This window comes from Bifidobacterium sp. B4079 (assembly GCF_026537385.1).
Lineage (GTDB): Bacteria > Actinomycetota > Actinomycetes > Actinomycetales > Bifidobacteriaceae > Bombiscardovia > Bombiscardovia asteroides_I.
This window is the reverse complement of sequence record NZ_JAFNMH010000001.1, coordinates 288358-346028: the sequence shown is the minus strand read 5'-3', so window position 1 is coordinate 346028 and position 57671 is coordinate 288358. Positions and strand designations below refer to the sequence as shown.

Here is a 57671-nt window from a genome sequence, read left to right as displayed (position 1 = left end):
TCGGTCAGGTCCTCGGCCATCTTCTTGGTCAGCGTGGTCACCAGGACCCGCTCGTGACGGGCCACTCGGGCCTTGATCTCGTCCAGGAGGTCGTCCACCTGGCCCTTGACAGGCCTCACCTCCACCTCGGGATCCAGCAGACCGGTGGGCCGGATGACCTGCTCCACCACCCCGTCGGACAGACCCATCTCATAGTCGCCCGGCGTTGCCGACAAGTAGACGGTCTGGCCAACCTTGTCCAGAAACTCAGGCCACTTCAGCGGACGGTTGTCCATGGCCGAAGGCAGCCGGAAGCCATGCTCGACCAGGGTCCGCTTGCGGCTGGCATCCCCCTCGTACATGGCTCCGATCTGGGGAACGGTCACATGGGATTCGTCGATGACCAGCAGGAAGTCATCAGGGAAGAAGTCCAGCAGAGTGTGGGGCGGCGTCCCGGGTTCGCGCCCGTCGAAGTGGCGGGAGTAGTTCTCGACCCCGGAACAGGTGCCGATCTGGGTGAGCATCTCCAGGTCGTAGGTGGTGCGCATGGTCAACCTCTGGGCCTCCAGCTCCTTGCCCTGCTTGCGCAGCTGGCCCACACGCCAGTCCAGCTCCTCCTTGATGGTCTTCAAGGCGCGCTCCATCCGCTCGGGACCTGCCACATAGTGGGAGGCGGGGAAGATGTGCACGGAGGTCTCGTGGGCAATCTCGTCGCCGGTCAGCGGGTGCAGGGTGGAGATGCGGTCTATCTCGTCGCCGAAGAACTCGATGCGGACGGCCAGCTCCTCATAGACGGGGATGATCTCGACCGTGTCGCCGCGCACGCGGAAGGTGCCTCGGGTGAAGGCGATGTCGTTGCGCTTGTACTGCATGTCCACGAACTTGCGCAACAGGTCGTCCCGGTTGATCCTGTCCCCCTCGTGCAGGAAGAGCATGCGCCCGGCGTACTCCTCGGGCGTGCCCAAGCCGTAGATGCAGGAGACGGTGGCCACCACCACGCAGTCGCGCCTGGTCAGCAGGTTGGCCGTGGCGGCGTGCCGGAGCCGCTCCACGTCGTCGTTGATGTTGGAGTCCTTCTCGATATAGGTATCCGTCTGAGGGATGTAGGCCTCAGGCTGGTAGTAGTCGTAGTAGGAGACGAAGTAGGAGACCGCATTGTCGGGCATCAGCTCGCGGAACTCGGCGCAGAGCTGGGCGGCCAGAGTCTTGTTGGGTTCCAGAATCAGGGTAGGCCGCTGCAGACGCTCAATCAGCCAGGCCGTGGTTGCGGTCTTGCCGGTGCCGGTGGCGCCCATGAGCACCACGTCGTTCTCGCCGTTCTCGATCCGCGTGGCCAGTTCCTCGATGGCCTCTGGCTGGTCGCCGGAGGGCTTATATGGAGACTTGACCACGAAGGGCTTGTCGGTCCGCTCAATATTGAACCCCATGAAACTCCCTTCCAGGATGCGTCATCCGCCTAAGGCCCCTCAGTCGCTGTGCGAGGACTCCTGGGCCAAGACCTGTAGCTCTTTGTATATTCTATCAACAAACTCGAACATTTGTTCGATAGGCTGGGACCCGTCAACAAGCAGATCGGCCTGAGCGCGTCGCGAACTGCTGCTGCTCTGGGAACCGATGCGCTCAACAGCCTGGCTTGGCGTCATATGCCGCTGATTCACCATACGCGCAATCCTCACCTGGCTTGGAGCCTCCACCACCAAGACTCTGTCGAAATGAAAGGGAATGGCCGAGCCCACTTCTGTCAGCAGGGGCACCTCATGGACCACCACCTCGGAGCCGTCCAGCCAGGGCTGCTCGGCCTTGGCGGCCAAGTCATAGACCAGCGGATGGATGATGTCGTCCAAGTCCCGGCGATCCCGGTCGGCTGTCGGCCCGCCGAAGACCCGTGCCGCCAAAGCCGACCTGTCCACTCCACCATGGCCGTCCCCGCATCCTAAACCGAACCTCTCCAGCACCGGCCTTACGCCGGGTCCGCCCGGAGCGATGACCTCGTGGGAGAGCCGATCGTAATCGATGACCCTGGCCCCGTCCTGAGCCAGCCGAGCCGCCACTGTGCTCTTGCCGGCCGCAATCCCGCCAGTCAATCCTACACGTATCATCCCGACCTCCCGCTTATACCTTATGGCAGCACATACAAATGGAGGGGCCCGACCGAGGCCGGACCCCTCCATTTACCGCTTAACGCTCACTTCTTTTCCTTGAGCAGCTGCTCGCGCAGGGCGGCCAGCTGGTCGTCGGAGGCCAAAGTGCCCTCGGAGCTGGACTCCGAGCTGTAGTTGGTGGTCTCCTCGGAGTTCTGATGGCGGGAGCGGGAACCGGCGGCAGGCGTCTGGGAGGACCGGCTGTCCTCGGCAGCCGAAGCCTCGGCGTTCTCCAGCTCCTTGGCCACGAAGGCCTTGTGCTGCTCCCAGAGGTCGTGGGCGGCCGCATACTGGGACTCCCACTCCTCCCGCTGCTTCTCGTAGCCGGCGATCCACTCGTTGCTCTCGGGGTCGAAGCCCTCGGGGTACTTGTAGTTGCCGTCCTCGTCGTACTCGGCAGGCATGCCATAGATGGCCGGGTCGAAGTCCTCGGAGGTCGGGTCGACAGAGTCGTCGGCCTGCTTGAGGGACAGGGAGATGCGGCGGCGATCCAAGTCGACGTCGATGACCTTGACGAAGATCTCCTCGCCCTGCTTGACCACGGTCTCGGGGTTCTCCACGTGGCGGTTGGCCAGCTCGGAGATGTGGACCAGGCCCTCGATGCCGTCCTCGACGGAGACGAAGACACCGAACTGCACGATCTTGGTGACCTTGCCCTTGACGATCTGCCCGGGCACGTGGGTTCGTGCGAAGCGCTGCCAAGGATCTTCCTGGGTGGCCTTAAGGGACAGCGAGATGCGCTCGCGGTCCATATCGACATCCAGCACCTCGACGGTGACCTTGTCGCCCACCTTGACGACCTCGCTGGGGTGGTCGATGTGCTTCCAAGAGAGCTCGGAGACGTGGATCAGGCCGTCCACGCCGCCCAGGTCGACGAAGGCGCCGAAGTTGACGATGGAGCTGACCGTACCCTCGCGGATCTGGCCCTTCTTGAGCTGGGCCATGAAGGTCTCGCGCACCTCGGACTGAGTCTCCTCCAGGTACTGGCGGCGGGAGAGGACCACGTTGTTGCGGTTCTTGTCCAGCTCCAGGATCTTGGCCTTGATCTTCTGCCCGATGTAGGGGGACAGGTCGCGCACGCGGCGCATCTCGACCAGGGATGCGGGCAGGAAGCCACGCAGGCCGATGTCGACGATGAGCCCGCCCTTGACGGCCTCGATGACGGTGCCCTCAACGACGCCGTCAGCCTCCTTGATCTTCTCGATGTCGCCCCAGGCGCGCTCGTACTGGGCACGCTTCTTGGACAGGATCAGGCGGCCTTCCTTGTCCTCCTTGGTGACGACCAAAGCCTCGATGGTGTCACCGACCTGGACCACATCGTCGGGATCGACATCCTTCTTGATGGAAAGCTCGCGGGAGGGAATCACGCCCTCGGTCTTGTAGCCGATGTCCAGCAGAACCTCGTCATGGTCGATCTTAACGACCGTCCCCTCGACCAGATCCCCATCGTCGAAGTTCTTGATGGTGGAATCGACTGCCTTGATGAAGTCTTCCTCGGACCCGATGTCATTGACCGCGACCTGGGGGACTTCCTTCTTGTTCTCTGCCATTAATTAAATTGTTTCTTGTATAGTTGGTGGATATTTTTCCGTATTGAGTTATGTGTTCCCGCCGGCAGGCGCGAACATTTTCCATGATAGGAGACACCACGGTCATTGTCGCCGGGAGACCTCGGGCGTGTCGCAGGCAGGGATCCCGGCGGCCCGCTCAGCGGATTCGACCACATTGGCCAGAAGCATGGCCCGGGTCATGGGCCCCACCCCGCCGGGATTGGGCGTGTAGGCGGCTGCAGGCAGCCTGGCTGCCGGATCGATGTCGCCCCTGACCCGCCAGCGCCCCTCCTGCTGATCCCAGATCCGGGAGACGCCTACATCCACCAGGACGGCACCCTGGCGAACCTGGTCGGGGCCAACTAGCCCGGCTTGTCCTACGGCTGCGATGATCACGTCAGCCCTGCGCAAATGGGCGTCAATATCCCCGGTGCGGGTATGGCAGAGGGTCACGGTGGCATCAACCCCGCGGTTGGTCAGGAGCAGCCCGACGGTGCGGCCCACGGTCAATCCTCGGCCCAACACGCAGACCTCCTTGCCGGCCATGTCAATCCCGTAATGGTCCAGCAGATACAGGATCCCCCGCGGGGTGCAGGGCAGGGGGGTCCTCACCCGGCCGTCGGTATGCAGGACCAGCTGGCCCAAGTTGTATGGATGCATGCCGTCGGCGTCCTTGACTGGATCGATGCGATCGATGATTTCAGCGGGATCCACGCCCTTGGGCAGTGGCAGCTGGACGATGTAGCCGGTGCAGTCAGGATCCTGGTTGAGCTGATCCACCGCAGCAAGAATCCGCTCCTTGCCGGCCTCAGCGGGCAGATCAATCCTGATCGACCTGATGCCCACCTGATTGCAGTCCCGGTGCTTGCCCTCCACGTATTTAAGCGAGCCAGGGTCCTCCCCCACCAGGATGGTCCCCAGGCCGGGAGTGCGTCCCATGGCCGCCAACTTCGCCACGCGAGCGCGCAGGTCCTGCTTGAGTTCCGCAGCCGCCGCCTTTCCGTCCAGTTTCACTGCAGTCAAAACATCTCCATCATCCAAGCGGGCGCAAACCCTTGTCGAAATCGTATGAGCCAGCCTAGCGCAGATTCTTCCCCGACCGGAACCGCCGTCCAAGAGCCGGTTCGGAAAAACTCGACTACTGAAGTTGCGCGCTGTCCCCTCCCCAACGATAATGAGAATCATACTCAATAAGAGCAGAACCACTGACTGAAACCACTGCCGAGAGGGATGCCATGGATAAGGACAGGGATGGAACATCCACGCAGGCCTGCATCATCTTCGACCATGCTGCCATCCGGCGATCCGGACGGCTGATCTGGTCGGAGGGGACCTTCGCTATACCCTCGGGAACAGTGACCGCCATCGTGGGCACCAACGGCACCGGCAAGACCAGTATGATGCAGGCCGAGCTTGGTCTGCTCCCCTTGGATGCAGGCAGTCTGCAAGTCCTGGGGCAGACAGCCGGACAAGCCAACAACCGCATTGGCTACGTGCCTCAGAGCTACACCTCTGATATCGACTCCAACCTGACGGCCGAGCAGTCCGTCCTGCTGGGGCTGACCGGCACCCGCTTCGGCATTCACCCCGTTACCCGGCAGGACCGCGAGCGCGCCAGAAAGGCCATGCGCTTCGTCGGCGTGGAGGACCGGGCCCACCTGCGCCTGTCCCAGCTCTCCGGCGGCCTGCGCCAGCGGGTGGCCATCGCCCAGGCCCTGGTCTGCGATCCTGATCTGCTCATGCTGGACGAGCCCCTGGCCAATCTGGACCTGGCCGGGCAGCGCGCCACCGTCCACCTGCTGGCACAGCTCAACAGCCGTCTGGGCATGACCATCCAGGTGGTGGCCCATGACCTGAACATGCTGCTTCCTGTGCTGACCGGGGCGGTCTACCTGCTGGACGGGCACCCCCACTACGCCCGCATGGACGACGTACTGGACTCGGACCTGCTTACCCACCTCTACGGCACCAAGGTGGAGGTGGTCACCACTCCCCAGGGGGACATGTTCGTGGCCCCCGATATGGACGAGCCGATCGGACCCGTCCACAGTCGCTATCAACCCAGCCAGGTGGCCCGCCTGCACGGGGCGGACCGGGAAAGGACCTCATGACCACACCAGTCTTCGACCCCCATTGGATGGAGATCCTCGCCGCCCCCTTCATGCGCGACGCCATGGTGGCTGGCCTGTGCATCGCCGTAGCCGCCGGAGCCATGGGTTACTTCACCATCGCCAGACACTCCACCTTCGCCGCCCATGCCCTGGCCCACATCGGCCTGCCCGGCGCCACGGGGGCCGTCCTGCTGGGGCTGCCGGTCTCTGCCGGAATGGGCCTGTTCGCCCTGGGCGGGGCACTGGTCATCGGCGCCCTGGGCAAGCGGGCCTCCCAGCGGGAGATCGCCACGGGCACGGTTTTGGCCTTCGCCACCGGCCTAGGGCTCTTTTTCGCCAGGATGTCCAGCTCGGCCTCCCAGCAGATGCAGGCCATCCTCTTCGGATCCATCCTGACCATCACCCGAGGGCAGGTCGTCGGCTTCATAATCTTCGACGCAATCCTGCTGATCCTTCTGGCCCTGATCTACCGGCCCTTGCTTTTCAGCTCCCTGGATGAGCAGGTGGCCCAGGCCCGCGGCGTGCCCATCGGGCTGATGAACCTGACCTTCATGGCCATCATGGCCGGGGTCATCACCATCGCCGTACCTGCAGTGGGAACCCTGCTCATCTTCGCCCTGGTCGTCACCCCGGCGGCCACGGCCAACATTCTGGTAGCCTCTCCCCTGCGGGCCATGCTCCTGTCAGGATTGATCTGCCTGGCTTCCATCTGGGGAGGCCTGGTTATTTCGGCCATGGTGCCTGCTCCACCCAGCTTCATCATCGTGACCCTGTCCACCCTCTTCTGGGCTCTGGCCAAGGGATGGGCGGCCTTGCGCGCCTGATGCCGGTCAGTCCACCAGAGCGGTGGCCATGACGGCGATACCCTCGTCGTGACCGGTAAAGCCCATGCCATCAGTGGTGGTGGCGGTCAGCCGAACCGGAGCCCCGACAGCCTGACTCATGGCCTGCTGGGCCAGGCGACGACGGGAGGCAATTCTTGGGCGCTGGCCGACTATGACCAGGGAGGCGTTGAGCAGCCTGCGATCGTGTCCATGCAGGCAGCCCATGGTCTTCTCCAGCATGGCTGCCCCATGCATGCCCACACCAGGGGACTGCGATCCCAGGCCGAACAGGGTGCCGATGTCGCCCAGATCGGCGGCTGACAAGATGGCATCAATCAGGGCATGGGCGGCCGCATCGCCGTCAGAATCGCCCAGCAGGCCAGGGGTTCCGTCATTCCAGGACAGGCAGGCCAGCCAGAGGGGACGCCCGCCAGTCAGGTCGAAGCGGTGGGCATCAAAGCCCAGTCCAACGCTTGGATGGCCCATGACCGGATCCGGCCTCAGCGCTTGCCCTTGGTCTTGGTCTTGCCCTTGGTCTTGGCGGCCTCCTGAGCCACCCGTGCCAGGGTCTTGGAAGCCGGCTCCTTGGGGGACTTGGTATGGTGCTTGTCGTCGCCGGGCATGGGCTCCGCATAGCCCAGGTTGACATCCAGCAGACGCTGGGCCTCGTCCTCGCCCAGTTTCTCGGACAAGGCGATCTCGGAGGTCAGGATCTTCCGGGCCTTGATCAGCATCCGCTTCTCGCCCGCCGACAGCCCGTGCTCGTCCACGTCGCGCTGGGAGAGGTCGCGCACCACCTCGGCGATCTTGTTGACCTCGCCGGTGGCGATCTTCTCCACATTCAGCTTGTAGCGGCGGGACCAGTTCATCTCCTTCTCCTCGACCACCGGAGTGCGCAGGATCTCGAAGACCTTAGCCACCGCCTTGGCGTCGACGATGTCCCTGACGCCCACCTTGGCCGCGTTCTCGACGGGGACGTTGATGACCAGCCCGTCAGAGGAGAGCACGGACAGCTGCAGGTACTTGCGAGTGACGCCCTTGACAGTCCGTTCGGTGATGGCATCCACCCTGGCGGCCCCATGACGCGGATAGACGACCATGTCACCGACCTTGTAACCCATATATCCTCCAGAACGAGTCGATAAAATACCATATAATAATGTCATTGCGCATGGACTTGCCGACGGGGCTCAAATACGACGCGGTTCTCTGCGAGCACACTTCCCCTGGAGGCTCTGAAGACTATTCTGGAAGAAATGACGGTGGTGGAACGAATGCCGGCAAGGCTCCACCCCGCATGACGAGCATCGTTTTGCGGATCAGCGATCGAAAACAGAGGTAGGCATGATCAAAAACAAAAGCCGCTACACTACACCCAACACCATCCTGGTGGTTGAGGACGAACCCACCCTGGCCACCGCCATCGCCCAGCGCATCACCGCCGAAGGGTGGACGGCCCGGGTGGCCTCGGATGGCGCCAGCGCCGTGCAGGCCGCATCCCAGATCAAACCCGACCTGGTCATCATGGACATCATGTTGCCCGTCATGGACGGACTGGAGGCCACCAAGCGGATCGTGGCCGAGCGGCCGGTGCCGGTGCTGATTCTGACCGCCAGGGACGACGAGGCCGACAAGGTGACCGGTCTAGGCGCCGGGGCCGACGACTACATGACCAAGCCCTTCTCCATGCGCGAGCTGATCGCCCGTTGCAAGGCCCTTCTGCGTCGGGTGGAACGGGCCAAGGTCATCGCCAAGAACTCCGAGAACGAGAAGGTGCTGGACTTCGGATCCCTGGTCATCGACCCAGCCCAGCGCATCGTGACCCTGCGCGGAGAACAAATCCACCTGACCCCCACCGAATTCGACCTGCTGGCCACACTGGCCCGTCGGCCCAAGTCCGTGCTCACCCGCGAGAAGCTGCTGGAGGAGGTCTGGGACTGGGTGGATGCCTCGGGCACCAGAACGGTGGACTCCCACGTCAAGGCCCTGCGCCACAAACTGGGTTCGCAGATGATCCGCACCGTGCACGGTGTGGGCTACGCCTTCGAGCCGCCCGAGGATCAGGAACAGGGACAGCGGTAGCGGCCGCGGATGCACGCCATGAGCAAGGACGGCAGAAGCCGGCGCAAGGGGCCCAGTCTGAGTGCGCGGGTGGACCGCGAACGGCCCATCGGAACCTTCGCCTCACTGAAGGTGGAGCTGAGCGTCCTGATCATCATCTCCACAGCCATCGCCTTCGTCATGGCCTGGTTCCTGCTGAAGATGGGCTGGAGCGGCTGGATTGCCATGCCGCTGACCTTGGTTGTGGCCCTGGGGATCACCTACTTCTTCTCTCGGGGGCTCACCGCTCCCCTGCGGCAGATGCGGGATGCGGCCGAGGCCATGGCCGACGGGGACTATACGGTCCGGGTCCATGCCACGACGACCAGCCATGACGAGGTGGGGCTCCTGGCCCAGTCCTTCAACGAGATGGCCGAGGAGCTCCAGCATGCCGACCAGATGCGCCGGGACATGGTGGCCAATGTCAGCCACGAGCTGCGCACCCCCGTCTCGGCCCTGCAGGCCATGGTGGAAAACATGGCGGACGGGGTGACCGAGCCCACGCCAGCCAACCTGGAGGGGATACTGGAGCAGACCCACCGGCTGTCCGACCTGATCGCCTTCCTGCTGGACCTGTCGAGGATGGAGGCCGGGGCGGCCAGCCTGCAGATCGAGGACTTCGACTTCGGCGACTTCATCGACGAGACCCTCCAACCTCTGGCCGTAGCCGACGCCGGGCACGCCCACGACATCCAAGTTGATCTGGAGAAGGGCCTGAGAATGGAGGGCGACCAGGACCGGCTGCGCCAGCTCTTCACCAATGTCATCAGCAATGCCCTGAAGCACTCGGCCGATGGCACCACGGTGCTGATCCAGGCCCACGAGGACCGGCAGCAGGAGGCCATAGTCACCAATGTGGTCAACTTCGGCTCGCAGATACCCCCTGAGGCCCGCACCGACATCTTCCGGCGCTTCGTCAAGGGCAAGGCCGGGCCTGGCACGGAGTCTGGCGGCACCGGGCTGGGGCTGTCCATCGCCCGCTGGGCGGCCCAGCTGCATGGGGGTCAGGTGCAGGTGGTGGACGATCCGCGCGGGGCGGACTTCGAGATCACCCTGCCCAGATATCACCGCGACCCCGACGAGGACGAGGGGGCCGGGAACCGCTCCGGCGGGCCCGACGCGCCGCATTGACGAGGAGGCCCACCTCGGCTCATAATGAAATCGAACATTTGTTCGAATGCCATCGAGTTCGAGGTGTGCCATGGTCGCTACCATTCATGGGTCGCCAGATGCGGCCCCTGCTCCCCTGCGGGAGTGCCGGGTCGATGCCCTGAGCCTCTTCCGGGAACACCCCAGCCCTGTCCCCCAGGCCTTGGAGGCTGTCCACGCCGGCTTCCCCTCAGTAGCCCAGGACTACTTCAGCGGCGACTTCAGCTTCGACCAGAACGTCATCGTTCACCCCGACTCCACCTTCATCATCCATGTGGCCGGCGATTCCATGACCGGCGCCGGCATCTTCGATGGGGACCTGCTGGTGGTCGACCGGTCCCTGGAGCCGCGCGAGGGGGACATTGTCATCGCCATCCTGGACGACGAACTGCTGGTCAAGCGGCTGGCCAGGCGCAGGGGACGGACCATGCTGCGGGCCGAAAACCCCGCCTACCCCGACTTCATGCCCCAGGAGGGCGAGGAACTGGTCATCTGGGGGGTGGTCATTGGCAACTACCACTGGCAGCGGGTGGACACCAGAAGCGGGTCACGGAACGGCTCTCCCCTGCCTCAGGTCACCTATCCCGGACATACTCCGCGCGGACCCGGACGCACGGAAAGTCGAGACCGGAAGCCCGTCTATCCCTCCACGGGCTGGGGGTCGGCATGAGCGCACAGCGACCGGCCGATCCTGCACCCGGGACCGCTCTGACCAGTCAGGTGGTCCTGGCCGACGCCAACTCTTTCTTTGCCTCCTGCGAGGCCGTCTTCGACCCCTCCCTGGCTGACCGCCCTGTGGTCGTGCTGTCCAACAACGACGGCTGCGTGGTGGCCCGCAACCGCCCGGCCAAGGCCCTAGGCATCACCAACGGCACACCCTGGTTCACCATTCGTGAACGGGCCCTGCAGGACGGGGTGGTGGCCCGCAGCTCCAACTATGAGCTCTACGCCAGCCTCTCCAGGCGCATGATGGCCATCATGACCCATTTTCTGCCCAACCAGGAGGTCTACTCCATCGACGAATGCTTCATGGACAGCATCTGGAGTGACAAGCGCACCGTCGAAATCTGCCGGGAGCTGCGCGCCGCGGTCCTGCGGTCGACCGGCATTCCCGTCAGCGTGGGTGTGGCGCCCACCAAGACCTTGGCCAAGGTAGCCAACCACTGGGCCAAGGACCGTCCCTCGACTGAGGGAATCACCCTCTGGAGCCAGGTGGAGGCCCAGTATGGCGACCAGGCTCTGGCATCGGTGCCCGTCGACCAGGTCTGGGGGGTGGGCCGACGTCTGACCGGCAGGCTCATGGGCATGGGCATCACCACTGCCCTGGATCTGCGCGATGCCGATCCCTCGCTGATCCGTCACCGGTTCTCCGTCATGCTGCAGCGCACCGTGCTGGAATTGAGGGGACGGCCCTGCATCGAACCCGAGGCGAATGCCGCCAGGGGCGTGCGCACCGATCAGATTCTGTGCTCGCGCATGTTCTCCCACCCCGTCGAGGGCTACGCCACCCTGGCCCAGGCGTTGAGCATCTACGCCCAAAAGGCCTGCCGCCGTCTGCGTCGGCAGCACGGCCTGTGCGGCAGGGTGCGGGTCTTCTGCTCCACCAGCCCCTATGCGCCCCAGCAGTTCTGCGCAGCCAGCCGGACCGTCGTCCTGGAGGACCCCAGCGACGATCCCCTGGTCATCGCCGGCGCAGCCAGCCGGGCGCTCAAGGGCCGGGTGGATCCGCACGCCCGCTGGATCCGCGCCGGGGTAGTTCTGCTGGACCTGACCGATGCCGGCCACTTCCACACTCTGGAAGGCTTGGAAGCAGCCTGGGACACCCATGGTCTGGGGGATGTCCTGGAAGATGCCACCCGTCGTTTCGGCCCCTTCCGGGTAGGCATAGGCTACGGAGGCATCCGCGGCCAGGGCCGGGGCGACGAGGACACAGGGGCCGACTGGGCCATGAACCGGGGCATGCTCTCCCCTCGGTCCACCACCCGCTGGGACGAGATGGCCGTGGCCCAAGCCCGCTAGACATCCCCATGGCCTGGAGGGACGGCCGCCAGAGCCAAGGCAGCCAGGGGCAGAGCGCCTGCGGTCTCCAGGGCACGAGCGCACTGGCGGATTGTGGATCCCGTGGTGATGATGTCGTCCACCACCAGGACAGGATGACCGTCCAGCCGCGAGGGATCCGCAACCGCGATCCGGCCCGTCAGCCGACGTGAACGGCTCCGGCGGCCGCCCGCCTGGACAGACCTGGTTTTTACGGAGTTCATGATCAGCGCCGGTTCCACCCGGACGTCCATGCCCTGCCGCTGCAGGGCCTGGACCAGAGACAAAAGGATCGGCTGCAGATGAGCCCTCCCCCGTCTTCGCAAGGAGGCGGCCGAGGAGGGAGCGGAAACCACCAGGATCGCCTTCGCAGGCTTGGACCGAAGCAGAGGATCGATCAGCCTGGACAGGGCCGGAGCAAGATCGGCCAGAGCCTGGCCCAAGGGTCCATCCAAGGGTCGGTTGTCATGGTCCTTCCAGGCCAGAATGATCCGCCGTACGGGTCCACGATATGGAGCACAGGCTAGGGCCTGGCCTAGGGCATAGGCGGGCGCAGGCACCGACAGGGGTCGGAAGAGCAGGGATCTGCAAGTGGGACAGAGCAGGAGATCAGGGCGGTCACAGCCGGCGCAGGCTCGAGGAGCCAGCAGGCCCATGGCCGAGCCCGCCAAGGCCGAGGCCACAGCACAAACGGCCTGTCGGAGTCGGCCGGATGGCAATGAATGGTTGCGCATATCGTCTAGCCAACCCTCAGACATTGAGAATAGGCAAGCAGAAGAAAGCCATGTGCATGAACAGGCTATCTGTTCACAGAATCACTGTTCACAGACTCGTCTGCGGACAGGTTCAGCAGGTTCAAGCCAGGTCAGCCTCCAGAACCCGGATCAAGTCCAGGGCATCGGCAGGATTGTGCACACGCAGAGCCATGGCCCCGGCCAGAGCCGCCGGATAGTCGTTGCCGTCCGGATCCATCCGGTCACCCACGAAGGCGATCTGGCCGACATCCACGCCCAGTATCTTGGCCAGGGAGGTCATGGCATAGGCCTTGTCGATGCCCTTGGCTGAGATGTCCACGCTGGTAGAGCCGCCGGAGCGCACCTGCAGGTGGGGCAGGTCGGCGGCCACGGCCCGGGCCAGGGCATCCTTGCGGCTGTTGTCCGGATCCCAGGCCTCCTTGGCTGCCACGGGGGCCTGCTGACCCAGGGCCGAGAAGGTTATCTGACTGCCACGATCCTCGATGCGCGGCCCCCAGACCTGCTCCTCCCAGTCGCCCAGCTGCTTGGCCCTTCGCTCCAGACTGGCCCCGGCGGCCTGCCGGTCCTGGGCGCTCAGGTCGTGGGCGTAGATGCAATTCCAGCTTCCGTCCTGCCAGCGGTAGTAGCGGGTGCCGCTGGTGGGCATCAGATGCAGCTGGTCGAAACGGGTGTCGTCGGGCAGGGCATCCAGCACTTGGTCGCGAAACTGGCTGAACCGTCCGCCCGAGACGATAGCCACGGGCCGGAGCTGGGTCAGGGCGGCGAAATGGACGGCCATGGTCTGGTCCATGCGGGTCTTGGACGGCGCCAGGGTATTGTCCAGATCAAAGGCCAGCACCCGGGCCCGTGCGCAGATGGAACTTATGTCTTGGCTGCCCCACCAGGCCACGCTCACCGCACCGTCCTCCGCCATGATTGCTCCCATCCGCTTGTCGATCATCGCTCCATGCTACAAGACACCCTGAATCGAAACCGCCACCGAGTTGAGGGGCTATGGTGAGTGTCATGATCAACGATCAGCCGCCTTGGTCCCGCAGCGTCTATCGGGACAGTCATGGCCGGGGGACTCGTCGACCCACCTTCGGCACCCGTCTGCCCCGCTATCGCACCAGATGCGGTATCTTCGACGATCTGACCGCAGCCCAGATCCGGCGGCTGGGCGCCGGCTGGCCCCAGCTGGTCAAGCCTGTCCAATTCGCCGTCGAGGATGTGCCGCCCTCCGACCCCACCCCCTGGGAGGACAGGTCGGACCTGTTCTCACGCGGTTTCCCGGCGGGCCGCGGCATTCCCGCCAGGATCGTCCTGTACCGGATGCCCATCCAGAGCAAAACCCGAGACCGCACCGAGCTGGAACTGATCATCCGCGACGAGCTGGTCTTGCAGCTGGCTGACCTTTACGGGCGCGACCCCGAGGAGATCGACCCCATGTGGGGACGCTGAAGGCCTAATCTCAGGGCAGGGCAGTTGGGTCGGGGCCGGAACGGATCACGGTGGTGGTGGGCATGAGCCCGTCAGGAGCCATGACCGCCAGGCCGGCCAGACCAGCCTGGTTGACTGCGTCCACACTCAGGCGGGCGTTCCAGATCAGCCGGGATGAGCCATGCCCAGAGTCCTCGTTCATCCGCACAGCGGCCACCTGGTCGCCCAGATCATGGATTGAAAGCTCATTGGCCCGGCCCGCTTCTACAGTCAGCGAGCGCCCTCCCAATTTGTTGCCCTTCTCGTCGAATCCAACCAGTTCAGCCTTGATCGGATTCGCCGATGGGTTGACCAAGGTCAGCACGGCCTGGGCTGGCTGGGATATGGCCAGCGCCGAGGAGGCGGCAGCAGTCCCTGCAGGAATCAGAGCCAGATCCGACTGCGACTGGTCCTGACTGCCCTGGTCGGTCACCTGCAGGACCGCGCGAACAGGCCGGTCGGCATGCACCTGCAGAGCCAGCTTGCCATCGGGCACGCCACCCAGGTCCACCGCCGTGGCCTGAGAGCCCTGCAGATCCACCCGCCGCAGGGATTGCTGACCGCCTTCATCCACCCAGGACAGTTCCACCGCCGTGGCATGGGAACCTTGCAGCAGCAGGGTGGCCTGGTCTGCACCTCGCAGGCCGGGAATGACCAGATCACGGCCGGGAGCCGCCAGGGCAGTCACCTGATCCGAGCCGCGCGGATCGAGTCCAGACATGACATTGACGGAGACCGACATGGCCACCGGGGCCTGGGAGCTGCGGGCCCGGACATAGATGGCCTGCTGGCCAGGAGCCGCCGCAGACAGGTCATATGAAGCATGGCCGCCAGGTGCCACGGTAATGGTTTTTCCTGTTTCAAGTGACAGATGGCCCGAGGAGTGCGAACCCTGGACCTCAAGGCTGATTACCGTGGCCTTGGATGACGGGTTGTAGGCCACCAGCCGCTGGGTGATCCCTCTGCTGGTGGCGGGCAGCAGGAAGTCCGCATTCATGGCGGCCCGTGGGCAGGCCAGCGCCTGGATCCCCCGCAGATCGCCCTTGGTGGCCCAAGAGACCATGCCGACAGCAGCCCCCGTGCCCGGCTGGGACTTGAGCATCCGAGAGTCGAAAGCAGTAGCCGAAGCGCCAGGGTCTAGCGAGGCGGCCATGGCCTTCTGCCCGTCCAAGAGATCGGGATCAGTCACCATGGTGCGTTGCCCGCCCCCCATTGGAGTCAGGCTGGAACTACCGATGGACCCGAAAGCTGCAGCTGTGACACGGGAGCTCAGATCGCCCTCCGATGCCTTGAACTGGTCATCGCCTACCTTGTCCTCGTCCTCTACCGCCATGCGAGCCGGGCAGTAGGCCGCCACCTCCCGCTGGCTGACCCGGCTGGCCATGACTGTCGAGCCCCTGGCTCCATCGGCCAAGGAGGCCGGAAGCGTCCAGATCAACAGAGCGGCAATCAGGACCGCCACCGAGGGCGCCGTGACCAGAGCGGCCACCAGGGATCCTTTGCTTCGTGCACTCATAGTTGCTCCCTTCCGAAGCAGCTCGGACGCGGCAGAGCCACCAGGCAGTATCCCAGCAGGATCAAGCACAGGGCCCACAGCCAGACCCTCCTCCAGGTGCTGGCCTCTGCCCGACGGACCCCGGTCATATCAACGCCCGTGTCCTCGCCGGACTGTGAACTCAAACGGAAATAGGTTCCCTGGGCGTTGGCCACAACCTGCTGGGCGCCGTCACTGGCCGTGATGTTGGAAACCAGGTCATCGTTGGGCGTGGACCCCAAGCCCGCTGCCCCGGAACGGTCGACAGGCACATAGATCCCCCCGAAGCCCAGGTCGGTCACAGCGGCTACCGCCTTGGAGTCAGCATTGGCCATCAGAGCCGCCACCGAATGCGAGAGGACGTCCTCGCCGGTCATCTGCCCGCCGTCCACCCGCTGGGCACGCAGAGCAGGCGAGGCATCGATCAGCTCTCCGCGTGAGGTGTGCAGACCGCTGTAGGCCACGCGGCCATGGGAGGGCGAGGTCAGCACCAGCACCCGATGGGATGGATCCTTGTCCAGGTAGTCCACCGCCACAGCCGGAAGCTGCCGGCCGTCAGCGGACAGGGGCCCGCCGACAGGCGCCGCCAAACCGGCCACCGCCACGCCCGCAGTTACCAAGCCCAGGACCAGGCCCAGCAGGAGCCTCAAAACCCGTCCGCCATCATCGACCGAAACTGTTGATGTTGGGAAGGACTGCGCAGGAGGCAAGGGCGGGCGATCCGCATTGCCGTCAGAGGCCTGATCATGCCCAGGAGCCAGGGGCGAGAAAGGACGGACTGCCCTGCCAGCCAGAAGGCCCAGACAGGTCAGCAGCCCCATAAAGGCCATCATCATGCCAGGCAGGACCGAACCAGCCACTGGGCCGGTCTGGTCCAGACCAGTGCAAACCGCCTGCGAAACCAGCGCCAGAACCAGGCCCAGCAGGACCGTGATCCAAAGAATCCTGGCCGCCTTGAGCGCCCGAGGCACAACCAGGGCAATAAAAGCCAGTAGGGCCACCGTCAGCAAACAGCAGGCCAGCGCGGCCGGACGCCAGAGTTCAGGTCGCCACCTGATGGGCCATAGGGCTGAAACATCCAGGCCCAGCAGGCGGGTCAGCAGTTCCCCCAAGCTTCCGGTTCTGGGTCGGCCGGTCAGGTCAGCCGAAGGAATCATCAGGTCAGAGAACAACTGCCTCCAAAGCCCTTGACTGGCATGATGCAGGGAGTTGACCAAGGTGGGCGCCAGGGCCAGCACCGAAGGCAGGGGCATCAGCAGCAGCATGATCCGGTGGGAGGACACCAGGCAGATCGCCACAATGAAGAGCGGAATCATGGCCAGCATGAGCTGGGGTTCGGCTGCCAGGACCGGCAGGAAGCAGATGGAGGCCAGAGCCGCCTGCTGCACCGAGGCCTTGGGGCGCACGGGGGCCTCGGTCTGATACAGCCCCACAGCCTTGGAAACGAAGGCAAAGGCGGCAGGCATAAAGGCCATGACCGTCAGCATGGGCAGCTGCAGACCATCGACCATGCCCAGGGCGAATGCCAGGCAAGCCCAGAGCAGCCCCAGCAGGACGCGGATTGGATTGGATCTGGTGACCACGCCGGCCAGGGCCCAGAAGGACAGAGCGGCCAGTCCCGTCTCCGTCAAGAGCATAAGGGCCATGGCCTGAGCCATATGACCGCCGGTCAGCAGAGCGAAAGGCAGGAGGACCAGAAGGAAGGGGGCAGGAACTGCGGGCTGCCCCACACCCCCCGCCCAGGACCATGAGGTGGTGGCTGCCGCCAGCAGACTGGACCAGTCGGCTCCTGACGAAGGCAGAGAGGGCGCGTGGACGGCCCCTCCCGAAAAGATGGCACGACAGAGGGGCCAGTGGGTAGCCACCAGGGCCACCAAGACCGCTATGGTCATCCCTGAAGCCCAGGCTAGGCGACGTAGGAACTGCTTGCGCAGATGAGCCAATGCCAGATGGCTGAGCATGGGATGCTCCTGCTGGTCGTGGAAGGCCTGCCTGCGCTGCCGCCACTGCCGGATCTGCTGACCGTTGGCCTGAAGAACATCCAATCGACGGGGACTGCCATGGCAGGCGGAAGTCAGGCGGCGACGCATGGTCAGCAACGCTGCAGGACGGGCCAGGATCCGCCAGGGTGCGCACAGACGGCAGAGGGCCCTGTAGGGCCGCTTGCCGATAAGATCCAGGGCCATGAACCACAGTGCCGCCAGGATCCGCCAGAGCCAGACCAACAGCCACCAAGGCAGGGCAAAATCGGTCAGCAGGTAACGCTCCCGAGCCAGCATGGGGCCCATAGAAGCATCCAAGCGGTGGTCGGGCTGCACCGGCCGTCCACTCCTATCGCGCAATCCGCTCACCCGGGCGCTGGCATGGGCCATCCGAGCGCTGGGCACCACCACCACCCGTCCTCCTGACAGGCAGATGCGGCGGCAGAGATCGTCGGCTTGGCCGAAAGTGCCAGCCCAGGAGCCTGGTCCGCCCAGGTCCTTGATAGTCTGCATGGGCACCAGGACGCCGGCCAGGCTCACCGCAAAGACATCCTGGCGCGCGTCATACTGCTCCTGGTCGGGCTCACTGTCCACTACCAGGCTCACTGTTCGGTGATGGTAGGCATACCGACCCACGTCCCGCAGTCCCTCGCCCTGCCAGTCATACTGCTTGGCGCCCAGCAGGGAGGCAGTGGGATTGCTGTGCCAGGTGTCCACCAGCTTGTCCAGGCAATGATCATCCAGGGGACGGCAGTCGTCATGCAGAAGCCAAAGAGCGCGGATCCGACCAGGCAGACGGGCATAGCCAAGCGCCTTGTTCACGGCATCGCCGAATGAGGAGGCGCCTCGGGCGCGAACCACCTGCACCTCCACCCGCGCTGGCCCGTCCACCGGGAACTGCGCATAGAGAGGCTCCACAGTGGATCCCGAACAGTCCGCGATGATCAGAAGGCGTGGCAAGAGGCTCTGTCGCAAGAGGGCGCGCAGGGTGTCAGGCAAGTAGGTCAGGTCATGCTCGACAGTGATCACCGCCGCCACTGCATCCTCTACTTGAGGGCTGGCGGCGGACGAACATTCGTTCATGACTGCAGAGAGGACCTGCCGAACATCCTGGGCTTGAGGCGCGACGAAACTCATGCGTTCCAGTCTACGCAATCCAGGTCACCGGATGCCTCGCTCGGGCAACTGGGCGATTCAGGCCTGACGCTGCGCGCGCATCCTCTTCTTGTAGCGGCGGCGCTCCCGTTCGCTCATGCCGCCCCAGATGCCAAAGCGCTCGTCGTGCTCGACCGCCCAGTCCAGGCACTGCTTTCGGACGGTGCAGTCGGCGCAGACCCGTTTGGCCTCCTGGGTGGAGCCTCCCTTGCCCGGGAAGAATGCTTCCGGGTCGGTCTGTGCACAAAGCGCCTCGCTTCGCCAGGATGGTCCGATGTTGACCTCGAACCATTGCATCAACGGCGTCAGCCTGTTTTTAGTTGTACTGCTGTATCGAGTGTCTACAAAACCACTCATAGCGACCCCCCAGTCCCTAGTGTGTTTACACACTTTTATTACAGCTGCTGCTGGGGTCTTTTGTCAACCCCCAGATGACTGCAAGCGCAACTGAGCAACACTTTGAGGGATTTGTATCGCCCAAGAGGAGCTGCGGATGGGGGTCAGACTATACTGTGATTGGTTCAAGCACGCGTCACCGCCATCCTGGTTCTTTCCGCCGGAATGGCCCCTATAGCGACAGCCGATGAGGAAGGCATACCATTGACGTCCCCAACCAGAAAGATGGGTCTGCCCAACATCAAGGCGGGCAGGAACGGCAAGCCCCAGCACAGCGACGGGTTCCGCAGCAGCCACTCCCTGCGCACGGGCATCTGCCTGGCCCTCACCTTCGTTCTTTGCTTCCTGGCCTCGACGGTGGCAGCCTTCTGGACAGACATCAACGGGCACATGCACGTGCTCGAGCCCATCAACCTGACCCAAGCCCACAAGGCCCCGGAAGACATCTATAAGGGCAAAACCCTGAATGTCCTGGTGCTGGGCCAGGACACCCGTGACGGTAAGGGCAATTCGGACGTTGGCGGCAGCGGGGACGGCCTGGAGGAAAACCACCAGTCTGACACGGCCATGGTGGTCCAGATCGCCGCCGATCGCTCCTATGTGAACGTGGTCTCCATCCCCAGGGACTCCATCGTGAACGCCCCGGCCTGCGTCACCAGCAAAGGCGAAACCATCCCGGCCCGCCGCCAGGTCATGTTCAACTCCATCTTCGCTGAGGGCTACAACCAAGGCGGCGATGCGAATTCGGCCGCCAGCTGCACCCTGGCTGCGGTCCGCTCCTTGACCGGCCTGGACATCCAGCAGTTCGTGGTGGCCGACTTCAATGGATTCAAATCCATCATCGATGCCCTGGGCGGGGTCGACGTATGCATCCCCAAGGACACCAAGGACAGCTACACAGGCATTGACCTAAAGCGCGGTCTGCACCATCTGGACGGGACCCAGGCAACCGAGTACGCCCGCATGCGCCATGGCACCGGTGCCGACGGATCGGACATCATGCGCACCACCCGCCAGCAGTACCTGATCAAGAGCCTGGTCAACGAGGCCAAGACCGTCGATATTTATTCAGACCTGCCCAAGGCCTACCGTCTGGCCACCACTTCCATGTCAACCCTGCAGCTGAGCGAGGGTCTGGGCAGCTTCCAGACCCTGCTGGGCCTGGGTAATTCGCTCAAACACATAGACGCCACGCACATCTACGCTCGGACCATACCGGTCAAGGAATGGTCCCAGGACCGGTACCGTGTTGTATGGACCGAGCAGGCCGAAACCATTTGGCACCTGCTGCGCCAGGACAAGCCATTGACCCAGGCCAATGAAGAAGCCGAGGCGGCTTCCTTGTCGAGCGCCTCCTCGTCGGATACATCCTCGTCGGAAAATCAGATCCAAGGCATCCAAAGGGCGCAGGGCAAGGCTGAAACCCGGAGCAGGAGCTCTGAAACAGAGTCCTCCACCCAGACTCCCTCTGCATCTGCCAATACTCTGCCCGATCCGGATCCGCGTACGGGACTGATTACCATGCCCGATAAGACCCTGATTGATCCGAGCACAGGCGGGATCGTCGACCCGAATGACGGGACCATTAAGGACGCGAACACCGGACAGTACATCGGCATGGCTGACCGCTACCTGTTCGCCACAGTCTGTGCGGTTCCAGCACAGAGATAGCCGATTAACTCACGTGGGTCGTTCAGGCATGCTATTGCTTGCCTAGTCGGTCTAAATTATGGAGGTTGAAGGCATGCGGACTGGTTCAGGCCAAGGCGGACAAGAGCAGGAGCCACCAAGCTTCATGCCCTCCAGGCCTCGTCGTCTTGAAACTGCTCCTAGCGCTCCCGCCACCTCAGCCAGGCACAGCCGCAGACAGCAGGAACCTCCCAGCTTCTCGCCCTCCTCCTGGACCAACACGCCCCGAACAGTCAGACGCACCAGCGGCTCTTCACGAACCACGCCCAGGCCAGCGGCCCAGGCAGCTCCCAGCGGAAACAGCTGGGGCAACGGCGGCGGTCGAGGCAATCGGGGCATGCGGTCCAGCACTGCTCTGGCACATAAGCATCCAGTACGCAAGTTCGTAGGCACACTGCTCCTGGTCATCCTGCTGGCCCTGGTCCTACTGGCGGGCGGCGGATGGTTTTGGATCAATGCCAGGCTCAACCGCGAGCAAATGCTGACGGACGCCCCAGGCTCTGGAGCCACTACCTGGCTGCTACTGGGGTCGGACCAGCGTGACGGCTCCCCAGGGGCCGGCCAGGACACCAGCATCACCGGTTTCCGGACCGACACCATCCTGGTGCTGACCAAACCCCGGCACGGAGCTGCTTCCCTGATTTCCGTCCCCCGTGACTCCCTGGCCAAAGAGGACGGGAGGTACATGAAGATCAACGCCGTGGCCTACACCTCGGGCTACCGATCCCTGACCAGTCAGATTGAGGGCATCACCGGCCATAAGGTCGACCATGTGGCCCTGATCCGCTTCGGAGGCCTCAGCAAGGTAGTCGATGCCATGGGGGGCGTCAATCTCTGCTATGACGCCGATGTCAACGACCCCAGATCAGGCATGGTCTGGTCCAAGGGCTGCCATCAGGCCGATGGCGGCATGGCCCTGGCCTTCACCCGAATGCGCTACTCGGATCCCAGGGGTGACTTCGGACGTGCCGAGCGGCAGCGTCAAGCCATCTCAGCCATCACCTCCAAGGCTCTGCAGCCTGCAGTCCTGCTCAATCCAGTCACGGCCGGCAAGGTCCTTTCGGCGGGCCTGGATTCCCTGGTGGTGGATGAGCAAGCCAACGCCATAGACCTGGTGCGCATGATCCTGGCCTTCCGCAGCGCCAGCGGCCCAAAGGGAGTCACCGGAAGTCTGTATTGGACCAATCCCAACTACTTCCCCAACAGGCGAGTCGGCTCCACCGTTCTGCTGGATCAGGCCCGCAACACCGAACTGTTCGACCAGCTGGTCCAGGGCAGTCACGACCCGGGCACCGTCGGCGGCAACTGACGGCACCATCCGGCAGGCGCCGTCCACATTCGACCACATGCCAGGTTCGCCCTGGCATTCAGGCACCGGTCCTTTCATGCTGGAGGCATGACCAAGGCCCACTCGTTAGCATCTGCGCTCCATTCACCGGCGGCCGGCCAAGAGACCTCTAACGAGGTCGAGAGCGACCATCCGCGCTCTGCTAGCAAGAGCAGAGTCCAGCTCATTCTGACCCTAATTGCCCAAACGGCTCCGGCCCTGGCCCAGGCGGGCATGATCTGGTATGTGGTCGGCCAGGGCCGCTGGATGCTGCTCCTCCTTTTGCTGCCCAGCCTGACCGGCACCCTGGCCATGGTGCTTTTGAGCCTGCTGCGAGCATATCGTCAACCACTGCTTGCTCCCCGTGGCCGCGCGCAACTGGAGTACGGCACAGCATCGGAACGTGCATCACCGTCGGGAACGGCAGAGAACCAGATCCGGCAAGACATGGCTCAACTGGTCTCCGGCCCGGGCCCTCAGCTGGAGTCCCGACTGTTAGGATCAAGGACTCCGGGAGCACATTGTCTGCTCTGGCAGAGCATCGTCCATGCCTGGCTTGCCGCATCAGGTCCTACAGCGCCGGCAGTCATCGGCATCCGCCCTGATTGCCGTCCGCTGGTCATCGACCTGCCGCGTGACGGACCTCACGCCCTGGTGGCAGGCACCACCGGATCAGGCAAATCGGTCTTTCTGCAGACCTGGTGTCTGGCCCTGGCCGTCAGCCAGCCGCCGGACCGGCTCAACCTGGTCCTGCTGGACTTCAAGGGCGGTGCCGGGTTCGGCCTGCTGGCCCGACTGCCGCACACCGTGGGCTGCGTGACCAATCTGGATCTGGACCGGGCCGTGCGCGCGCTGAACGGCCTTCAGCGGGAGCTGGAACGCCGCCAGCGCCTGGTTGCCGGAGCCGGGGTCGAGGACACTGCCCTTATGTCCGATCCGCCGGCGCGCCTAGTGGTGGTCATCGACGAGTTCCAGGCCCTGCGCCAACTCCTGCCTGACTATCTGGACAGGCTGACCTCTCTGGCCTCCCAGGGCAGGTCCCTGGGCATGAACCTGGTGACCTGCACCCAGCAGACCATGGGGCAGGTCAGCGCCCAGATGCGAGCCAACATGAACCTGGGCATCTGCCTGCGAGTGCGGGACCCCCTGCAGTCCAGGGAGCTGCTGGGCTCCTCCTGCGCGACGGCGATCGACCCTGCCCATCCTGGTCTGGGTTTTCTGGAGCAGGGTCGGGGCCCGCAAGCCTTCCGCACCTGCCCAGCGTCTGATCCGCAGGCCCTGGTGGAACAGGTCATCAAGGCCGGCCGCTTCTGCGGCAGCCGACCGCCAGCGCCGCTCTTCTCCCCTCCCCTGCCAGAGCACGATCCGGCCTGCGGAAAGATCGTCTGGCAGTCGGAACGGCCTCTGATACCCTTGGGGCGCACCGACGACGGGGTCCTGCTCCATCTCTATCGCCTGCCGCTCAAAGGCCATACGGCTCTGATCGGAACCCGAGGCCGTGGCAAGAGCACCCTGCTGGTCCTGCTGGCTCGTTCCCTACTCGCCCTGATGCAGCCGGGAGCTCGACCAGAACCCAACTTCGACCTGCGCATCACGCGCCGGACAGGCCACGGCTACAGCAGCCGGGACTTCCCAGGCCCGGTGCCAACACCGCCTAGAGGTCGTCACAATGGCAGACGAGGATTGGTCTGGATCCTTGACGATGCCCAGGACCTGCTGGATCCGCTCTGTCAGGATCCTCTGGCCACTCTCCTGCAGGAGGCTCTGGAGCAGGAGGGAACCACACTGGTTCTGGCCGTGGAGACGGCCAGCGCCCTGCGCAGACCTGAGCGTTTCAGCCGTCGTCTGGTGTTCCCCTGTGGCGAACGAGGGGCCGACCTGGCTGCTGGCATCCCCGCCGATCAGCTGGCCACCCTATCCTCCCGGGCCAGCGCCATTCCTGGACGGTGTCTGGTCCTGGAGGCAGGTCTCGCCATTCCGCTACAGGTGTTCTCTTTAGCCGTAAAACAAACGGACCCTTGAAAAAAGTCACCCATCGTGCTTATCTTGCATAAGGTAATGATAAAACATTGATAAAAACTTCTTGGAGGCTTAGGTAGATGAGTAATGCGTTTGATTGGCGCGCTAAGGCTGCTTGCCGTGACAAGGACCCTGAGCTGTTCTTCCCCGTCGGCAACACAGGTGCAGCCTATCAGCAGATCGAGGAGGCCAAGGCCGTGTGCCGGACCTGCAAGGTCATTGACGCCTGTCTGAAGTGCGCGTTGGACACGAATCAGGATTACGGCGTCTGGGGCGGACTGAGCGAGGACGAACGCAGGGCTCTGAAGCGCCGGGCCATGCGTGCGCGCAGGTCCCAGGCCATGCAGATGCAGTCCTGAATCCTTCCCGATTGCGCCAAACAGCAGAGGGGCGATGGCTTGACGCCATCGCCCCTTTCTTTTTCTGAAAAGCACCCTTCGTTAGCAGGTCTCCGGGCTTACAAGGTGCTCGTCTCACACGTCCTGGGCCACGCGCAGCTTGATGTTGATGACCACTCGGGTGCCGCCATCCCGACGGGGCTCCCACTTGACCGTGCCGCCGAAGTCGTTGGTGACAAAGGTGTTGATGATCTGCGTGCCCAGACCGGACCCGGTGGAACGAGCCCGGCCCTGATCCGATTCCGTGCTGTAGCCGTTGCCGTCATCCTCGACCACCACATTGAGGTTGTTGCCGCCCCGGCCCACCGATATGGTGATATGCCCCTCGTCACGGCCCTCGAAACCATGCTCGACCGCGTTGTTGACCAGCTCTGTCAGCACCAGGGACAGGGGCGTGGCATCCTGGGCAGGCATCATCCCGAACTTGCCCACGTAGGAGATGGTGATGTGCTGGTCGCTGGTGGTGGCCAGGTCCACGCTCATCTTCAGCAGGTTGGCGATCACCTTGTCGAAGTCGACAATCTCGTCAGCAGTCTGGCTGAGGCCCTCGTGGACCACGGCGATGGTCTGGACGCGGCGCTGGGCCTCCTCCAGCTCTTTGCGGACCTCATCGGACTTGGTGCGTCGGGCCTGCAGCCGCAGCAGGGCCGACACAGCCTGGAGGTTGTTCTTGACCCGGTGATGAATCTCGGAGATGGTGGCATCCTTGGTCTGCAGCTCCTTCTCCCTACGGCGCAGCTCGGTCACGTCCCGGCAGAGCACGATAGCGCCCGTCCTGCCCTGCTTGCCGTACAGCGGCAGGGAACGCATGGAGACGGCCGATCCGTTGGCGTCCAGCTCCGAATCCACGGCCGCCTTGCCTGACAGTACCAGCGGCAGGGAGTCGGGCAGGGGATCGTTCTCCTTGAGCAGGGAGGTGCCGATCTCGCTCAGGTACTGGCCGATCATGGTCTCCACCGATCCCAGCCTGCGGAAGCAGCTGATGGCGTTGGGCGATGCGTAACGCACCACGCCGCTTGGCGTCAGCACAAAGAAGCCGTCGGCCACTCTGGCGTTGTGCCGCTGGTTGAGCACCGAATCCGCGTAGGGGAACTCGCCTCGGGTGATCATCTCGAAGAGCTCCTTGCCCGCGTTGATGCTCTCGCTCTCGTAGCGGCCGTTGGACTCGCGGGTGGCCATGTTGGTCTCACGCACCACCAGGCCCAGGGTTTTGCCCTGGTGACGGATAGGAGCGTAAACGTCGCATACTGTGGCGCGGCCGATGGTGCGCAGCTTGGTGGACCGCAGCACCCCCTTGGACCGCATGGCGGCCTCCAGCTCCTCACGTTGGTCCGCCGGGAAGGGTTCCCCCACCACATCCTCGGTGCGCAGGGACATGACCGTAGAGGGCCGGCACTGCTCGGCCACGGTGAACTCCTCCTCGCCCGTGCGCAGCAGGAGCAGCAGGTCGGCAAAGCTCAGATCGGCGATGACCTGCCAGTCGGCCACCAGGTGGTGGAGCCACTCGCGGTCCTCCTCATTGCAGTCGTCGCATGATGCCAGAATCTCGGAAAAATCAGCCATGCACTCCATCATACAAAGGGCCCTCGGAAGCAGACAGGCGGGTCATGCCAAGGGCGATGGTGACATGCGCGTCCAATGCATAGGTCTGGGGTAGGGTGGTTCACGGATGTTTCGCCCCGACAACCGGACACGACAGGCCCGGACCAGTCAAGGGGCCAAGGGAGGGCCATGGCAACCAGGACCAACGAGGACGACAGACCGCCCGAGGATCAGGGGGTCGATCCCGAACTCGAACGCCGCCGCCAGCAGCGCCGCCAGGAGCTGACCTACCTGCGTCGGGATGCGGAAGTGGCTCACGAGGCCCATCTGCAGGCCAGGGCAGACGCAGTGCGCGCCAAGGCCAAGGCCAAGGCTGCGAGGATCATGGCAAAAGCCGAGATCAAGGCCTCACGGATCGAGGGAATCCCCGACATGGAGATCGAGCGCAAGGTCCGTCTGGATGTGCACGGTCGCCCCAAGCCCCTGCTGCGCGGCTGGATCCACGCTGTGGCCGCCCCCCTGGCCCTGGCTGCCGGCATCGTACTGATCTGCCTGGCCCACGGCACTGGCCTCAAGCTGGCATGTGCAGTCTTCATGGTCGCCTCGCTGGCCCTCTTCGGCAACTCGGCTCTCTACCATCTGGGTGACTGGACCCCGGGGACCACGGACGTGCTGCGCCGCCTGGACCACGTCAACATCTTCCTGCTCATCGCCGGCACCTACACGCCTATTTCCTTCGCACTGGAACCCTTCTGGCGGCGGGTCATCATCCTGGGCATGTGGGGGGCCAGCCTGGTGGCCATGATTGTCCACGTCTTCTGGATCGATGCTCCCCGCTGGCTCTACACCCTGGTCTACGTGGTTTTCGGAGTCTCGGGGGTGGGCTTCCTGAAGCTCTTCTGGGACTCCCCCATGGCCGGTCCGCCTGTCGTTTGGCTGATTGTGGCGGGTGGCTTGGCCTACATTCTGGGTGCGATTGTCTACGGCCTGCGCCGGCCGGACCCTTGGCCCCGGGTATTCGGCTTCCATGAGATCTTCCACTGCGGCACGGTCATCGGCTACGCCTGCCACATCGTGGCCATCTACCTGGTGGTCTGCAACCTGCGCTGAGCAAGCTCGCCAGTCCGACTGCCTTACGAATCAAGCAGCTGCTTATAGATGAAGCCGCCCCCGTCGATCGTGGCGGGGAGCGGCTTCATTCAAGCCGGGCTGGGACGGTGAGGGGTCGTCCCGCTACTTGAGGGGCTGGGCATCCTTGACGGTGACCGAAATGTCCTTGCCATTGGGAGCCTTGTAGGTCACAGTCTGCCCCTTCTTGGCGCCCATCAGGGCCGCGCCGATAGGCGACTCGGGGCTGATGACGTCATATTCGGTGGCCACGGTCAGATCCCTGGAGCCCAGCACATAGACCATTTCGTTGCCGGCCATGGTCAGGGTCACCAGGGAGCCGTTGCCCACCGTGCCCGCCTTGGGGGCCTTGAGGATCTTGGCGTTGCGAAGCTTGACGATCAGCTCGTTGATCCGCCCCTCATTCTTGCCCTGCTCCTCGCGGGCAGCCTGATAGCCGCCGTTCTCGCTCAGATCGCCCTCGGCCCGAGCCGCCGCAATGCGTTCGGTGATCTCGTCGCGGTACTCGCCCTGACGATGGTCAAGCTCCTCCTTCAACTTGTCGTAAGCGGCCTGTGTCAGCAGAATCGTCTTTTCCTCAGCCATGTGATTCCTCCTTATTTGATGCACTTGTCTCGTGGCCCGACCTGGACTGCAAAGTCAAGAGTATGAAAAAGGCGCCGGCCCTCACCGGCGCCTGGAGACCCTTGTCTACCGTGTCGATATGATGTCGATCACGAAGACTAGAGTATCGTTGCCGCCGATGCCCGCCTGGGGCATCCCCTGACGACCATATCCGTACTCCGGCGGAATGGAGACCACCAACCTGGACCCCACGTTATGACCGGGCACCGTCTGGTCCCAGCCACGAATGACCTGCCCGACGCCGATGCCGAAGCTGGCCGGCTGATGACGCTGAAAGCTCGAGTCGAAGACCTGGTCCGAACCCCAAACGACGCCGTGATAGTTGACGGTGACAGTATCGCCCTTGTGGACGACAGGCCCATCCCCCTCGACCAGTTCCACGGCGCGTAGCCCGCTGGGCGCAGGACCATGGAAGGTTATGGTCGGCGTGGCGCCGAATTCGGCGTTCACCTCGGGCATGGATCGGTCACTCATGACAACTCCTTTGGTTTTCTTGCGTACCAGAGTATCGGTTCGTCGGCCGGGTGACAAGTTGCAACACTGCCGTCCAAGCCGACGAGGCCTTGGTGCCCCGGGTGGGAATCGAACCCACAAGCCGTTGAAGGCGGCGGATTTTAAGTCCGATGCGTATACCATTTCGCCACCGGGGCCGTAACCCATAGCGCCTTATTATATCATTCGCGCAGGAGGGTCCGACCGTAGTCCAGGACCAGGCCATCCAAGAGGCCGTGCTCGCTGGCCACATAGGTTCCAGAAGCCAGTGCACTCGGGCTGGCCTCGCCTAGTCGCTCCAGCAGACGGCTCCAGATCAGGGCGCCGCCGCCGATCACATCCACACGCCCGGGATGGATGGCTTTGAGCTCCCGACGCTCCTGACGGCTCATGTTCAGCACCTGGTTGTCAACCCTGCGGGCCGCATCGACCGAAATGGACTGGCCATCGACGGCATGGCGATCGTATACCGGGCATCCCAGGGCCAGGGCGCTCATGGTGGTGACCGTGCCGGAGACCCCGATCACACTGCCTACCCTGGCTACAGGGACCTGGCCGAAGGCCCGGTCGATCCAGCAGTCGACATCCTCAAGCGCCTGGTTGATCTGCTCCTGGGTGGGCGGATCGTCCAGCAGATGGCGCTCGGTCATCCGAACGGATCCGATGTTCATGGAGTAGGAGGCTCTGACTTGGTCAACAGGCAGATCTCTCCCATCCCCGCCCAGGACCAGCTCGGTGGAGCCACCACCCAGATCGACCACCAAGTAGGGTGCAGGAGGCATGTCGGCGCCGACCCGCCGCTCCAGAACGCTGACCGCGCCCAGAAAACTTAGCGAGGCCTCCTGGGGGCCGCTGATAACCTCGGGCATAACTCCCAATATGGAACGCACCCCTTCCTCGAAACTTTCGCGGTTATCGACATCCCTGGTGGCTGACGTGGCCACAAAGCGCAGGCCATCCACCGGGTGCTCCTGCAGCTGCTGGGCGAAGATCCGACATGCCTCAAAGGTGCGCTCCAGGGCCTGGTCAGCGAAACGGCGGTTACGGTCCACGCCCTCCCCCAGCCGGATGACCCGCATCAGCCTGGGAGCCACCGGATGGAGCCCCTGCCGGTCCACCTGGGCTATCAGCAGACGTATAGAGTTGGTGCCGCAGTCCACGCCCGCCACTGTCACCTGATCCATGGAAGCCCCTTTCATTGGTTTCCCTGCCAGTTCTCTTGCCCGGATGTCTCAGTCCAAGGCTGCGCACACCGGCAGACCTGCGGGTCGAATGCCTGACGCACCAGCCCCAGGACCCGGTCGCCCAGGGGATTGACCCCTGAACCCATAACCAGAGACTGGGCGGTCAGAGCATGCAGACACTTGACCCGCTTGGGCATGCCACCGGCCGAGACTCCGGCGATGTGCCCCTCGTCGTCGCCCAGCAGCTTGGCCAATGCAGAGCGGAAGACCAGATAGAGCTCGTGGGCCCTATGGTAGGCACTGGCCAGATCCGGATCCGAACCCAGCTCGGCATTCCAGTCGGCCATGACGCCGTCAGCCTCCAGCCGGGAGACGGCCTTGACGGCCTCGGGGCTGGTCAGATAGCAGGTGGTCGGAAAGGGTGTGCCATCTTCCAGCTGGGGCCGAGTGACCACAGCCAGCGGATTCCCACAGACGCAACGGGCACCCACAGCCACCATGCCCCGCGGGTAGCGGCCGAGCTGGCTGTTCACGACGGCTATCTGATCCGGTGTGGCCGGGGTCGCCAGAAGCTCCTGGACGCGATTGCTGACCGCCACCAGGTCCCGGTCAGTAACCAGGTTGGAGAGTCTAGGCTCGGTCCGGAGCTTGACTGCGGCTCGAGATTCCACTGCTGCCTGGGGCCTTTCCTGGGCCTTGATCACGCTGTCCTCATCTTTCCTGATTGTTCCCTGCTGTTGAGTTCATTAACAGTTGGCACGACGAAATCCCAACCTTCGGAGTTCACTGCCCTCCCCCGTCCTCGGATGAGGAGGAGCCCTCAGAGCCACCTGGACTGCTTGAACCAGACGGACTAGCAGATTCGTTCGGGCTGGTTCCGTCGGCATGTTGCTGGCCTGTGCTCCCCTTGCTCCCATTGGCAGCCGAGTTCTGGTCGGCCTTGGCAAAGGAGTACGCCATCTCCTGATACCAGGGCAGAGAATTCTTCCTCGGGGCCCGAACTCCCCTGCTTCCGGCCTGGTCCTTGTCCTTGCCTCCAGTGACTGCCTCCGGGTGCAGGACCCGGATAGCCTCCTCGTCGGGGAAGACGAATCCCAGACGGTCACGGGCCTGGGCAGTCACATAGGCCTTGTCGCCCCAGCGTCGGATTTGGTTCTCCAGGTCACGCTTGTGCTCGACAAGCTGGGCCTGCTGGTTGCGCAGGCCGTTGAGCTCGGAAAGATTGATGGCATAGGCATGGAAGGTGGAGACCAGCTGGATCAGTCCCAGGGCCACGATGATGATCGCCACAAAGAAGGTGATGGGTCCCGACGACCGCCTGCTCGTCCGCCGGTCGCCGCTGCCACGTTTGTTCTTGGCCATACCCATAAAAATACCCGCGGCAGCCGACGCGGACCGCCACGGGTGAAAGACTCTACAGTCGCGTCAAAACCTGCAAGAGGTCCGGCCCGACTGGCAAGGCCTTACTTAGTGTACTTCTTGCAGGCCTTGAAGGCGCTGTATCCGGCGTACTCAGCGGTGGAACCAAGCTCCTCCTCGATCTCCAGCAGCCGGTTGTACTTGGCGATGCGCTCGCCACGGGCCGGAGCACCGGTCTTGATCTGGCGGGTGTTCTTGGCCACAGCCAGGTCTGCAATGGTGGTGTCAGAGGTCTCGCCGGAACGGTGGGAAACCATGGAGGTGAACCCGTTTGCAGTGGCCAGCTCGATGGCGTCCAGGGTCTCGGTCACGGTGCCGATCTGGTTGAGCTTGACCAGCAGGGAGTTGGCGGCCTTCAGGTCGATGCCCTTCTGCAGCCTCTTAGGGTTGGTCACCAGCAGATCATCGCCCACGAACTGCAGGCGGTCGCCCATGGCGGCGGTGATCTTCTGCCAGGCGCCCCAGTCCTCCTCAGCGAAGGGATCCTCGATGGAGACCAGCGGGTACTTCTCGACCAGACCCTGGTAGTAGTCCAGCATGTAGTCGGCGTCGCGGTCCTCGCCGTCGAAGTGGTACTTGTCAGTGTCCTTGTTGTAGAACTCCGAGGAGGCCACGTCCAGGCAGAGGCCGATCTGCTTGCCGGGCTCATAGCCGGCAGCCTGAATGGCGTCGACAATGTACTTCAAGGAGTCCTCGTTGGACTTCATCTTGGGGGCAAAGCCGCCCTCGTCGCCCAGGCCGGTCTCGTGTCCGTCCTTCTTCAGGATGCCTTTGAGGGTGTGGTAGACCTCGACGCCGGCGCGCAGGGCCTCCCGGTAGGATTCGAAGCCGTAGGGGGAGATCATGTACTCCTGGATGTCCGTGGCGAAGTCAGCGTGGGCGCCGCCGTTCATGATGTTCATGTTGGGCACAGGCAGAATATGGCCGTTGGTGCCGCCCAAGTAACGATAAAGAGGCAGCTCGGCGGACTCGGCAGCCGCATAAAGCGCAGCCAATGAGACGCCCAGAATGGCGTTGGCGCCCAGCTTGCCCTTGTTGGGGGTGCCGTCCAGATCAATCATGGTCTCGTCCAGAGCGCGCTGATCGGTGGCGTCCATACCGATGACATTGGGAGCGATGGTCTCATTGACCGCCTTGACGGCATCCAGGACACCTTTGCCCTGATAACGCTTCTTGTCGCCATCCCGACGCTCCCAGGCCTCGGCCTCGCCGGTGGAAGCGCCGGAGGGAACCAGACCGCGCCCCTCGGCGCCGTCCTCGGTCTGCAGAACGACCTCGACGGTTGGGTTGCCACGGGAATCAAGAATTTCGCGCGCGAACACGCTTTCAATTGCTGCCACAACTGCTCCTTCAATAAGTTGTTGTGATGTCTCTTACAGGATACTAGTTTTGTTGGACCGGTGCGTTGCACGTCGGCGTTCCCTGATCCGAGGACTTGGGCAGCCCCCAGGCCAGGTCGTCCAGAAGGGTGTCCACCCAGGCGGTCATGGCCGCCGAATCCATGGGGCCCGAACCCAGCGACCCCGCAAATGGCGCGGGAACCATCAGTGTCTGCGTCACCGGTCGATACTGGCTGCCCTTGTAGATGCGGGCAATCCTGGCCTGGAGGGAGTCGGGCATGGCCACAGGCCTGATCCGCACTCTGGGGCCCTGGGAGGCGATCTCCGCTATGCCCGTCGAACGAGCCTTGGCCCGAAGCCGGGCCACAGCGAAAAGGGTGTCGAACTGGGCCGGCGGACGCCCATACCGATCGGTCAGTTCCTCGTGCAGGTCGCGCAGATCCTGCTCGTTGCGGGCCGAGGCCAGCTTGCGGTAGGCCTCAAGACGCAACTTGTCCGAGTCTATGTAGTCCACTGGAATGGAGGCCTCCAGGGGCAGGTCGATGCTGACTGTGACAGGTTCGGTCCGTCCGGGTTCCTTGTACTCCTCCACCGCCTCGGAGACCATACGCACGTAAAGGTCGAAGCCGACCCCTTCGATGTGGCCGGACTGCTCGTCTCCCAGCAGGTTGCCGGTGCCGCGCAGCTCCAGGTCCTTCATGGCCACGTCGTAGCCGGAACCCAGCGCCGTGTTCTGGGCGATGGTGGCTAGCCGGTCGTGGGCGGTCTGGGTCATGGGCCTGCTGGGGTCATAGAGGAAGTAGGCGTAAGCCCGTTCCCGACCTCGTCCCACCCGGCCCCGCAGCTGGTGAAGCTGGGAGAGCCCGAAACGGTCGGCCCGGTCCACGATCAGCGTGTTGGCGTTGGGAATATCCAGGCCGGTCTCGACGATGGTGGTGCAGACCAGCACATCGATGTCCCGGTGCCAGAAGTCGCGGATGACCCCGTCCAGCTGCTTCTCCCCCATCTTGCCGTGGGCCACGCCCACCTTGGCCTCGGGGACCAGGGTCTGCACCTTGGCCGAGACCTTGCCGATGTCCTCGACCCGGTTGTGTATGTAGAAGATCTGTCCCCCGCGCAGGAGTTCGCGGCGAATGGCTGCGGTCACCTGGGCGTCCTCGTAGGCACCCACATAGGTAAGCACCGGCAGACGGTCCTCGGGGGGCGTAGCAAGGGTGGACATCTCCCGGATGCCGGTCACCGCCATCTCCAGGGTGCGAGGGATTGGCGTAGCCGACAGGGACAGGACGTCCACATTGGTCCGCATAGCCTTGAGGGTCTCCTTGGCCTCCACGCCGAAGCGCTGCTCCTCGTCCACGATCATCAGACCCAGATCCTTGAAGCGGATGCGGGGGTTGAGCAGCTTGTGGGTGCCGATGACTACGTCCACGGCCCCACTGGCCAGGCCCTCCATGGTGGCCTGGTTCTCCTTGGCGGTCTGGAAGCGGCTCATGGCGGCCACGTCCACCGGGAAGCCCTCGAAGCGCTCGGTGAAGGTCTGGTAGTGCTGCTGAACCAGCAGGGTCGTGGGCACCAGAACCACCACCTGCTTGCCATCCTGAACAGCCTTGAAGGCGGCACGAATGGCTACCTCGGTCTTGCCGAAGCCCACATCCCCGCAGATCAGGCGGTCCATGGGCACTGGCTTCTCCATGTCAGCCTTGACATCGTCGATAGCGGTCAGCTGGTCGGGCGTCTCCTGGTAGGGGAAGGCATCCTCCAGCTCCTTCTGCCAGGGGGTGTCAGGACTGAAGGCGAAGCCCTTGGTGCGCTGGCGGGCCGAGTAGAGCTTGACCAGGCCCTGGGCGATCTTGTGAACATGCTTGCGGGCCTTGGCCTTGGTGGCCGACCAGTCGGATCCGCCCAGCTTGTTGAGCCTGGGAACCTCGGCGCCGATGTACCGGCTGACCTGATCCAACTGGTCGGCCGGCACGAAGAGCTTGTCTGGCGGGGCGTTGCGCTTGGAGGGTGCGTACTCCAGGACCAGATATTCCCGGCTGCCCTTGCTGGGGCCTACGCCCACGCTGCGCTGTCGCATGCCCAGGAAGCGGCCGATGCCGTGCTGATCGTGGACCACGTAGTCGCCGGGCTTGAGCTCATCCAGGTCGATGGCCTTGCGCCGGCGGTTGGAGGTCTTGCTGCCGGCGGCCACACTGGTGCGCCCCGTCAGGTCGCGCTCGGTCAGCAGGGCCAGATGGGCGGACTGGTCCACGAAACCGTCCACAGCCAGGGAGCGGTGGTACTCCAAGCCGGTGATGCCTGTGGTCTGCACGGCCCGACGCAGACGACTCAGCGTCCCCTGGGCCGGAGCGGTGACCACGACCCGGTCGCCTCGTTCCAACAGGGAGGCGATGCCTGAGGCGGCCCGATCCTCGTCTCCGCGGTACTGGTCCGGTGCCAGGGCATCCAGACGCTCAGCCCCTTCCTGGTCCGGATCCACCGACAGGTCGGTCAGCTTCCAGACCTCCCCCTTGCGGTATTCCAGGGATGAGATGACCTCGTCGTAGTCCAGGAAGCTGGCACTGTCGAAGCTGATGGGCGCGCCCGAGCCCTGCCCGGAGGCTGCCACATGCCAGCTGGCGGCCAGGAACTCGTTGGCGGTCTTGACCAGGTCCTGGGCGGAGCGGGCCAGCAGCTGTGGTTCCGACAGCAGAACCAGAGCGTCCTCGGGCAGCATGGACCCTACCGGCACCAGATCGTCGACCAGGGCAGGCAGGAGGGATTCCATGCCCTCTACCGGAATGGCCTGGGCGATCGACTCCAGCATGTCGTCGGCGTTGGGGATGCTCCCGATCAGGGAGCGGGCACGGGTTCGGACCTGGTCAGTCAGCTGCAGCTCGCGGCAAGGCGGCGCCCAGATCCGGTCCAGCTCTGGGCCGTAGGTGCGCTGGTCGGAGGCGTGGAAGCTGCGGATAGTGTCCACCTCGTCTCCGAAGAACTCGATGCGCACCGGATGGGCCATAGTGGGGACGAAAACATCCAGAATGCCGCCTCGGACGGCGAACTGGCCGCGCTCCATGACCAGATCCACACGGGTGTAAGCGTTGCGGACCAGAGCTTCGACTGCCTGGTCCAAAGGCATGTCCTGGCCGCGCAGGAAGACCAGGGGCTCGACATCCTGCAGACCCTTGACCACCGGCTGCAGGAGGGAGCGCACAGGCATGACCAGGATGCGGATGGGGCCGAAATCAGGGTCATCCTCTACCGGGTGGACCAGCCGCCTGAAGACGGCCATCCGCGAGGCCACGGTGTCTGCCCGGGGTGAGAGCCGCTCGTGAGGCAGGGTCTCCCAGGAGCGCAGCAGGGCCACATCACGCGGGTCGCCCTCATACCAGGAGCGGATGGCGCCGGTCATCTCCTGGGCGTCACGCTCGGAGGGGACCACCAGGACGACCGGGCCACGTCCGGCCGCTGCGGCGACCAGGGCTGGTCTGATCCCCTGGGGAGCCTGGACCATGAGGGAGGTGTCGGTGTCAGCCGCAGGCTCGGAGTCTCCATGGACCAATCTATTGAAGGAAGCATCCGCCTGCAAAGCGTCCAGGAGGGGACGCAGGGACCCGTTCAGCGATTCCTGGGGCTCCGCATTCTTGCTGGCCTCCTGCCCTGTCTGGGTATGCTCATCGAGCATTGAACTGCTCCTGAGCCTGGCTGAGGCCCTTGCTGATCACGGTTTCCGCGGCATCCGCGCCGTCGGCCAGGAACTCGGGCAGACGCTTGCGCTGATCGCCGACAAAGGTGCCCAGAACCCAGTCCACAGTGCGGCGGTGGGCATCGGGACCTCTCCGGGCATGCCCTACGCCCATGCGGACCCGGGCGTAGGCATTGCTGCCCAGGGAGCGGTCTATGGAACGGATGCCGTTGTGCCCACCAGAGGACCCGCCAGTCTTGACCTTGATCCGGCCGAATTCCAAGTCCATATCGTCATGGATGACCACGACCCGGCCAACTGGTATGTGGTAATAAGAGCAAATAGAGGCCAGGGCATCGCCGGAGTCGTTCATGAAGGTCAATGGCTTGGCCAGAAAGAAGGGTATGCGCCGTCCGTCAAGATCCAGGGTGCCCCTGCCCAGCTGGGCCAGACCCTTGTGGCCGCGCAGGTTGACCGACCATCGTTCAGCCAGCAGATCAGCGCACATGAAGCCCATGTTGTGCCTGGTGCCCTTATACTCGTCACCCGGGTTGCCCAGTCCGGCTATCAGCCAGAAATCGGATGCCATGTAGGTGATACCTCCTGCTCTCAAACGGGACGGTGAGATTCTACACAGTCTCCCCGACCCCGTCTCGCTCAAGGGACAGGCTCCAGTAGGAGACGTCATGCAGGACGAACCGGTCCCAGGCTGCCTGGGGCAGGAGGCCGAAGCAACTGAACCCAAACCGGTGCAGCAGGGCATTGGAGGCCGAATTGTCATCGAAAATGATGGCCACAGCCAGACGCATGCCCTCCTGCTGGGCGCGCTCCAGCAGGGAATGGACCATCAGAGCTCCCAGGCCCCGTCCACGGCTGTCGCGATCCACGTAGTATCTCAGCTCACAGGTCTCCTGGTAGCCGGGCCGATCGTAATAGGCCGACAGGGAGCCGAAAGCCAGCACCTTATCCTCCTGCTCCAGGACCAAGGCAGGATGGCCGTGGTCTGGATCATGGGCCAGTAACCATTCCAGACGCTGGTCCAGGTTGACCGGGGCCGTATCCGCAGTGGAGCCGCCATCCATGACCGCCTGGTTATAGATGGCGGTGACCGCCTCCAGGTCCCCGCGACGGCAGAACCGGATGCGCGGGGTGACGCTCACTTGTTGCCGCCCTCCTGGTCGGAGGCCTCCTTGAGGGCTTCGCGCAGGCGGTTCTGCGCCTCGCCGTAGGCACTGAAGTCACCCTTCTTTAGGGCGGCATCGCCGTCGCTCATGGCCTGGTTGGCCTTGTCCAAGGCCTGTTTTAGGGCCTGTCCTGCTGTGGCCGATGCCCCGCCAGACCCGTCGGTCTTGTCCGGGGCCTTGCCGGATTGCTCGCTCTGGTCAGCATCGGAATTGGTCCGTCCCGTGTTGTCGGCATCACCGGCCGATGCACCCGAGTTGCCCTGGAAGGTCTTGTCGAGGGCCGCATCCAAGGTGGCTGAGGAAGAGACCTTGTCTCCGAATGCTACCAAAACCCGCTTGAGCAGGGGGAAGCTGGTGGCGCCACTGGACTGGACGTAGACCGGCTGGATGTAGATCAGCCCGCCGCCTATGGGCAGGGTCAGCAAGTTGCCGCGTTTGACCTTGGTAGATCCGGACTGGAGCAGGTTGAGCTCAGTCGAGACCGCAGCATCCGAGTTGAAGTTGTTCTGGGCCTGCCCAGGGCCTGGCACATTGGAATTCTTGGGCAGCTCCATCAGCCGGATGGTCCCGTAGTCCGGGCCTATCACCCCCTTGGTCGACCCGGCGTCGGAGTCCACAGACAGAAATCCAGTCAGGATCTCCCTGGTGGAGGTGCCGGCGGGAATGAAGGTGGAGGTCAGCGAGAAGGCGGGCTTGTCAGTCCCCGGGGTCTGCAGGGTCAGATAGTAGGGAGGCTGCTTGATCCCGGCCTTCTGCTCCTTGCTGGTGCCGGTCGGATCCACGGGGGTCTGCCAGAAGTCTTCGCCAGAGAAGAACTGGCTGGCTGAGTTGACGTGGTACTGGGACAGGAGCTGGCGCTGCACCTTGAACAGACTCTCTGGGTAGCGCATGTGGCTCATCAGGTCACCCGAGATGGACGAGAGCGGCTTGAATTGGCCGGGGAAGACCTTCTGCCAGGCCTTGAGCACCGGATCCTTGGCATCCCAGGCATACAGATCCACCGAGCCGTCGTAGGCATCGACCGTAGCCTTGACGGAGTTGCGGATATAGTTGGCCTTCTGGGAGCCCAGGCCCTTGACGGCCTCGGAGCTCAGGGTGGTCGTGTCCTGGGTGATGGGACCCAGGTCCACCTTTTGGGAATAGGGGTATGCGTCAGAGGTGGTATAGCCGTCAACGATCCACTTGACCCTGCCATCTACCACAGCCGGATATACGCGTCCATCAAGAGTCAGATAGGGGGCGATCTGGGCCACGCGCTCCTTGGGCGAGCGATTGTAGAGGATCTGCGAGTCGGGGGTGACGCGGTCAGAGAAGAGGATCTGGTCGGATCCAAAGCGGATGGCGTAAAGGACCCGGGCCAGGAAGTTGCCCACCGAGGGGCCGCCGTTGCCCTTGAAGGTGTTGGTGGCTCCCTTGGAGCCGGTGGGATAGTCGAATTCCCAGCCTGACGAGCCCTGGGGCGCGCCTACGATGGAATACTCGGGCGCGTTGGGCGAGAAGTAGATACGCGGCTCGTAGTGCTGGCTGTCAGTCAGCTTGCCCTTGGTCGGAATGTCCTGTTCGAAGAATTCGGGCTGTCCGTCCGGGGTGACCTTGTTGCCATAGGCCGCCACGATGCCGTAGCCGTGGGTGAAGACCGTGTGGTCGTTGACCCAGTTGCGGTTGTCGTTGCCCTCTAGGTCCAGCTCGCGAGCGCCGATGACCGTGTCCTGGCTGACACCGTCGATATCGTACTTGTCGACGGCCAGGGTGTCCTCAAAAGTGTAGTACTGCTTGGACTGCTGCAGCTGCCGGAAGGTGGGCGAAACCACCTGGGGATCCAGCAGACGAATCTGTGCAGTGGTCTCCGCATCCCGGGAAAGGGCGCCCGACTGGACCTCGGTGGTGGCGTCATAGGACTCGGTCTTGAGCCTGTCCAACCCATAGGCCTTGGTGGTGGCAGTGATGTTGCGCTGAATGTAGGCGGACTCCATCTCCTGGGCGTTGGGGCTGACCCGGAAGCGCTGGACCAGTGCCGGCCAGAAAACAGTCAGAAGCAGGGACAGAACGAGGGTGACGGCCACAGCCAGAGCGGGAATCCGCCACTGCTTGACGGCCGAACCCAGCGAACCTGCATGGGCACGGCCGGGCTCCAGGGTGGGCGACCTCAGAATCCAGACAGCCAAAAATATGCCCAGCATGGCTACGACCACGGCCATGATCAGAGTCACTGGGATGGCCGCTTTGACCGAGGTGTAGGATGCGCCGGTGATCCGATCGCCCTCCTCAGTCAGCCTGCCAAAGATACCCAGAGCCATATCGCCGGCCCAGACTAACATGAACAGGACCAGCCAGACGGCTGCCTGTCTGCGTGCGGGACGAGTCATCTCCAGAATGCCCCGACCATGCACGGGCATGGTCAAGCGAATGCCGCCCATGAGGAAGTTGGTGACCAGGCTGAAGACCGTTGCCGCCAGCAGCATCATCAGCAGGGAGGAGACCAGCAACTGCAGGCCGGGCAGGATGAAGACATAGAAGCCATTGTCCAGACCGAACTGGGGGTCGCGCACCCCGAAGGACTGGGCGTTGAAAAGCAGGAGCACCTGCTTCCAGTCGGCGTTGAACTGGAAACCGAAGAAGAAGCCGACAACCAGGGAGACCACCACGGCCACCTTGAGCGCCGTGCGTGAGGAGACTCCCTTGCCTACCTCGATCAGATCGCCCTTGACTCTGATGGTGGAACCGTCGGGCGAATCAGGACGGCTGCGTATGGCCAGAATGGCCGAGACCAGGGTCACCGCAGCCAGCAGCAGGGCGTAGGCCAGCCACAGGCCCACCTTGATGCCCAGCTGGGTCCAGACGATCTGCGCGGCCCCCAGCTGAGAGAACCACATGACGTCAGTGATGAAGCGGCTGAGCCCGAACAGGAGCAGGAGGACAACCAAGACGACGGCCACAACCACGGCCAGGATCCGCGAGCCCCGGGAAGGTCCGTTGTTGCCCTTCCTGCGGGAAGTCAGCCGGGGCTCACCTGGTCCTGGGAAGCGGAAGCGGGGCGTGCTACCGCCCCCTTGGCCGGGACCCTCCCCATCGGTTTGCACGTGCAGGATGACCGGGTCGTCTTCGTTGCGACGCCGGCCTGGTCCGCCTGGACCGCCCTCCGGGTCGAACATGGAACCGAAGAAATCGAAGAATGACATGTACCTACCCTACATGAGACGGCGGTCTTGAATGGCTTTCCGGTAGACCTCCTCCACCTGATCGGCCACCGTGGTCACGTCGTAGCGGTTCAGGAGCGCCAGCTGGTCATGGCGTACATTCCGCCTCCAGGAGGGGTCCCCCAGAGCCTGGGCAACTCGCCGGGCCAGCAGTTCGGGGGTGTTGGGCGAGTCGACAGTCACCAGAGCCCGCTCATCGCCCATCAGGGTGGACCGGTAGCCGGGATTGTCCCCGGCCAGCACCGGAGCCGTGCCCGAGGCAATGGCCTCCAGCAGGACGATGCCGAAGGATTCGCCCCCGGTGGAGGGAAAGACGGTCAGATCGGAGGAGGCCAGCAGGGCGGGCTTATCCTTCTCATCCACAAAGCCCGGGAAGGCCACCGGGGTGCGCAGAGCGGCAGCCTTTCGACGGCAGTTTTCAAGCAGCGGACCCTTGCCGGCCATGGTCACATGCAGACCTTCGGGCAGGATGCCGATCCGCTCCCCCGCCTGGAGGGCTGAAATCAGGATCCCTGCCCCCTTGCGGGCCACGAACCGTCCCAGAAAGACCAGATGAGGCCCCTGGCCGTGCAGGCGTGCCACCTCCTGGTCGCCAGCGGCTTGACGGGCCCGGCGCAGGGCAGCCACGTCCACGGGGTTGGCCACCACCCTGCTGGGCACGCCGGCGGTCTGCCGGGCATAGCCAGCCGCCACAGGCGAGACCGCTATGACCCTGTTGATACGCCTATGGGTCCTGCGGTTGATCAACCCCAGCAGCCGGCCGCCCAGCAGCTGCAGGTTCCCCGTGGGGGCGATGTGGTAGGTGGCTACCAGGGCCGTTGCCGGATCTGCGGCCCGGATGACCCGACCGGCAAGGAAGGGGCTGTAGGGGGCCTGGACGTGCAGCAGGTCGAAGTGCCCGGCCTCCAGGACCCGGCGGATGGGCGCCTTGGGAGCTGGCAGCGGTATGCGCATCCTGTTGCCGTTGAAGGAGACCATGACGTTGCGGGAGAGGGAGTGGATTCCGTCAACCGGCGGATGGGAGGTCTGCCCGACCAGATACTGGACCCTATGGCCCCGCCTGCCCAGTTCCCGTCCCAGGGTCAGAATGTGCTGCTGGACCCCGTCAAGCACATCCAGGGTGTCATCGAAGACGAATCCGATGCTGAGCGTCACTGAGTGTCCTGATCCGCTCCGGACTCGGTCCCTGCGGCCAACTGACGACCCTTCAGGGCCAGGGCCACCAGGTGCCGGTCGGCCGCCTCGCGCGCCTGCTGTTCATCGTTGCCCGAATCCAGATTGTCTACATAGATGGTCTCCACCTGGGCTACCTGGCAGTACTTGAGGAAGGTCTGCCGGCGCAGCTGGTTGTCCAGGGCCTCACCGATGCCGCTGGACTGGTACCATTTCTTTTCCCCGCCGGTCAGCATGATCAGCTCCACCCGACGTCCGGCCAAGGCTCCGGGGGTTCCATCAACGTTATAGGCGAAGCCCCGGCAGATGACCCGATCGATGAAGCCTTTCATGATGGCCGGCATGCTGTACCAGTAGACAGGGAAGACCAGGGCCAGCACGTCCGCATCCTTGACGCGTTCCTGCATGGCCTGAACATCCTCGGGCATAGGGCCCAGGCCCAGGTAGTGGGTCCTGTCCTCCATGCCGAAGACGGGATTGAACCCCTCGGCGCAAAGGTCGATCAACTCGGTGCGAGCCCCGCCCTCGGCCGCCCCGTCCAGCAGGGCATTGCCCGCCGCATCGGTCAGACTCTTGGGTTCGGGGTTGGCCGTGACTGCCACGATCTTCATAGGGATTCGCTCCTTACATTTCAGTTCGTGCCTGCACTGACTGCGTGCAAGCCCATGCCATTGTCAGCCCCGGCAAGGACGACAACGCTGGTTTGGCAAATGCTTGACACTGCTCTTGGGGCCATCTATGTTATTGGGTGGTCGGTAGGTGAAGCTACCGCATGGACAAGGCATGCTGCCGCAAAGTGGTGGAGACACCCCGCGCAGGTCAACAGTCCCCGTCGAATCAAGGCAGGGACTAATGCAGGGCCAAATACCATGCGAAGCCGAAGCTTGAACGATGACAATGGTCGGCTCATGGCCGATCGCCACGCCGTCTTCGAGGTTGCCGACAGGGATGTTCCGCACCTTGGAGGGAGGCCATCGTGAATGCTGTCGCACTGCCAGGAATGCTCCGTTCTCCACTGAACGACGACCGCAACCAGGCATCGCGCTCCACCCGTATATGGACAGGCCTGGCCGTAGCCATAGGCGCGTTGGTCCTGCTTGGGGCCTTGGCCTATCTGCTGCCCGCCCTGGGTGCCCCCATCGGTCCTGCAGGCATACCCTCGCACGTCTCCACCGACCCGGTCAACCTGCCCTACTACGCGCTGCGGTCCCTCTTCCGCATGTTCGCGGCTCTGATCATCTCCCTGGTCTTCGCCTTCCTCTATGGACTGGCAGCCGCACGCTCCCGCCGCCTGGGCGCCGTGCTCATCCCCCTGCTGGACATCCTGCAGTCGGTGCCCGTCCTGGGCTTCCTGTCGGCCACCATCTCAATCTGGCTGGTCCTCTTCCCCGGGTCCATCATGGGCGTGGAGGCGGCCTCCATCTTCGCCATCTTCACCAGCCAGGCCTGGAACATGGCCTTCTCCTTCTATAACTCCCTAACCAGCGAACCCGCCGACCTGGACGAAGCGGTGAGGCTGATGCGCCTGACCCGCTGGCAGCGCTTCTGGAAGCTGGACGTGCCCAACGCCATGATCCCCATGCTCTGGAACTGCATGATGAGCATGGGCGGCGGCTGGTTCTTCCTGACCGCATCCGAGATGATCTCGGTCAACAAGAGGACCCTGGCCCTGCCCGGCATCGGCTCCTTCGTGGAGGAGGCCACCGCCGAGCAGGACCTGGGCAAGGTGGGGCTGGCCATCCTGACCATGATCGTGGTGGTCTTATTGATTGACTTCCTGCTCTGGAAGCCGCTGACCGCCTGGGCCGAGAAGTTCCGCTACACCAGCAGCCAGTCAAGCGAGCCCCGGCACAGCCTGGTACTGACGGTCATCCGTCTGTCCGGGGTCAAGGACCTCTTGGGTCTGGTGGGCCATCCCCTGACTGACTTGCTGGACCGGATCACCCGCCCCATGGGCCGAACCGGGGCGCGTTGGAGCCGGAGCGGCGGACGCAAGCATGCAGGCAACCTGTTCTGGTGGGCCTGCCTGGCCTCGATTGGCCTGTGGGGACTCTGGCAACTGGACCGTCTGGTCATCCGCCCTCTGGGCCTGGGCGAGGTCGGGCACGTCTTCCAGCTGGGTCTGCTGACCTTCCTGCGAGTGCTGATCCTGATGGTGGCCTGCACGATCGTATGGGTCCCGATAGGCGCTCTGATCGGCATGAATCCGCGCATCTCCCGCTACCTGCAGCCCCTGGTGCAGATCCTGGCCTCCTTCCCGGCCAACTTCATCTTCCCCTTCGTCACCATGATCTTCATCATCTGGCGAATCGACATCAACTGGGGCAGCATCCTGCTCATGGCCCTGGGCACCCAGTGGTACATCCTCTTCAATGTCATCGCCGGGGCCTCGGCCATCCCCGACGACCTGCTGGAGATGTCGCGCAGCCTGGGCCAGAACCGCTGGCAACGATGGAAGACCCTGATCCTGCCGGCCCTGTTCGGCTCCTGGTGCACCGGCGGCATTACAGCGGCCGGCGGAGCCTGGAATGCCTCCATCGTCTCCGAGGTGGTCTCCTACGGCAAGACCGCACTGACGGCCCGGGGCCTTGGAGCCTACATCGCCCAGGTGACCGCCACTGGAGACACCCCCCGCATCATCCTGGGGGTGGCCGTCATGAGCATCTTCGTGGTCCTGGCCGACCGGTTCTTCTGGTCTCCCCTGCAATCACTGGCACAACGGCGCTATTCCCTGACATGAGAAGTCTGAGAGGTTCGACAATGACCAAGATCAATTCCAACGGGATCATCACGGCCGAGCACGTGACCAAGACCTACCAGTCCGACAAGGGCGCGGAACTGACTGTCCTCGACAACATCGACTTCACCCTGCACGAGGGCGAGGTGGTGGCCATCCTGGGCCGCTCAGGCGCCGGCAAATCCACCTTGCTGCGCATCCTGGCCGGCCTGGTCCCGGCCAGCAAGGGCAGCGTCGAATACCGGGGCAGGCAGCTGGACGGGCCCAACCCCGGCGTGGCTCTGGTCTTCCAGAGCTTCGCCCTGATGCCCTGGCTGACCGTCAAGAACAACGTTGAGCTGGGTCTGCAGGCCCGGGGGGTGCCCAGGAAAAAGCGCGAGAGCCTTTCCCTGGCCGCCATCGACGCCATCGGCCTGGACGGCTTCGAAAGCGCCTACCCCAAGGAGCTTTCCGGTGGCATGCGACAGCGCGTGGGCATCGCCCGGGCCCTGGTCCTCAAGCCAGACGCCCTCTTCATGGATGAGCCCTTCTCGGCCCTGGACGTGCTGACAGCCGAGAATCTGCGGCAGGAGGTCCTCAAGGTCTGGTCGGAGGAGGCAGGCAGCGTCAAGTCGGTGCTGATCGTCACCCATAACATCGAGGAGGCTGTAGAGATGGCCGACCGGGTTCTGGTCCTGGACTCGCATCCCGGCCGGGTCATCGCAGACGTGCCCATCCATCTGGACAGGCCTCGGGACAAGCAGTCCGATCTCTTCCAGTCCTGCGTGGACTACCTCTATTCCATCCTGACCGGCCGGCGCGACAGCAAGGACATCCGCCGTCGTCTGCAGACCAAGGTGCGCAACCGTCAGGCCGTGCGGGACTCGGTACGGGACGAGGACATCACTGAACGCAACCTGCCCGATGCCACACCCGGCGGCCTGGCCGGCCTGGCCGACGTCATGGTCAACCAGCCCAACGGCATGGACCTGGCCGACCTGGCCGCCAAGCTCTCCTTCGAGGTGGACGACCTCTTCCCGCTGATCGATGCCGGACTCATGCTGGGCATCTTCCAGGCCGACAACGGGCACGTCAGCCTGACCGACCAGGGCCGAGCCTGGAACGACGCGGACATCCTGGAGAGCAAGGAGATGTTTTCCCGAATGCTGATGGCTCATGTTCCGCTGATCCGCATCATCGACCGGGCCCTGAAGAACAGCGACGACAAGAGCCTGCACGGCTCCCTGATTCTGGACCTGCTGAGAGCCCACCACTCGGACAAGGAGGCCGTCCAGCAGTTCGACACGGCCATAACCTGGGGTCGATACGGGGAACTCTTTGACTACGATGCCGACGACGACCGGCTGACCCTGGACCCGGAGAACCACACCGAGTGAGCAGTCACGACAGCTGTGGCGGCTGCGGTCCCCTTGTTCTCCTAAAATGAGCCTCGGGCGATGGAACCCGCCCGGGGCTAGAGCCCCGAACTGCAAACTGCTGATAGTTCCTGCACCATGATTCGACGCCCCCGTCTGCGGGCCGGGTGCAGGCGCATGCCGTTCAGCCCCACCCTGCGGACGTTGATCCGTCGGGAACCGAGGCTTTCAATGACCAAACCCCCTACTGGACCTGATATGGCCACAACCTTGGCGGTGATGCTGGGCGGAGCACTGGGCACCGGCTGCCGGTACGCCTTGAGCCTCCTGCCGGGCCAGAGCGGCCCACTGCATCCGGGAACCCTCCTGGCCAATCTGATCGCCTGCGCAGGCTATGCCCTGCTGACCGCCTTCCTGGCCGGGCTGCCAAGAAGCGCACATGCACGCCGAAGGCAGCTGGCCAACAAGGGCCTGGGCATGGGTCTGTGCGGAGGCCTGTCGACCATGTCCACCCTCTCGCTGGAACTGGTCCAGGGCCTGTCGGGCGGTCAAGCTCAGGCATCGGTTGCCTACCTGCTGGTCTCCTTTGCCGGTGGCCTCCTGGTTTCCTGGGCCATGGCCGCGCTGGGAGCGCAACTCGCTGCACACATCCAGGCAGGTGGGCGATGACCATTACATTTACATTGCTGATCTGCCTGTGCGGCGGCCTGGGGGCCACACTGCGCTACCTGCTGGACACCCTGGTCAAGGCCCGCTGGAAGGTGGATCTGCCCCTGTCAACCATGATCATCAACCTGCTGGCCGGATTGGCTGCAGGGCTGGTGGCCGCCCTTGCCGCCTTCCACGGACTGCCTGCCTGGGGGCGGCTGCTGCTGGCCACAGGACTGCTGGGCGGCTTCTCCACTTTCTCGACAGCAGTCAACGAAGTGTTGGCCCTGGCTGGGCAGAGGCGACATCTGGAAGCCCTGGGCTATTTAGCGGCATCGATCTTCCTGCCGCCTCTGTTGACGGCCCTGGGCTTCCTGCTGGCCGGACCAGGCATGTAGCAGACCCAGCCAGCAAGAAAGGTGTTCGAGAATCAGGTACGAGCCGGCTCGGGACGACCCTGGGCGGAGTCGGCAGCAATCCCCAGCCGGTCGTCATGCCGACGCCACCAGGCGGACAGCACCGAACCGGAGATGTTGTGCCAGACGCTGAAGAAAGTGGACGGGATGGCCACAATCGGGTCGGCGGCGAAGGCCTGCAGGGCCAGGGTCGCGCCCAGTCCTGAATCCTGCATGCCCACCTCGAAGGTGATGGCCTTCTGCTGGGCGTAGCGGAACCCCTTCGGGTAGATGCGGTACATGAGCCGGCTGAAGAGGAAGCCCAGCCCGTACCCGCACAGGTTGTGGAGCATGACCACCGGCAGGACCAGGGCGGTGGCGGCGGTGAAGAGCTTGGCGTGGTTGACGGAGACGACCACGCCGATGATGACCAGGATGGCGATCTGCGAGACTGCCGGCAGAGCCACGGTCACCTTCTGCACCTTTTCCTTGAATAAGGCGTGGACGGCCAGGCCCAGGGCGATAGGGATCAGCACAACCTCAAGGGCGGTCAGGAAGAGCTGCTTGGTAGGGATGGCCACATACTGGCTGGCCAGCAGGTTCATCAGCATGGGGATCATGAAGGGCGCACACAAGGTGGAGAGCAGGCCTATTGACACGTCCAGGGCCACATCGCCGCGCGACAGATAGGACATGACGTTTGAGGAGGTCCCCGAGGGGCAGCAGCCCACCAGGATGACTCCCACCGCGATCATGCCGTCCAAGCGGAAGATGCGGCAGAGCAGCACGGCCAACAGGGGCATGATCAGGTAGTGGGCCACGGTGCCGACGATGACCATGAGCGGCATTTTGATGATTCGCTTGAAATCGTCCAGGCTCAGGGTCAGCCCCATACCGAAGAGGATAATGCTCAGGAAGTAGTTGGTGTAGCTGCGGGCCCAAATGCTCATCTGCGGGACGAAGAAATTCATGGCGGCCCAGGCTAGGACCACCAGGATGAACCACTTAGTCAACCAGTCACTGAACCGCTGCACCTTTTGCATTATTCCTGACCACTTCCTCTCGATAGCTCTCTCTGTGGTAGGGGCAAAGTTAGGAAACTCAAGGCGGGTACGCAGGTGAATGGCCACATTCTGGACGTGCTAAATTCACTTGACCAGGACGGACGTGCCGGTCGGCACGGATTGCATGATCCACAGGGCGTCGGGCACAGTCAGCCGGATGCAGCCATGGGAGCTGGGTCGGATGCCCAGCATGTCGGCCTCCTCCTTGATGTAGCTGCCACTGGAATCAGTGGGGACCGAGTGGAAGAGGAAGACCCCGTGGTTCAAAAAGCTGGTGTAATAGCGTGCACCCATCCCCTCGCTGGGGTTGTAGAAGTGGTCGCCGCGCTCGGCCTGGATGCGAAAGCTGCCCCTGGGCGTGGAGTCATCCATGCCCGTCGAGGCGTACATAGTGTAGAGCAGTTCAGACCCGTCGCGCACGTAGACCCGCTGGTCCTGAAGGCTGACCTCCAAGGAAAGGCTAGAGTGGGCTGCGGGATCCGGGTAATCGACCTGTTGCGAAGGCTTGAGCCAATCGACATGATGGGTAGAGGCGCCAGCGGGTTCTGGCTTCTGCCCCTCTGTCGCTGATGAAGAGGAGGAGGCAGATTCGCTGGGATGCTGCGCCTTGGGAAATTGTCTCTCCGAAACGGTGGATGCGCCAGAAGCGCTCGCACCTGCAGATCGTTCCGCATGGGCCGCATCCACCGGCTGGATCAGGTTGACGACCAGGACTGTCAGCAGCAGCGTCAGCAGGGCGGTTGTCACTACTACAGGAGTGCGGCGGACAGGGTCCAGCAGCCAACGGAGCGTGGCAAGCACACGCCGCTTAAAGCGGGTGCTGTCCGATCCCCAAGCAGCCATGCCCTTCCCCTTCATCGCCATTGAACGAGCCTGTATGCACAGTTCATTTTAGCGGCAGAAGGAGCCAGGACGGACTCAGACTTTCAGAACCTGCCTGGCCCAGTCCTCCAGCAAGTCGCAGACCAGGGCGGTCTGTTCAATCTGTACATTGTGGCCGGCCCGATCCAGCACCGAGTAGGAAACCCGGGGAAAGCGGCAGGCCAGGTCAAACTGATCCAGGTAGCCCACACAATCGTCCTGGCGGCCGCAGACGAAGAGCACAGGGGCTATGAATCCGGACCAGACCTGGTCGAAGTCCAGATCCAGCTGGTAGTGCCCCTCCATTCGAGCCACCGTGTCGGCATCGGCTGAACGAATGCCTGGCATGATGGTGCGTTGGTAGGCCTCAAGGTGCTCCCGGGACTCCACCACAGCCATCTGCCGGTAGGCATGCCTGGTGAACTCGTCCACATCAGCCAGGCCGTGGTCGTCCCGGTCCAACATCTGACGCGGGGGCAGGCGCCTGTGTGCAGTCACCGGGTCGACGACCGAGGAGAGCAGGGCCATCCCCCGGCAGCGGTCCAACCGACCGGCTGCGGCGTGGCGGCTGAGCAGCCCGCCCAGGGAGTTGCCGACCAGGCCGAAAGGGCCGCCGCCGCTGAAAATGTCCACCTGGTCATCCAGCCACCGGGCCAGACCGTCCAGATCGAGGATGGACGGGTCAGGCGGCGTACGGCCGAAGCCGGGTTGGTCCAGGTATATCCGCTCGAATCCGCCAACCCGCTCAAAGACGGGGTCCAGGTCGTCGAAGATGTGATGGTCAACACCGGACCCATGCACGAAGATCAGCGGCAGCCCCCGACCCCGGCGAATGGCGAACCCGGGCTTGACGCTCACTTCTTGGAACCGGAGGGTATGCCGGTCTTGAACTCCACGATGTCGCCGTCCTGCATGACGTAGTCCTTGCCCTCAAGGCGCATCTTGCCCTCCTCGCGCACCTTGGCGTAGGAGCCGTCGGCGGCCACGAAGTCGTCGTAGGAGACCACCTCGGCCTTGATGAAACCCTTCTCGAAGTCGGTGTGGATGACACCGGCAGCCTGTGGAGCGGTCCAGCCCTGGTGGATCTGCCAGGCGCGCACCTCCTTGACCCCGGCGGTCAGGAAGGTCTGCAGCCCAAGGATGTCGAAGCCCACCCGGGCCAGCTGGTCCAGGCCGGACTCCGTAAGCCCGGCATCGGTCAGCATCTCGCGGGCGTCGGCCTCGTCCAGCTCGGTCAGCTCGGACTCGAACTGGGCGTTGAGGAAGATGGCAGGCGCGGGAGCCACGGAGTCGGCCATCTGCTTCTTCATGTCCTCGTTCTGCAGCTCGTCGTCATCCACGTTGAAGACGTAGATGAAGGGCTTGGCGGTCATCAGATGCAGGTCGTAGAGCTCGTCCTTGTCGATGTCCCCGGCCTTGGCCGCCTGGTCGATGGTCCGGCCCTGGCCCAGAATCTCCTTGGCCTTGCGGACAGTGTCCAGGTAAGCGGGCTTGATCTTGCCCCCGCGCTGGTCCTTCTCCAGCTTGGGCAGAGCCTTATCGATGGTCTGCATGTCGGCCAGGATCAGTTCGGTGTTGATGGTGTCGATGTCGTCGGCCGGATCCACCTTGCCGTTGACGTGGACGATATCGTCGTCATTGAAGGCGCGTACCACCTCGCAGATGGCGTCGGCCTCGCGGATGTTGGCCAGGAATTGATTGCCGAGCCCCTCACCCTCCGAGGCCCCCTTGACGATGCCGGCGATGTCCACGAAGGTGACCGTGGCGGGTACGATCTTGTCCGTGTGGACCAGCTTGGCCAGGACGGGCAGCCGATCGTCGGGCAGGGGCACGATGCCGGTGTTAGGCTCGATGGTGGCAAAAGGGTAGTTCTCCGCCAGAACGTTGTTGCGGGTGAGGGCGTTGAAGAGTGTGGACTTGCCAACGTTGGGCAGCCCGACGATTCCTATGGTTAACGACATATCCACCAGTCTATTGCCCGGACTGCCCCGGCGTGGCGGACGAAAACCTTGCATCGTCAGCCGAGGCTCTAAAGCGGCCTTGCCGTGCACGAGGCCAGCGGACCCGCCAGCCCAATGCTTCGGCGCTGGGTCATGGCCGGCGGCTGCTATACCAGCGCAAGCACCCATAGGTCCTGGATCTATCAGCTGCCTTCGATCGCATCAATGGCATCGATGACGCTTCCCCGGAAACCGCTCTTCTCCAGAGCCGCGACACCTCGGATCGTACTGCCGCCAGGCGAGCAGACGGCATCCTTCATGGCGGCCGGGATGGTTCCGCTGGCCATATAAAGAGCACCGGTACCCTCGGCCATGCGTGCGGCGAGTTGATAGGCCACTGCCCGGGGCAGACCGTGTTTGACACCGGCATCCGCCAAAGCCTCCATGTACATGGCCGTGTAGGCCGGAGCACAGCCGGCGATGGCCGTGGCCACGGAGGTCAGATCCTGGCCGAGGCGCTCGATAAGGGCCACCTGCCCGAAGACCTGGTCGAAGAGCCGGCGCTGGTCATCAGTCAGGGTATCTTCATTCTGGGTGATCATGATCCCCTTCCCTACCGCGATTGGGGTGTTGGGGATGGAACAGATCAGATGGGTGCCTTGCTCAAGCAAGTCGGCGTAGTCGTCCATTTTGAAGCCTCCCACGATGGAGATGACCGCCCGATCCTCGTCCGCCAGCTCCTTGCGGATGGGCCCGCAGACCCTGGCCGTCTGACCAGGTTTAATGGCGAGGATAACCATATCCGCAGCCGAAGCCACCTCCTGGGCGGAATGCAGCGGGCGCACGCCCAGTTTTCGGGTATTCTCCACCAGCTTCCCATAATGGTTCGCGCAGGCCACGATACGGCCGCCGGGCAGAACCCCGGCGTCAACCAGCCCCTGGGCCATGGCCTGGGCCATGTTCCCGTATCCGATGAATCCGATTGTCAGTTCGTCTATAGCCACGTTCCCAGTCTACCCGTGCGATGCACGCTCAGAACAGGTGCTCCAGATCCCCCCTGCCCAAGGCCTCCCGGTAGAGGTGCGCGAATACCTGGTTGCCATGGAGCCCGTCATGCTCGAACTGGTTGGTCACCCAGGCATGGGAGCTGCCCACGCGTGACAGGGTATCCAACTGCATGCCGGAGTCAACGTACAGATCGTCGAAATAGACGGCTGCCTGGAGGGGCACGCTGTTGGAGGCCAGACGGTCCTGGTCGTAGAGCCTGCCCCAATGCCTGTCTTCCATGAGCAGATTCACTGCCGGGGCGAAAGGTTTCAAGGCCTGTTCCTGATCGAACATCCAGGGGAAGATGGCCTCCCCCGTGAAAAGCAGCGGCCTGGCGTCCGTTCGGAATTCAGGATGCCTGTCTCGTACACGCTGCCCTGCCCAGCGAATCGGGGCGCAATCCCCATCCGCATAGATGAACTCCTGAAGAGGCCAGTATAAGGGAGTCGTGGCCGTAGCGGCCCGGACCCCCTCGAGAAAGGCGTCGGAGAGAACCGGGGTTCCCCTGGTTGGCACGGCACCATCGCCTTCGAGGAATGCCGTGTCCAGGAGCCAATGCAGACGGGCCGCCCCGTTCTGCCTGCCCAGATCGGCCCCCAGGGTCTGGAAGCGTTCCACTGTCAGCGGATCCCCACCGGGCAGGGTCACATCACCTTGCGCCAACCGATCGGCTATGGCGGCCACACGGTCCCGGTCCTGCGGATAGTGCTCGTAGAATGATTCTGTTTTGGCTTTCATCCTGGGAAAGGTATGGGCATAGACCTCCGTCGGATCCACCGGGACATGGGGGATGCCGCCCGTGGTGAAAGAAGCGGCCAGCCCCTCGGGGAAAGCCGATAGATAAGCCAAGGTCAGAAAACCGCCGTAACTTTGCCCCAGGGTGACCCAGGACCTTGCGCCAAAGACGGTACGACGGAGATGCTCAACGTCCCGAACGATCGAGTCAGCCAGGAAATGCTTCAGATAGGCGGCCTGGTCGTGTGGATGAGCCAGCGCGCGCATGGTGTGCGAGTCGATGGCTGAAGACCGTCCTGTCCCCCGTTGATCCGGCAGGACGATCCTGAAATGTTTGATGGCCTCGGCGATCCAGCCGTCGCCGGTCGGGCCCAGAGGGCGCGGACCGGCGGATCCTGGGCCGCCCTGAAGGTAGACGAGAAGGGGAAGGTCGTCATGAATGTGCTCGGGGGCGCAGATGGTCCGGTAGAAGCAGGAGATGACCGGGTCGCCGGAATTCTTTTCGGATGTCCAGGAGCCAGGCTCCGCATGAGCCCAGTCTAGGGGCACGGGGATGGACCCCTCCTGCACGAACAGCCCTGACAGGTAGTATCCCTGGCTTGCCATATCGCCTCTTCTTTCCGCACTCGATATGTCGCCGCGCCTGACCATATAGGGCAGGGCATGCGGCCCCGGCATCGACATCATTGTCTCCATGCCGCTGGACGGCGATCATCCTCGAGACCTATGGAGACGGACAGCGGCGACCGATAGGCTGGATGGTATGGACATCTCCGGACATGGTTGGAGCAGGTTGCCGACCTGGATGCAGAACAATGTGCTGTTCACCGACACCCTTTTGGCCCTCTTGCTCTTTATCATGATTGTCGACTTCGGGACGACGGCAGGTCTCCTGGTCCCTCAATCCGACCAGTCCATTTACATCTGGAACTGCCTGCTCCTCCTGCCGGTCTGCATACGGAGGCGCTTGCCCAATCTGGCACCAGGACTATTCGTCCTGGTCAGCGCAGCCCAGCTGATCTTGGGGCCGGTCGTTACGGCTGCTGACATCGCGGCCCTTATTATGATGTACTCCGCAGTGGTATACGCGCCCAGGTCCTCCAATCGTGCCTATATCATCGCCGGGGTGCTCATGGTAGGTGCAGCAGCCACCGCCATGGCACTCCAACAGGCCTTCGGAATCTTTCCGGACAATGCTATTGCTGGCTATGACCGCAAGCCGATCCCGGCTTTCTATGCTTTTGCAAAACAGTTCGCCATTAGCTTCGTCTCCTACGGGTTGCTCCTGGCCCTGTCCGTCCTTCTGGCCTACTGGACCCGTGCCAGAGAGCGCTCCATCTCGATCATGCGCCAGCGCAACGAGGCTCTGTCCTTCAGAGCCCAGGAGCAGGGAAAACTGGCCGCCAGCGCCGAACGCGCCAGGATAGCCCGCGACATGCACGATGTGGTGGCCCACACCCTTTCCATCGTCATCATCCAGTCCGACGCAGGCAGATACGCCGCCGCCAACAACCCCGACATGGCCATGCAAACCATGATCACCATCCGGGACGAGGGCACACGAGCCCTGAATGAATTAAGTTCCCTATTCGGCACCATCGGGCAAGAGGGGGAGGCTGAGGGCCCCTCGCCACCGCTGCCGGAGCATTCGTCAGGTGACTTGTCGCAATGTCGTCCGGACCATTCGCCACGGCCGGCATCGTGCAGGTCAGAAGAGACGCGGAATTCAATGGTCTGTTGTAATAGTCCGGAAGCCCCTGTGACGAAACCGGTCGACGATTATCGGATGATGGAGTCGATGATTGCCCAGGCCGGACGTCTCTCAGAGGGGGCCGTGTTCGACCACAGGGTCCTGGGGGAACCACGCCCCGATCTTCTTGACCCGCGTCGGACCATGGTCTCCTACCGCGTAATGCAGGAGGCCTTGAGCAATGTGCGCAAACATGCCGGCCCCGGTGCCCAGGTCCGTATCCGGGAGGAATGGAATGGGGAGGGGCTGGTGTTGATCATTGAAGACCAGGCCAACCCTGACACCCGTCCGAAGACGATGATGGAATCCGTCCACATCGGGTATGGGCTGAGGGGGATGCAGGAACGGCTTGTCGCCATCGGGGGGGAACTGGAGGCCCGACCACTGCCGCCCGCCGGATTCCGGGTCAGGGCCACGATTCCCTTCCGATCAGGCAGTACGTATCCAGCAAGGTCGACGACCGCAAGCACGGCAGGGGCCGAACCCGTCCGACCGGATGCAGGCATGCATACAGGCAGCGGGAAGGGGCACAGGAAGAGTTTCCGGGCAGCCGTCGCGCAGACGGAGATTCCGAAGAACCGCAGCCACGACGAAAAGGAACGGCCGGGCGGCAGGATAAGGTACCAGCCCAATAAAGTGGAACGGATATCCGCATGGATACAGGGGCACTACCTCCTTGCAGACACCTTTCTGATGCTCCTGCTTCTGGCGAACTTCGGCGCTGGCGCCCTGGAGATTCCCGGCTTTGAGCCCATCACCGGAACCACACCGTCCAATTCCGTCATCGTTCTGCTGAACCTGAGCGTCCTCGCCCCCCTGATCGTACGGCGCCGCTTCCCCGAGCTGAGCGCTGTCCTGGTGGCCTTGAACTGTGCCATTCAGGTCTTCCTCTCTTCGATCCTCCCCGCTGCTGATGTCTGTGTGATTATTTCCATATACTCAGCCATGACTTATGGAGGCAGCAGGACGCGACGGTGGATCCCCATCGCGGTTCTGTCCGAATTCCTTCTCCTGGGCCTGAGGATCGTTTCGATCAGCTGGGGGGCATCCAGCATCCTCGACTTTCTGCTCGGCGAAATACAGGGCTCGTCCCCTCCGAAGACCAATCCCATGCTTCGGGACGCCATCAGCACCATGATCGTGGCGGCAACGCTCTGCCTCATCGCCATGCTGACGGCTCTGTGGCGGCGTTACAAGGGATCGAGTCTGCTTCTTCTGGAGGAACGGGAAAAGGCCCTGAACCAGGGCCTGGAGGAAAGCCGCATGCTTGCCGCCAACAAGGAACGGGAGCGAATCGGCACCAGCATGCAGGCGGAGGTAGCGTCCACCCTGAACACCGTCATCGACAGGACAAACTCGGCAATCGATCTGCTGGAAGAAGCCAAACGCCAGGGTGTGACCCCTGCCCCCGATTCAGTGATAGAGGCCTTCGCAGGAATCGGCAGGCAGGGACGCCTGGCCCTGGCAAGGATGCGTGAGCTCCTTGCGGTTCTTCACCAGAGCAGCACGACGGATGCTGGAGCAGCCGGCCGCACGGAGGGCCCGTCCCTGAAACCGGCCTCTCCACTGCCCTCCGGTATGATCAGTGGAAATAGGGCATATACGAGGTCGGATACCCGGAACCTCACCTGACCCCCATTGAAACCGAGGCAGCATGCAGCATAACGCAGATACCATCAAGGTTGTCATCGCTGATGATCAGGAACTTGTACGGGCAGGATTCGCCCTGGTAATCGGCACGCAGGACGACATGACAGTGGTCGGCCAGGCCGCCGATGGAGACGAGGCCGTGAACCTGGCCAGCGAACTCGATCCCGACGTGGTGCTGATGGACGTCCGCATGCCCGGAATGGACGGGCTGGAGGCCACACGCCGGATCAGCGACCTCTCACCTGGCCGAGCCACGACACATGTGATCATTCTGACCACCTTCGACCTGGATGAATATGTCATGTCAGCCATCAGGGCGGGGGCCTCGGGTTTTCTTCTCAAGGACACCGAACCCGAGACACTCCTTTCATCCATCCGCACCGTCTATCAGGGGAACGCCATTATCGCCCCCTCGGCAACCAAGCGCCTGATCAGGCAGATGGCGCTGGTCGGACATCAGAATGATGAGGATCCTACAGGGATGGCATCGGATATGACCCGGCATCCCTCGACACGCAACGCCTCTCCCCGGATCCGGGAGGGCACATCCGGCGAAGAGGCCGCAGCCTACAATGACCCTGAGATTGACCTGCTGACTGAACGGGAGCTGGAGGTCCTGGTTGAAATCGCCCACGGCCTCAGCAACCAAGAGATAGGCGACAAGCTCTTCATCTCCCTCCCAACCGTCAAGACCCATGTGGCTCACATCCTGCAGAAAATCAATGCCCGTGATCGAGTCCAGGCCGTAGTCTTCGCCTATGAGAACAGACTGGTATAAAAAATGCCGACTCGCCATGCCGTTTCTGACAGACCGATTTGCGGTATCGTTACCGCACTGATATAAATAGTGGTTGTCATGGTCACACCGACGCAATGGTGCGGCCGTGGGGCCGATGCATCCAGGGTGTCGGCTGCCGGTCAGATCGACGAAAGGCAATGATGACGTACGCGACGATTCGGGACGTGGCCGAACGTGCCGGAGTCTCCGTATCGACGGTATCCCGGGCGCTGAACGATTCAGGGCGAATCTCGGAACAGACCCGTGAACGGGTCAACCAGGTCATCAAGGAACTCCGCTATGTTCCGGACTCCAGAGCCCGGTCCATGCACTTTCCCCATTCCCGCGCCATCGGCCTGCTCATACCCGACATCAGGAATTCCTATTTCGCCGACCTGGCCTATCGGATCCAGGGTGAACTCCTGGCACACGGATTCCAGACCCTGATCTGCACCTCCACCCAAGGCGATTCGCATGAAAACAAGGTCCAGGTCCGCAATCTTCTGGGGCAACATATCGATGGAGCCATCATCGTGCCGGATTCACGCTCTTCTCAGATCCTGGATGAGCTGACCCGCAGGGGACTTCCTCTGGTCTACGTGGACCGGCCCAATGGCAGCAGAAGGCATCAAGATGGCGAAAAGGCAGTCCCTTCGATCGACTCCGACCCCCTGCCCGGCCTCAATGCAGCCTTAGAGGATCTGGCCCGGCATGGCCACCGGCGAATCGCCATGGTTTCTGGGCCGTTGAAAGAGTCCGGCATCTTCCAAGAGCGCGAGGATGTGTTCGACCGCTTGCTGAACGGCATGAATGGGCTCTGCGACCCTACTCAGAACGGCGACCGAAGCGGGATCGGCCGGGCCGGCGAAGGCACCTTCGTCCCGGAAATGCTGGACCGCTGGAGAGCCCTGAAGGTTAGTGCGGCCGTCTTCGGCTCCTCGCAAGATGCCATCCGGGCCATCAAGACATGCCAATCCCGGGGCATCAGCATCGGCAGCGACTTCTCCATAGTCACCTTCGATGATCTGCCGGTTTTCAGAATCCTGACACCCGCCGTCGCCACGATTTCCCAGCAGATTGATTCCATGGGGACCTGTTGCGTCCAGATGCTCCTTGACCTGATGGCCGGCTCCAGGATCGACTCGGTCCGGCTGAAG

The 57671-nt window shown here is 63.4% G+C and carries 49 protein-coding genes, 1 tRNA gene and 2 riboswitches (2 of these 52 only partly in view); of the genes, 19 read left to right on the top strand and 31 right to left on the bottom strand.

The genetic code is table 11. The features are described 5' to 3' along the window. From uvrB to J3T95_RS01455, 4 genes are all read right to left on the bottom strand, one after another. Positions 1–1406 carry the 5' portion of an excinuclease ABC subunit UvrB gene (gene uvrB, locus J3T95_RS01470; protein ID WP_220235950.1) on the bottom strand. It extends 706 nt beyond the left edge of the window, so the window shows 1406 of its 2112 coding nt (coding positions 1–1406); it begins with the start codon at positions 1404–1406; its stop codon lies off the left edge, out of view. Between the two features lie 39 nt (positions 1407–1445). After that, positions 1446–2078 carry a dephospho-CoA kinase gene (gene coaE / locus J3T95_RS01465; RefSeq protein ID WP_267450157.1) on the bottom strand — a complete coding sequence of 211 codons (633 nt, stop codon included), beginning with the start codon at positions 2076–2078 and terminating at the stop codon, positions 1446–1448. An 86-nt stretch (positions 2079–2164) separates the two neighbouring features. Then, positions 2165–3670: a 30S ribosomal protein S1 gene (gene rpsA / locus J3T95_RS01460; protein WP_267450156.1), complete on the bottom strand. Its 1506-nt coding sequence runs from the start codon at positions 3668–3670 to the stop codon at positions 2165–2167. A 102-nt stretch (positions 3671–3772) separates the two neighbouring features. Then, positions 3773–4693: a bifunctional methylenetetrahydrofolate dehydrogenase/methenyltetrahydrofolate cyclohydrolase gene (locus J3T95_RS01455; protein WP_267450155.1), complete on the bottom strand. Its 921-nt coding sequence runs from the start codon at positions 4691–4693 to the stop codon at positions 3773–3775. Between the two features lie 212 nt (positions 4694–4905). On the opposite strand from J3T95_RS01455, the gene J3T95_RS01450 reads away from it, so the two are divergent. Together J3T95_RS01450 and J3T95_RS01445 are read left to right on the top strand one after the other, a co-directional pair. Next, positions 4906–5781, top strand: a complete 876-nt coding sequence (locus J3T95_RS01450) for an ABC transporter ATP-binding protein (protein WP_267450154.1) — start codon at positions 4906–4908, stop codon at positions 5779–5781. Next, a complete protein-coding gene (locus J3T95_RS01445) occupies positions 5778–6605 on the top strand; it encodes a metal ABC transporter permease (protein ID WP_220235955.1) in 828 nt (275 codons plus the stop codon). The genes J3T95_RS01450 and J3T95_RS01445 overlap by 4 nt, the downstream gene beginning before the upstream one ends. A gap of 6 nt (positions 6606–6611) precedes the next feature. On the opposite strand, the gene J3T95_RS01440 is transcribed toward J3T95_RS01445, so the two are convergent. Continuing rightward, on the bottom strand, positions 6612–7091 hold the full coding sequence (locus J3T95_RS01440; protein ID WP_267450153.1) for a 2-C-methyl-D-erythritol 2,4-cyclodiphosphate synthase: 480 nt from the start codon (positions 7089–7091) through the stop codon (positions 6612–6614). A gap of 14 nt (positions 7092–7105) precedes the next feature. Further along, positions 7106–7726: a CarD family transcriptional regulator gene (locus tag J3T95_RS01435; protein WP_220235957.1), complete on the bottom strand. Its 621-nt coding sequence runs from the start codon at positions 7724–7726 to the stop codon at positions 7106–7108. A 223-nt stretch (positions 7727–7949) separates the two neighbouring features. Between J3T95_RS01435 and J3T95_RS01430 the strand changes: the two genes are divergently transcribed. From J3T95_RS01430 to J3T95_RS01415, 4 genes are all read left to right on the top strand, one after another. Beyond that, the gene (locus J3T95_RS01430) at positions 7950–8687 is read left to right on the top strand and encodes a response regulator transcription factor (protein WP_267450152.1); all 738 of its coding nucleotides are present in this window, start codon (positions 7950–7952) and stop codon (positions 8685–8687) included. Positions 8688–8705: 18 nt separating this feature from the next. Then, entirely contained in the window at positions 8706–9836 is a 1131-nt protein-coding gene (locus tag J3T95_RS01425; RefSeq protein WP_267450151.1) for a sensor histidine kinase, read from the top strand. A 70-nt stretch (positions 9837–9906) separates the two neighbouring features. Beyond that, positions 9907–10524, top strand: a complete 618-nt coding sequence (locus J3T95_RS01420) for a LexA family protein (RefSeq protein ID WP_267450150.1) — start codon at positions 9907–9909, stop codon at positions 10522–10524. After that, on the top strand, positions 10521–11873 hold the full coding sequence (locus J3T95_RS01415; protein ID WP_267450149.1) for a Y-family DNA polymerase: 1353 nt from the start codon (positions 10521–10523) through the stop codon (positions 11871–11873). The genes J3T95_RS01420 and J3T95_RS01415 overlap by 4 nt, the downstream gene beginning before the upstream one ends. Here the strand turns inward: J3T95_RS01415 and J3T95_RS01410 are convergent. Further along, a complete protein-coding gene (locus J3T95_RS01410; RefSeq protein WP_267450148.1) occupies positions 11870–12625 on the bottom strand; it encodes a ComF family protein in 756 nt (251 codons plus the stop codon). The two genes, J3T95_RS01415 and J3T95_RS01410, sit on opposite strands and share 4 nt — an antisense overlap. Positions 12626–12746: 121 nt before the next feature. Continuing rightward, on the bottom strand, positions 12747–13586 hold the full coding sequence (locus J3T95_RS01405; protein WP_416378727.1) for an HAD-IIB family hydrolase: 840 nt from the start codon (positions 13584–13586) through the stop codon (positions 12747–12749). A 65-nt stretch (positions 13587–13651) separates the two neighbouring features. On the opposite strand from J3T95_RS01405, the gene J3T95_RS01400 reads away from it, so the two are divergent. Next, the gene (locus J3T95_RS01400) at positions 13652–14086 is read left to right on the top strand and encodes a metallopeptidase family protein (protein ID WP_267450147.1); all 435 of its coding nucleotides are present in this window, start codon (positions 13652–13654) and stop codon (positions 14084–14086) included. 10 nt (positions 14087–14096) lie between these two features. Here the strand turns inward: J3T95_RS01400 and J3T95_RS01395 are convergent, their stop codons facing one another. Genes J3T95_RS01395 through J3T95_RS01385 form a run of 3 tightly spaced genes read right to left on the bottom strand, consistent with a single transcriptional unit; the run spans position 14097 to position 19072 of the window. Next, a complete protein-coding gene (locus J3T95_RS01395; RefSeq protein ID WP_267450146.1) occupies positions 14097–15620 on the bottom strand; it encodes a DUF5719 family protein in 1524 nt (507 codons plus the stop codon). After that, positions 15617–18757 (bottom strand): glycosyltransferase, encoded by a 3141-nt coding sequence (locus J3T95_RS01390; protein ID WP_267450145.1) that lies wholly within the window; start codon positions 18755–18757, stop codon positions 15617–15619. Before J3T95_RS01390 ends, J3T95_RS01395 begins: the two co-directional genes overlap by 4 nt. Positions 18758–18814: 57 nt before the next feature. Next, entirely contained in the window at positions 18815–19072 is a 258-nt protein-coding gene (locus J3T95_RS01385; RefSeq protein WP_220237423.1) for a WhiB family transcriptional regulator, read from the bottom strand. A 303-nt stretch (positions 19073–19375) separates the two neighbouring features. Here J3T95_RS01385 and J3T95_RS01380 point away from each other — a divergent pair, with 303 nt between their 5' ends. The 4 genes from J3T95_RS01380 to J3T95_RS01365 all read left to right on the top strand — a co-directional run bounded on the left by J3T95_RS01380 (position 19376) and on the right by J3T95_RS01365 (position 24565). Beyond that, positions 19376–20842: an LCP family protein gene (locus J3T95_RS01380; protein ID WP_220237424.1), complete on the top strand. Its 1467-nt coding sequence runs from the start codon at positions 19376–19378 to the stop codon at positions 20840–20842. 73 nt (positions 20843–20915) lie between these two features. Further along, the gene (locus J3T95_RS01375) at positions 20916–22169 is read left to right on the top strand and encodes an LCP family protein (RefSeq protein WP_267450144.1); all 1254 of its coding nucleotides are present in this window, start codon (positions 20916–20918) and stop codon (positions 22167–22169) included. Between the two features lie 87 nt (positions 22170–22256). Beyond that, on the top strand, positions 22257–24209 hold the full coding sequence (locus J3T95_RS01370; RefSeq protein WP_267450143.1) for an FtsK/SpoIIIE domain-containing protein: 1953 nt from the start codon (positions 22257–22259) through the stop codon (positions 24207–24209). Between the two features lie 77 nt (positions 24210–24286). Then, positions 24287–24565: a WhiB family transcriptional regulator gene (locus J3T95_RS01365; RefSeq protein WP_015021978.1), complete on the top strand. Its 279-nt coding sequence runs from the start codon at positions 24287–24289 to the stop codon at positions 24563–24565. Positions 24566–24679: 114 nt separating this feature from the next. Here J3T95_RS01365 and J3T95_RS01360 read toward each other — a convergent pair whose 3' ends face one another. Then, positions 24680–26167 carry a sensor histidine kinase gene (locus J3T95_RS01360; RefSeq protein ID WP_267450142.1) on the bottom strand — a complete coding sequence of 496 codons (1488 nt, stop codon included), beginning with the start codon at positions 26165–26167 and terminating at the stop codon, positions 24680–24682. Positions 26168–26335: 168 nt separating this feature from the next. Between J3T95_RS01360 and trhA the strand changes: the two genes are divergently transcribed. Next, positions 26336–27256, top strand: coding sequence for a PAQR family membrane homeostasis protein TrhA (gene trhA, locus J3T95_RS01355; protein ID WP_220235967.1), 921 nt, complete (start codon positions 26336–26338; stop codon positions 27254–27256). A gap of 123 nt (positions 27257–27379) precedes the next feature. Here trhA and J3T95_RS01350 read toward each other — a convergent pair whose 3' ends face one another. From J3T95_RS01350 to J3T95_RS01290, 13 genes are all read right to left on the bottom strand, one after another. After that, positions 27380–27859, bottom strand: a complete 480-nt coding sequence (locus J3T95_RS01350; RefSeq protein WP_267399777.1) for a GreA/GreB family elongation factor — start codon at positions 27857–27859, stop codon at positions 27380–27382. 105 nt (positions 27860–27964) lie between these two features. Further along, positions 27965–28372, bottom strand: a complete 408-nt coding sequence (locus tag J3T95_RS01345; protein WP_220235969.1) for an FKBP-type peptidyl-prolyl cis-trans isomerase — start codon at positions 28370–28372, stop codon at positions 27965–27967. A gap of 90 nt (positions 28373–28462) precedes the next feature. After that, positions 28463–28548: transfer RNA gene (locus tag J3T95_RS01340), tRNA-Leu, on the bottom strand. Positions 28549–28572: 24 nt separating this feature from the next. Then, positions 28573–29574, bottom strand: coding sequence for a Ppx/GppA phosphatase family protein (locus J3T95_RS01335; protein WP_267450141.1), 1002 nt, complete (start codon positions 29572–29574; stop codon positions 28573–28575). 11 nt (positions 29575–29585) lie between these two features. Further along, a complete protein-coding gene (locus J3T95_RS01330; RefSeq protein ID WP_258561601.1) occupies positions 29586–30176 on the bottom strand; it encodes a DUF501 domain-containing protein in 591 nt (196 codons plus the stop codon). Between the two features lie 181 nt (positions 30177–30357). After that, positions 30358–30942, bottom strand: a complete 585-nt coding sequence (locus J3T95_RS01325) for an FtsB family cell division protein (RefSeq protein WP_267450140.1) — start codon at positions 30940–30942, stop codon at positions 30358–30360. 95 nt (positions 30943–31037) lie between these two features. After that, positions 31038–32333 carry a phosphopyruvate hydratase gene (eno, locus tag J3T95_RS01320; protein ID WP_220235973.1) on the bottom strand — a complete coding sequence of 432 codons (1296 nt, stop codon included), beginning with the start codon at positions 32331–32333 and terminating at the stop codon, positions 31038–31040. A 43-nt stretch (positions 32334–32376) separates the two neighbouring features. Next, complete coding sequence (gene mfd / locus J3T95_RS01315) at positions 32377–36000, bottom strand: transcription-repair coupling factor (RefSeq protein ID WP_267450139.1); 3624 nt, start codon at positions 35998–36000, stop codon at positions 32377–32379. Further along, complete coding sequence (gene pth / locus J3T95_RS01310) at positions 35990–36589, bottom strand: aminoacyl-tRNA hydrolase (RefSeq protein WP_267450138.1); 600 nt, start codon at positions 36587–36589, stop codon at positions 35990–35992. The genes mfd and pth overlap by 11 nt, the downstream gene beginning before the upstream one ends. A 40-nt stretch (positions 36590–36629) precedes the next feature. Further along, positions 36630–37160, bottom strand: coding sequence for a GNAT family N-acetyltransferase (locus J3T95_RS01305; RefSeq protein WP_267450137.1), 531 nt, complete (start codon positions 37158–37160; stop codon positions 36630–36632). Further along, on the bottom strand, positions 37157–40363 hold the full coding sequence (locus J3T95_RS01300) for a UPF0182 family membrane protein (RefSeq protein WP_267450136.1): 3207 nt from the start codon (positions 40361–40363) through the stop codon (positions 37157–37159). The genes J3T95_RS01305 and J3T95_RS01300 overlap by 4 nt, the downstream gene beginning before the upstream one ends. Positions 40364–40372: 9 nt before the next feature. Then, on the bottom strand, positions 40373–41536 hold the full coding sequence (locus J3T95_RS01295; RefSeq protein WP_267450135.1) for a glycosyltransferase family 4 protein: 1164 nt from the start codon (positions 41534–41536) through the stop codon (positions 40373–40375). Continuing rightward, positions 41533–42165, bottom strand: coding sequence for an NAD(P)H-dependent oxidoreductase (locus J3T95_RS01290; RefSeq protein ID WP_267450134.1), 633 nt, complete (start codon positions 42163–42165; stop codon positions 41533–41535). Before J3T95_RS01290 ends, J3T95_RS01295 begins: the two co-directional genes overlap by 4 nt. 133 nt (positions 42166–42298) lie before the next feature. Then, positions 42299–42457, top strand: a riboswitch (M-box (ykoK) riboswitch). A 97-nt stretch (positions 42458–42554) separates the two neighbouring features. On the opposite strand from J3T95_RS01290, the gene J3T95_RS01285 reads away from it, so the two are divergent. The 4 genes from J3T95_RS01285 (at position 42555) to J3T95_RS01270 (ending at position 46692) form a co-directional block, all read left to right on the top strand. Beyond that, positions 42555–44294: an ABC transporter permease gene (locus J3T95_RS01285; RefSeq protein WP_267450562.1), complete on the top strand. Its 1740-nt coding sequence runs from the start codon at positions 42555–42557 to the stop codon at positions 44292–44294. A gap of 20 nt (positions 44295–44314) precedes the next feature. Further along, positions 44315–45667: an ABC transporter ATP-binding protein gene (locus J3T95_RS01280; RefSeq protein ID WP_416378726.1), complete on the top strand. Its 1353-nt coding sequence runs from the start codon at positions 44315–44317 to the stop codon at positions 45665–45667. Positions 45668–45714: 47 nt separating this feature from the next. After that, a riboswitch (Fluoride riboswitch) is annotated at positions 45715–45787 on the top strand. Positions 45788–45904: 117 nt separating this feature from the next. Further along, positions 45905–46315 carry a FluC/FEX family fluoride channel gene (locus J3T95_RS01275; protein WP_267450132.1) on the top strand — a complete coding sequence of 137 codons (411 nt, stop codon included), beginning with the start codon at positions 45905–45907 and terminating at the stop codon, positions 46313–46315. Then, a complete protein-coding gene (locus J3T95_RS01270; RefSeq protein WP_267430427.1) occupies positions 46312–46692 on the top strand; it encodes a fluoride efflux transporter FluC in 381 nt (126 codons plus the stop codon). The genes J3T95_RS01275 and J3T95_RS01270 overlap by 4 nt, the downstream gene beginning before the upstream one ends. 32 nt (positions 46693–46724) lie before the next feature. Here J3T95_RS01270 and J3T95_RS01265 read toward each other — a convergent pair whose 3' ends face one another. The 6 genes from J3T95_RS01265 to J3T95_RS01240 form a co-directional block, all read right to left on the bottom strand. Further along, entirely contained in the window at positions 46725–47732 is a 1008-nt protein-coding gene (locus J3T95_RS01265) for a bile acid:sodium symporter family protein (RefSeq protein ID WP_267450131.1), read from the bottom strand. Positions 47733–47837: 105 nt separating this feature from the next. Then, on the bottom strand, positions 47838–48617 hold the full coding sequence (locus tag J3T95_RS01260) for a L,D-transpeptidase (protein WP_267450130.1): 780 nt from the start codon (positions 48615–48617) through the stop codon (positions 47838–47840). 54 nt (positions 48618–48671) lie between these two features. Continuing rightward, entirely contained in the window at positions 48672–49472 is an 801-nt protein-coding gene (locus J3T95_RS01255) for an alpha/beta fold hydrolase (protein WP_267450129.1), read from the bottom strand. After that, positions 49469–50575, bottom strand: a complete 1107-nt coding sequence (gene ychF / locus J3T95_RS01250) for a redox-regulated ATPase YchF (protein WP_267450128.1) — start codon at positions 50573–50575, stop codon at positions 49469–49471. Before ychF ends, J3T95_RS01255 begins: the two co-directional genes overlap by 4 nt. A gap of 182 nt (positions 50576–50757) precedes the next feature. Next, positions 50758–51552, bottom strand: a complete 795-nt coding sequence (gene proC, locus J3T95_RS01245) for a pyrroline-5-carboxylate reductase (protein WP_267450561.1) — start codon at positions 51550–51552, stop codon at positions 50758–50760. A gap of 34 nt (positions 51553–51586) precedes the next feature. Beyond that, positions 51587–52942 carry an alpha/beta fold hydrolase gene (locus J3T95_RS01240; RefSeq protein WP_267450127.1) on the bottom strand — a complete coding sequence of 452 codons (1356 nt, stop codon included), beginning with the start codon at positions 52940–52942 and terminating at the stop codon, positions 51587–51589. 199 nt (positions 52943–53141) lie between these two features. On the opposite strand from J3T95_RS01240, the gene J3T95_RS01235 reads away from it, so the two are divergent. The 3 genes from J3T95_RS01235 to J3T95_RS01225 all read left to right on the top strand — a co-directional run. Then, a complete protein-coding gene (locus J3T95_RS01235; RefSeq protein WP_267450126.1) occupies positions 53142–55718 on the top strand; it encodes a sensor histidine kinase in 2577 nt (858 codons plus the stop codon). Between the two features lie 22 nt (positions 55719–55740). Continuing rightward, positions 55741–56514, top strand: a complete 774-nt coding sequence (locus J3T95_RS01230) for a response regulator (RefSeq protein ID WP_267450125.1) — start codon at positions 55741–55743, stop codon at positions 56512–56514. Between the two features lie 158 nt (positions 56515–56672). Beyond that, positions 56673–57671 carry the 5' portion of a LacI family DNA-binding transcriptional regulator gene (locus J3T95_RS01225; protein WP_267450124.1) on the top strand. It continues 63 nt past the right edge of the window, so 999 of the gene's 1062 nt are visible here — the first part of the coding sequence; the start codon lies at positions 56673–56675; its stop codon lies beyond the right edge, outside the window.

Excerpts from the sequence above, each read along its gene's own strand:
- coaE (WP_267450157.1), bottom strand. The coding sequence starts at position 2,078 with ATGATACGTGTAGGATTGACTGGCGGGATTGCGGCCGGCAAGAGCACA.
- rpsA (WP_267450156.1), bottom strand. The coding sequence starts at position 3,670 with ATGGCAGAGAACAAGAAGGAAGTCCCCCAGGTCGCGGTCAATGACATC.
- J3T95_RS01450 (WP_267450154.1), top strand. The coding sequence starts at position 4,906 with ATGGATAAGGACAGGGATGGAACATCCACGCAGGCCTGCATCATCTTC.
- J3T95_RS01445 (WP_220235955.1), top strand. The coding sequence starts at position 5,778 with ATGACCACACCAGTCTTCGACCCCCATTGGATGGAGATCCTCGCCGCC.
- J3T95_RS01440 (WP_267450153.1), bottom strand. The coding sequence starts at position 7,091 with ATGGGCCATCCAAGCGTTGGACTGGGCTTTGATGCCCACCGCTTCGAC.
- J3T95_RS01435 (WP_220235957.1), bottom strand. The coding sequence starts at position 7,726 with ATGGGTTACAAGGTCGGTGACATGGTCGTCTATCCGCGTCATGGGGCC.
- J3T95_RS01430 (WP_267450152.1), top strand. The coding sequence starts at position 7,950 with ATGATCAAAAACAAAAGCCGCTACACTACACCCAACACCATCCTGGTG.
- J3T95_RS01425 (WP_267450151.1), top strand. The coding sequence starts at position 8,706 with ATGAGCAAGGACGGCAGAAGCCGGCGCAAGGGGCCCAGTCTGAGTGCG.
- J3T95_RS01420 (WP_267450150.1), top strand. The coding sequence starts at position 9,907 with ATGGTCGCTACCATTCATGGGTCGCCAGATGCGGCCCCTGCTCCCCTG.
- J3T95_RS01415 (WP_267450149.1), top strand. The coding sequence starts at position 10,521 with ATGAGCGCACAGCGACCGGCCGATCCTGCACCCGGGACCGCTCTGACC.
- J3T95_RS01410 (WP_267450148.1), bottom strand. The coding sequence starts at position 12,625 with ATGCGCAACCATTCATTGCCATCCGGCCGACTCCGACAGGCCGTTTGT.
- J3T95_RS01405 (WP_416378727.1), bottom strand. The coding sequence starts at position 13,586 with ATGATCGACAAGCGGATGGGAGCAATCATGGCGGAGGACGGTGCGGTG.
- J3T95_RS01400 (WP_267450147.1), top strand. The coding sequence starts at position 13,652 with ATGATCAACGATCAGCCGCCTTGGTCCCGCAGCGTCTATCGGGACAGT.
- J3T95_RS01395 (WP_267450146.1), bottom strand. The coding sequence starts at position 15,620 with ATGAGTGCACGAAGCAAAGGATCCCTGGTGGCCGCTCTGGTCACGGCG.
- J3T95_RS01390 (WP_267450145.1), bottom strand. The coding sequence starts at position 18,757 with ATGAGTTTCGTCGCGCCTCAAGCCCAGGATGTTCGGCAGGTCCTCTCT.
- J3T95_RS01385 (WP_220237423.1), bottom strand. The coding sequence starts at position 19,072 with ATGCAATGGTTCGAGGTCAACATCGGACCATCCTGGCGAAGCGAGGCG.
- J3T95_RS01375 (WP_267450144.1), top strand. The coding sequence starts at position 20,916 with ATGCGGACTGGTTCAGGCCAAGGCGGACAAGAGCAGGAGCCACCAAGC.
- J3T95_RS01370 (WP_267450143.1), top strand. The coding sequence starts at position 22,257 with ATGACCAAGGCCCACTCGTTAGCATCTGCGCTCCATTCACCGGCGGCC.
- J3T95_RS01365 (WP_015021978.1), top strand. The coding sequence starts at position 24,287 with ATGAGTAATGCGTTTGATTGGCGCGCTAAGGCTGCTTGCCGTGACAAG.
- J3T95_RS01360 (WP_267450142.1), bottom strand. The coding sequence starts at position 26,167 with ATGGCTGATTTTTCCGAGATTCTGGCATCATGCGACGACTGCAATGAG.
- trhA (WP_220235967.1), top strand. The coding sequence starts at position 26,336 with ATGGCAACCAGGACCAACGAGGACGACAGACCGCCCGAGGATCAGGGG.
- J3T95_RS01350 (WP_267399777.1), bottom strand. The coding sequence starts at position 27,859 with ATGGCTGAGGAAAAGACGATTCTGCTGACACAGGCCGCTTACGACAAG.
- J3T95_RS01345 (WP_220235969.1), bottom strand. The coding sequence starts at position 28,372 with ATGAGTGACCGATCCATGCCCGAGGTGAACGCCGAATTCGGCGCCACG.
- J3T95_RS01335 (WP_267450141.1), bottom strand. The coding sequence starts at position 29,574 with ATGGATCAGGTGACAGTGGCGGGCGTGGACTGCGGCACCAACTCTATA.
- J3T95_RS01325 (WP_267450140.1), bottom strand. The coding sequence starts at position 30,942 with ATGGGTATGGCCAAGAACAAACGTGGCAGCGGCGACCGGCGGACGAGC.
- mfd (WP_267450139.1), bottom strand. The coding sequence starts at position 36,000 with ATGCTCGATGAGCATACCCAGACAGGGCAGGAGGCCAGCAAGAATGCG.
- pth (WP_267450138.1), bottom strand. The coding sequence starts at position 36,589 with ATGGCATCCGATTTCTGGCTGATAGCCGGACTGGGCAACCCGGGTGAC.
- J3T95_RS01300 (WP_267450136.1), bottom strand. The coding sequence starts at position 40,363 with ATGTCATTCTTCGATTTCTTCGGTTCCATGTTCGACCCGGAGGGCGGT.
- J3T95_RS01290 (WP_267450134.1), bottom strand. The coding sequence starts at position 42,165 with ATGAAGATCGTGGCAGTCACGGCCAACCCCGAACCCAAGAGTCTGACC.
- J3T95_RS01285 (WP_267450562.1), top strand. The coding sequence starts at position 42,555 with ATGCTCCGTTCTCCACTGAACGACGACCGCAACCAGGCATCGCGCTCC.
- J3T95_RS01280 (WP_416378726.1), top strand. The coding sequence starts at position 44,315 with ATGACCAAGATCAATTCCAACGGGATCATCACGGCCGAGCACGTGACC.
- J3T95_RS01275 (WP_267450132.1), top strand. The coding sequence starts at position 45,905 with ATGGCCACAACCTTGGCGGTGATGCTGGGCGGAGCACTGGGCACCGGC.
- J3T95_RS01270 (WP_267430427.1), top strand. The coding sequence starts at position 46,312 with ATGACCATTACATTTACATTGCTGATCTGCCTGTGCGGCGGCCTGGGG.
- J3T95_RS01265 (WP_267450131.1), bottom strand. The coding sequence starts at position 47,732 with ATGCAAAAGGTGCAGCGGTTCAGTGACTGGTTGACTAAGTGGTTCATC.
- J3T95_RS01260 (WP_267450130.1), bottom strand. The coding sequence starts at position 48,617 with ATGGCGATGAAGGGGAAGGGCATGGCTGCTTGGGGATCGGACAGCACC.
- ychF (WP_267450128.1), bottom strand. The coding sequence starts at position 50,575 with ATGTCGTTAACCATAGGAATCGTCGGGCTGCCCAACGTTGGCAAGTCC.
- J3T95_RS01240 (WP_267450127.1), bottom strand. The coding sequence starts at position 52,942 with ATGGCAAGCCAGGGATACTACCTGTCAGGGCTGTTCGTGCAGGAGGGG.
- J3T95_RS01235 (WP_267450126.1), top strand. The coding sequence starts at position 53,142 with ATGCAGAACAATGTGCTGTTCACCGACACCCTTTTGGCCCTCTTGCTC.
- J3T95_RS01230 (WP_267450125.1), top strand. The coding sequence starts at position 55,741 with ATGCAGCATAACGCAGATACCATCAAGGTTGTCATCGCTGATGATCAG.